Origin of the sequence: Kitasatospora sp. NPDC001547 (genome assembly GCF_042894165.1) — a bacterium.
Taxonomy (GTDB): Bacteria; Actinomycetota; Actinomycetes; order Streptomycetales; family Streptomycetaceae; genus Kitasatospora.
Map to the genome: position 1 here is coordinate 1 of NZ_JBIAVL010000030.1, position 55,587 is coordinate 55,587.

The window sequence follows — 55,587 nt, forward strand, 5'->3', positions numbered from 1 at the left end:
CAGACCCAGAGGTGCGCAAGGAGGCCCGGCTCGCAGCAGCCGAGATCACCACCGTCGAGTCGGAGGGTCTCACCCACAACTCTTGACTATTGCTCGACCTTGCTTGATGACCTACCGATCGATCATCAGGGAAGGTACGTCCTCCCCTGCCGATCCACAGGTACCGAGCCTTGATCTGGCGGATGAGCCCAAACGGATCATGCAGGCTGACCCGCGCCAGGGTGGCGTCGACGCAACCGCCACGCCCAGCTACACCTCGTCAGGCCGGTCTACGTGACAGGTCACAAGTCACCGCCTTCTGAGGAGTGGATGACTGCGGTGCGCGCGGGCGGCCTCTGACACGTGGTGACGGACTACCGGTAGTCCCACTCCTCGCGCGGCAGCGAATCCCAGAGGTCCAGCCAGCCGTGGAGCAGGAAGAGCGGGCGGGTGAGATTGACGTCTCCGGCCCGCTGGGACCGGATCGCCACACCGAGGTCGAGGAAGACCGGATCACCTGCTGGGCTGTACCTCAGACGGCCATACGCCGTGCGATGGACGAGCCAGTCCTCCACCCGCGACGGAGCGCAACCGGTGAGCGGAGCACCGTCCAGCCTGACTTGGGGACCGGTGAGTGCGTTCACGGCCAGGCATGCGAGGAGGCCGTTCTCGAAGAGGGCTCGGACGCCGGTTGTGGTGAAGTCGGCGAAGTTGATCTTCTCGGTCCCGTCGTCCTGGGAGTACCAGGACGAGCTGGCCGGTGTCTCGTCGAGGGCGGTGGCGATCTCGACGAGAGTCATCCCGAAGTGCAGCGGGCCGACTCCGATGTACGGCGTGAACGTCCACTCGGCGCGTTCTTCGTCTCGGGCGATTCGCCATGGGCCTCGGTAGCCGGGCCAATGTCCCTGCGCGGTAGTCGGCTGCTCGTGTCCTGGCTCGTCCGGGCTCGCGGTGACGGGTGCTGTCCAGTCCTGGTGCCAGCGGCTCAGCGGCTCCGCCGCGGCGGTGTCCTCCGCCTGGGCGGCCAACCACTGAATCGCCTCTATCCGGCCTTCGTCGAACGGGTTCGCTGCCAGGGCGGAAGCCTCGCTCCTGGCTACCCGGCCGTCTTCCTCCGCAGTGAGGAGAACCGCCACGTCTTGGCCCCAGGCCCTCAACCGGTCTCTGGCGATCCAGCGGTAGTACGAGTTCGCGCTCTCGGCCAGGACGCTGCGCACGGCGGGAACGTGGTGGGCGACGGACGGGGCGAGGGCCGGGTCTGCCAGCAGCAAGGCGACCGCCGCGACAGCCGCCTCCTTGACCTGCGGATCATCGCCCTGGCAGAACCCGGCGACGCGGGTGTGGAGCGCGGGACGTACCGCTCGGGCCGCGGCGAGGTCTTGCGCTGCGCCGACGCCTTCTTCAGCAGGTCGGCGGGCGACGTCGGCGAACGTGGCCAGCCAGTTCAGCAGTTCCGCGCGCAGCGGCCGTCTCCCAGGGCGTCGGTCCCATGATGCTCGATCCATGCGTATCGACTTCGACGGCGTCGCTCCGGTGTCGCGGATGCTGAGCCTCAGTGAGTTCCAGCTCCACTCCGACTTCCATGTCGAGATGGAGAGGCCGGTGTTCGTCGCGGCGGGCGATCGCGTTTCGTACGAGGGCGGCGCCGTCGTGGTGACCCGCTCGACCGGTGAGCGCCACATGTACCAGAGGGCGACAGCTATTGGACCTGCCGCTGACGGCCTGGCGGTCAAGCTCACCCGTCATCGGTCAAGATCGCTTGTCAGAGGACATCAACAGCGGGGAGGAGAGGTCCTTGCCGCGTTCCTGTAGCCCATGCGTCCATAACCGGGTTATGACGAGCCCTCCGGAAGGGCGTCCCTGTAACAACTTTCACGCCTATAACCGGGTTATGGATTAACCCTCCCATCGACGCCACACAGGCGTGCCGCAGATGTCAGAGCACGCTGGAACACTGCGGCCGTGACCGACGTGACAAGCCCTGACCGCCCCCGCACCGCAGTTGTCCTACCAGCCATCGCGGTTGCCGAGATCACCGCTACCGCCTGGGCAGGGTTGCCTCATTTCCGCACCGGCCAGCACAACCTGCCCGACACCCCCGACATCCTCCTCGGGCTCCTCGACGGCGACCGCCTCCGCAGGATCCGCGCTGTCGAAGATTTGTACCAACTGCTCCTCAACCAGGACCGCATCTTCCCCGCGACCGCTCCGGCGGCTGCCGCGGCCGGCCTGTTTCGCTGTGGTCGAATGCGGACACGACAAGGGCCGCAGGAGTCTGTTCCGCCGGCGGCGGTCAGTGCGAGTGTGGCAGTTCGGGTCGGTGCAGGCCCCGGCCAAGGCGGGCGTACGGTCCTCGGCCTGGGAGTCCAGCCACTTCGCGCGCATCGCCTGCAGCCGGTCGATGTCCGAGGCCAGTTCCGGCACCGGCTCGCGCAGCTGCCCGGCCCACTGGCCGGTCAGCGGGCGACCGTTGACGTACAGGTTGCCGCCCGCGCCCACCGACACCGCCAGCCCCGTCTCGCGCAGAGCCCGGCGGGTCTACGCCACCCGGATCACGGCCGCCGAACAGCTATCGATCACCTCACCGTGATCAATCTCAGCGCCAACCACGGTTCGGCTGATACCAAGGCCGTCGTCTCGGTCAGCCATGGAAGGAGACTTCGAGTTCGAATTTTCCTCCGAGGCCGTCGATACGGCTCCGGAAGAGGGCCCGGGTCATGTTGTCGTCGAAGAGCGTGACCTTCCAGACGTCCTCCTCCGAGGGGTGCGGAATCTCGACGAGGTGCTTGTAGTTGAGGAAGCCGTCGGGATTTCCGTGTTCGTCGAATCTCCTGGTCCCCAACTCGACCGACAGCGTCTGGATCGGCAACGTCACGTTGATGTTGACGATTTCTCCCTGGCCGATGTGCCCTTCCCAGACCTCCTCCCCATCCACACGGAGGATGATCGATCGCTGACCGTGGCCCTCCATGGCTGGCGCGAACACGCTCTCGAACTTGATCTTCGTCATCACGCGCTCCACGTTCCGCTCGACGCCGCCCCCTCCGTTCACGTTCCCCCCGGTCATCCCTCCCGGCAACTCGCGATCCGCCTGCGACGCATCGCCCGCTTGCCTGGCCGCCGGGCCTGGCTGGCACCGGGGGCAGGGCGCGGTGGTGGGCAGCGTCAATGCCTGGTCAGACCGCGGTGCCGGCAGCCTCACCTCGGAGGGCGGCAGTGAGGATGGCCCCGTGGTCGAACGCCAGCGGCGGCAGCTCGTCGTGCTGCCACCAGCGGGCGGTGCGGGCGTCGTCTCCGGCGGTGATCGGGGTGTCGGCGGGGACGACGGCGAGGTAGGCGACGGTGATGTACCGGCCGCGCGGGTCCCGGTCCGGCTCGTCCCAGGCGCCGAGCTGGACCAGGGCGGCGGCGTCCACGCGCACGCCGGTCTCCTCCTCCAGTTCGCGGGCGGCTGCCTGGCGGCTGGTCTCGCCGGGGTCGACGTGGCCGCCGGGCAGTGCCCAGGCGCCCTCGAAGGGCGGCCAGTCCCGCTCGATCAGCAGAACGCGGCCGTCGGGCGTCATGGCGACGATGTCGGCGGTGTAGCGGATGGATTCGAAGGTCTCGGTCATCGTGGTCATCTCGGTCTCCTGGTCAGGTGGGTGGTCGGCAGGTCGGGGCGTGGTGGGTGGCGGGTGGGGTGTGTCACTGTGGAGCGCTTGGTGCGGCAGAGCCGGTCAACGCGGTGGGAGTGGTTGTGAGCGAGGAGTCGGAACGGATTCGGCACGGTGTGGGCCACTACGCCGTCGAGGTGGCGCTGGCGCTGGCCGAGGACGGCGTCCCGGCGGCGGTGCATGCCGTCCACGGCTCCGGGGATCAGGGGCCCTCCGCCGTCGTGTTGGTGAACCTCACGGTCGGTCGGCGGGTGGTGCCGGACGGCCTGTGCGGGCTGGGGTGGGACTGTGTGTCCGGCTGGTTCTTCTTCACCGGTGACCCGTCGCGGCCGCGCGAGGCGTTGACGGCCGGGGTCCGGTGGCTGAGCGACGGCCAGGTGCCGCCCCCGGCCAGGCTGAGGTCGTTCCTGTCGGCCGTGCTGCTGGACCCGTCGAGTGCCGGCAGCGCCGAGCGCCCCTACTACGCCGTCCCCGGCGGCGGGCCCGGCCTGGCCGACCGTCTCGCCCCCTATGTCTCCCACACCGTCAGCGAGCCGTGGCAGCAGCGGTTCGCCAATCGGCAGCAGGGGGTTCTTCACGCGCGGGTGCTGGAGTATCTGCGGGACGACACCGACGAGGTGGTGATGCTTCCGCTGCGCTCTGGTGAGCTGCGGGCGGTGGTGGAGTTGCTGGAACTGCACGACCTGACCGGCCAGTACCTGTATCCGATGGGACGCCTGGCCGGGCATCTCGCCCGGGACATCCAGGCCCGCGTCGCGGACGGCTTGTCGCTGGAGCCGGCCGCGGGGGTGGTGTACGCGCAGGTGCTACGGGAGGAGAACGACGCGATGGCCGCGCAGATCGAAGCAGAGCGGTTGGCGATGCGGCGGGACTTCGGGCCGGACGTTCCGGCTGACCTGCCGCCGATCGACTTCTCCTGACGCGAGCCTCCTTCGCAGCGGGGCCTGCCACGATCGTGGCGGGCCCCGCTGTTGTGCGTTTCCGGGTGATCAGGTGGCCAGGCGCCACACGATCACGATGATGACCAACAGGCCGATGAGGACGGCCTTCGGGTTGAGGCTCCAGGAGTCCTCGAGGAGCTTGATCGCGGCCCAGATCGCGTCGATCTCCTGCTGCAGGCCGGTGTGGGCGGGGGTGCCGGGCATGAGGGTGTTCTGGACGGCTCCCTTCTCGGCCAGGCTCTGGCGGAGCTTGGCGAGGCGCTCGTCACGGGATACGGCCCAGGGCATCGGGCGGGGTCCTTCCGGTCGGTGAGTACGGGCGGCGGTGCGGGGCTGTGCGGGTCAGGTGAGGGTGCGGGCGTCGGCCAGGCCCTCGATCCGGGACGCTTGGGCGTGGATGCGCTGGGCGAGGACGGTCAGGCGGGCGGTGTCCTCGGTGGACCAGCGGCGGGCGAGGTCGGCGGCGAGCCGGTCGGCGTCCGCGCGCAGCTGGAGCAGGTCGGCGGCCAGGGCGGCGATGCGCTGGGTGATGACGGCGGCCAGCGGGTCGGCGGGTGCCGGGTAGGGGCCGGGGTGGGTCACGGTGTGCTGGCTCCTCGGCGAAGTGGGTTGGAGTGGGCCTGGTTCAGAAGAAGGCGAGCTGCTGGCGGGTCCCGGCAGGGACGGACGGGAGGTCGGGCAGGCCGGGGGAGTCGGCGGGCGCGGGGTCTTTCTCGCCGGCGATGTGCCAGTCGGCGAGGGACTGGGCGTCGGCTGCGGTGCGGCACCACGCGTCGTCGCTCAGCTCCCGGCGGGTGATGATCCGGCCGCAGCAGTTCACCCACCACCAGCCGGGACGGGTCTCGCCTCGGGCCTGTTGGATCAGCGGCTTGGCGTGGTGGCAGGCGCAGCGGCAGAGCTGGCGGCAGGGCGGTCCGGCGAGCCACACCCATGCGAGGTCGTTGATGCCGGAGTGCTCCTGGCTGGGGTGGGTGTGGGGTTCGGGGTGGCGGGCCGGGCGCAGGGCGGCGGTCTGGATGACGGTCTCGTGGATCGGTCGGCCGTCGTGGCGGCACTTGCTGTGGCGGCCGGCCTGGCACTCGACGGACGGCGGCCGGTGGCAGGCGCAGTCGTGGGTGGTGCCGGGGATGTGCTGGTGGGCGCGCAGCCAGATCGGCGGCCAGACGTTCTCCCTTACCCAGGCGGCGGCCTGCGGGGGCATGGCGTCGGGTTCGCGGGCGCCGGTGTCGTGGTCGTCGCGGGTGCGTTCGAGGGCGAGGCGGGTGCGGCCGGCGTCGGTGAGGCGGGGGCCGTCGGGGTGGTCGGCGATCAGCCCGCCCCAGATGAGTGCGACGACGTTGTTGGGGACGCCGTGGATGCGGTAGCGGTCGTGGTCGTAGCCGAGGAGGCCGCGGTCGGCGAGGTCCAGCCACCTCGCGTTGACGGGCCGTTCGGCGGGCCAGGGGTGGTGCACGGCGGGTGCCTTTCGTGGTGGGTGCGGCCCCAGCCGGTCCGGCCGCGGGGGGTACGGCCGGACCGGCTGGGGCGGGGGAGGGCGGTGGGTCAGCCGGAGAGGCGGACCGGCATGACGAGGTGCTGGTAGGTGGCGTCGGTGCCGTCGCCGAGGCGGCCGGCCAGGTACGCGGGCTTGTGCGGGTGGCGCACGTGGAGGTCGGCCTCGCTCGTTCCGAGCGCCTTGAGGGCGTCGGTGAGGAACTGCGGGTTGAAGGCGAGGACCAGGCCGTCGGCGGCGCCGTCGGTGTCGGTGCCGGTGGTGTGGGCGGGGATGCGGTCGCTGGCCTGGGCGTCGTCGCCGGAGCCGGCCTCGACGCGCAGCTGCTCGCCGCCGGGCTCGACGATCAGGCGCACGGGGGTGTTGCGGGTGGCGACGAGAGCGACGCGCTGGAGGGCGGCGACGGCCTCGGAGACCGGCAAGCGCAGCGTGATCGGCCAGTCGCCTTCGAAGAAGCCGCCCATCTTCGGGAACTCGTAGCCGTCGAGCAGGCGGGTCATGTAGGTCCGCCCGCCCGGGATGGACAGGCCCAGCAGGCCCTCCGACCAGTGCAGCGTGAGGGTGTGCTCGCCCTCCAGCGCCTTCGCGGCTTCGGCGAGGCTCTTGGCGGGTACCAGCGCCGCGGCCTGGTCGTCGCTGTCCTTCTTCTTGCCGCGCTTGGCCGGGGCGGGAACGGTGCCGGTCGGGCGAACCGTCAGCTCCTTGTGGGCCATGCGGTAGCGGTCGGTGGCGTCCAGGTGGAGCAGCTCGCCGTCCAGGCGCACCTTGATGCCGGTCAGCGCGGGCAGGGCGGTGTCGGTGGAAGCGGCGACGGCGACCTGGGCGACGGCCTCGGCGAGGACGTCGGCCTGCACGGTGGCGACCGGATCCGGCAGGGCGACGGTGGCCGGGTACTCCTCGACGGGGAGCACCGGGAGGGTGAAGCGGGCCGCGCCGCAGCCGACGACCAGGCGGGCGCCGCCGTCGACGAGCTCCAGGTCCACGTCGGCCGACTTCGGGAGGCGGGAGCAGATGTCGTTCAGGAGCCGGCCGGGGACCAGCGCGGTGCCGTCGTCGGCGATCTCGGCGGAGACGGTGGCGGACGTGTAGACCTCGCCGTCAGCGGCCGACAGGCGAAGGCCTCCGTCGCCGGTGGCCAGGAGCATGCCGAGCATGACCGGGACCGGCGCGCGGGACGGGAGCGCCTTGGCGGTGTAGGAGACGGCGTCGGCGAGGGCGGGGACGGGCAGGCGCAGCTTCACGGTTCGGGTGCCTTTCGAGCGGGCTGGTCTGGTGTCGGATCGGTTGGTGGGGGCGGGGCCGGTCAGTCCTCGTCGTCGTCCTCGTCGGCGGGGCCGGAGGCCTCGCAGTTGGAGTAGCCGGTGTCCAGCAGGAGGCAGTCGCCGTAGTCGGCGGCGCGGTCCAGGACGAGCTCGGCGGTGCCGGCCCAGCCGTCGACGACGGCCATCACGGGGGCGTGGTCGGGCAGGTCGGCCAGGACGGCGGCGAGGTCGCCGACCGTCAGCGCTCCGGCCAGGGCCGTGCGGCGGGGGCCGGAGCGCTGCGGGCCCGGCGCTTCACCGGTGCCGTTCGCGTTGGCGGGAGCGGGCAGGTGGAGGTCGAGGGCCAGGGCGTTCGGGTCGGGGTCGGGCGCGGTGGTGTGCAGGACCAGGGCGCCGTCCCAGGTGGTGGAGCGCACGAGCCAGGCGGCTCGGCGGTTCCACTGCGGGACGCCGGAGACGACCAGCAGGTGCTCGGGCATGTCGGTGAGGCGGGTGGCGAGGTCGCCGACGGTCAGACGGGCCGCGCTGTAGGGGGTGCCGGTGATCCGCCAGGGCGCCTGGCGGTCGACCGGGGGGCGTTTCGCAGCGGCGGCCTTGATGGCCTCGGTGATAGCGGTGACCTCGGCGGCGCCGATCTCCTCAGGGCTGGCCGGGTCGGCGGTGACGGTGACGGTGGTGTGCACGACGTCCTCCAGGCGGATCGCGGTGTCGGCCGGGCGGCCGGCCCCGTCCCCGGACACGCAGCGCCCGCCCGGCCGAGGTGGCGGGGCGGGCGGTACGCGGGCCGGGGGCGAGGCCGGGGGCCCGGACGGTCAGAGGGCGTGGTGCAGGGCGGGGGTCATGGGGGCGGCGGGGCAGGTGGTGGTGCCGTCCGGGGTGCGCCAGGTCCGCTCGGGGTCGTCCTCGGTGGCGGCCCAGGCGAGGGGCTGGTCGCAGTGGCGGCAGCGGAAGCCGCCAGCGGTCGGGCCGGGCACCTTGATGGCGGCCAGGTTCTTCAGGGGGCTCAGCCGCGGCAGCGGCGGCGCCGGCAGGCGAACTGGACTCTCGGTTGGGGTGGTGTCCGGCCGGGGGTGGGCGGCGGCGAGCTGAATGAGGGCCTCCTCGACGGCGGGGCTCAGGAGCATGCGGGTGCGGCGCTCGGTCTTCCACCAGCGGGCCGCGTACGCAGACGGGGCGAGGAACAGCCAGGTGCTGGCGGTGACGGCGGCGGCCGCGGTGCGTTGGTTGTCGGGGGCGGCCTGCCAGGCGGCGGCGCAGGCGGCCGCGCCGAGCAGGGCCCAGCCGGTGCGGGCGGCGGTGGAGCCGCGCCGGGCCGCGACGAACAGCACCACAGCGAGAAGGAGGGCGGCGGCGCCGAGCTGGCCGGGGGTGGCCGGGAGGCCGTCGGCGTGGTGGCGCAGCCAGGTGGCGACGCCGCCGAGCGGGACCTGGAGGACGTCGCGGATGCCGTCGGCGGCGTTGCTGTGCCACAGGTAGGCGGCGGCGTGCAGGCAGCCGCGGACCAGGCTGGCGATCGCGGCGGCGGCCAGGCGGACGACGGCGACGAGCAGGGTGATAGCCAGCGACGCCACCAGCACGGCGGTCAGGGTGGTAGCGGTGATCTGTCCGGCGCGTTGGGCGGGGCTGGTGCGGGTGCGCCAGGTGGTGGCGGCCCGCTCGCGCAGGGGCGCGGTGGCTTCCCAGGCGCTGGTGGTGGTGTCGAGCAGACGCAGGGCAGCGTCGGTGACGCGGGTGGCGAGCACGGGGCGGGTCTCCGATCGGGTCGGCGGCGGGGTCGGCAGGTCTGCAGGTGCGGTTCGGGCGCCGCGGCGCCTTCTGGGGCCGGCGGGCCGCGCCCCGGCCCTCGGCCGTAGGTGGCCGGGGCGGGGTGGGGTCCGCCGGCCCTCGGAGGGGCCGGGAGCGGTCAATCGCTGAAATCGGCGAGGCGGGAGCGGACGGCGTGGGGCAGGACGGTGGCGATGCCGTCGGCGATGCGCTCGCGCAGCAGGTCGGCGCTGTGCCGGTCGGGGGTGCCGTGGACGGTGATGTCGCCGGAGAGGAGCTGGTCCCGCAGGCCGAGCGGCCACACGTCCAGGCGCAGGTGGTTGGCGGCGACGGCGGTCTCGATGGCGAGGGCGCGGCCGGTGACGACCAGTTCCTGGAGCTGCTCGCCCACCTGGGGCTGGCGCAGGAGGTGGTCCGCCTCGTCGATGAGGAGAAGGACGCGCGGCTGGTCCTCGCTCGGGGTGTGGGCGGCCCGGTCCTGCTGCTGGCAGGCGGTGGCGCGCTGGTGGGCGAGGTCGAGGAGCTGGTCGAGCATCTGCTCGGCGCCGTCGAAGTCGGCGTACCGGTCGGCGATGGTGGTCAGGCTGGCGTGGTGGGCGGGCTCGATGACCCAGGTGGTCGCGGTGGGGTCGGCGGCGGCCCGAGCGGCGAGCTGCTGGAGGGTGTGGGTCTTGCCGGAGCCGGTGGTGCCGACGAGCAGGTGGGTGTGTGCCATGGCGGGGTGCCTCCTTGGGGGCATGGGTGAGTGGCCCTCGGCCGGGCGGCCAGGGCCTGTGTGGTGTGCGGGCGCGACCGCCTGCCCGGCCGTGGTGGCCGGGCGGGCGGAGAACGGGTGCCCGGGCTACGCCCCGGCGGTCTCGGTGTCGCCGACGGTCAGGGGCAGGCCGTACTCGCCGGACGCCTGCGGGTTGCGGACGACCTCGCCGCTCTTGGTGAGCTCGGTCAGCTTGTTGGCGACCGTCTTGCCGGCGACCTCGGTCATCGCCGTGATCTGGTCGATGTGCAGGTAGCCGATGTCCAGGCCGGCCGGGTCGCGGAAGTCCTCCAGGACGGCGAGGATCTTCTCCTTCGCGGTCGGCTCCTTGACGAGGACGGGCGCGGGGCCGGGCGTCCAGGGCATACCGCCGCCGGTGCCGTCTTCGGCGTCGGGGCCCACCGGGGTGGCGGCGATCTGGTCGCGGTCGTCCCAGCGTGGAAAGTCCGCCGGGTAGGCGACGGCGTCCTCGTCCCAGAGGCCGGCGGCGGACTCCAGGATCCAGGCCCGCATCATCTCCGCCCGCTCGTCCGGGCCGACGACGTACCCGACACCGAACGTGCGCGACGGGTCGTCCTCGGGGACGGTCGGGTCGTAGATGAGGCTGTCGGTGCCGGTGCGCCAGTAGGCGGGAATCCGGGACGGGTCGATGCCGTCGAAGCTGTCCGGCAGGTCGACGCGGTGCTTCTGCGCCCCGTCGGAGCGCAGCAGGACCAGGGCGCCGCCGTAGAAGATGTTGTCCCGGATCGAGGTGTCGGAGCCCATCTGGTCGAGGTTGAGGATCTGGCCGCACAGCACCATCGCCATGCCGAGGGAGCGGCCCTGCGCGGCGAGGGCGGAGACGATGAACGCCGCCTCCTTCATGTACTCGGACTTCTCGCCGAGGAGCTGGGCGAACTCGTCCAGGACCACCGCGATGTACGGCATCTCGTCGGTCGCGGTGAAGTTCTTCATCCGCAGCTGCTGCGACTGCCGGACGCGGTGCAGCAGGATCGCGTACGCCAGGCGCAGGGCGCCCATCGCGCCGTCCTTGCCGGTGCCGGCGAACGCGGCCATGTCCTCGACGTCGGGGTTGCTGCTGCCCTTGGGGTCGGCGTAGATGATCGCGATCCCGTTGACGTGGTAGCTCAGGCACAGCAGCTGCAGGACGCCGCCCTTGCCGGAGCCGGTGACGCCGGCGACCAGGGCGTGGCGGGCGCCGCCCTTGGGGTCGAACAGCTGCAGCCGGGCCGGGCGGCCGCTGATGCCGAGGCCGAGCTGCACGAACCCGTTCGGGTTCGAGAGCAGCGCCTCCGGGTCGGGCAGCGGCTGGCCGGTCTCCAGCGGGGACTGGTCCATCAGCCGCAGGATCGCCCGGCGAGGGTCCTGGGTCGCCTCCACGGACACCAGCAGGGTGGTGCGGCGCAGGGCCCCGGCGATGCGGACCATGTCCGGCATGGTGATCGCGTCGGTGTCCTCGTCCGCGACGATCCACGCCGCCACCCCGCCGGTGGCCGGGTCCTGCACCGGGCCTTCGAGGTGGGTGCCGGGCATGCATCCGGACCTGTTGCCGACGCGCTGGAGCCACAGCGTCTCCAGCGGCCCGTACTGCGCCTGCTCGGTGACCGGCTGGGCGGTGTGGACCAGGACGTGGCGGGCGGACTCGTGGGGGCCCTGCGTGATGCGGATCCACGCCGGGGGCAGCCGGTACACCCCGGAGACGGTCTCCGCGGTGACGGTGACCGGTCGGCCGGGCGCGGCCTCGATCACGCCCTCCCACGCCTCGGGGCCGTGCGCGGTCAGGTGAAGCTCCTGGCCCGGGTGGGTGCCCCGCTCGCTGGAGATGTGCGCGTACCAGCGCTCCAGCACCTGGCGCTGCGCCGGGGTGAGCGAGTCCTGCACTCCCGGCTGCGGGGCCGGGGCCTGGGTGGCGGCGCGGCGCCGGCGGTGGTTGCCGAGCACCTTGCGCAGCACGAACGCGGTGTAGCCGGATGCGCCCCACCAGGCGAGGGAGATCAGGCCGGGGAGCGAGGGCAGGGTCATCCACCCGGCGAGCAGGGCGTCCGCGCCGGGCAGGCCCTGGAGGGTGACGGTCGCCGCGGCGGTGGCGGTGGCCACCGCCGAGACGAACATCGGCCGACGGTGCGCGGCCAGGATGTCCCCGCCCGGCACTGCCGCCAGGGTCCGCTCGGAGATGAGGCCGGCGAAGTTCGCGCCCGCGATCGCGGCCGGGGCCGCCAGCAGGCACGAGACGGTGCTGGCGGCCTGGCTCTGAAGGAACGGGAGGATCGCGGCGGTCAGTGCCGGGGCGGCCGTCTCCACGACGGCCACCGCCCGCTCGACCGTCGGGCTGCGCACCGCCTGGTCGGCGGGGGTGGTGTCGGTGCTCATCGGTGTGCTCCTTACTCCTGGGTGTACCAGGTGCGGTCGGCCATGGGGACCGGGGTGTTGTCGACGGCCTGCTGGATGCCTTCGTGGGACAAGATCGCTTCGTCCTCGGCGGCGTGGGCGCTCTGGGAGGCGGTGTCGGCGCGGTTGGCGTAGCCGGTCGCGCTCTGGCTCAAGCCCTGCATGGTCTTGGCGAGTTCGCGGGTCTCCGCGACGGTCGCGGCGTCGACGTTCAGCGACGCGATGTTGTCCGCGGTGCGGCCGACGTTCTTGGCTCCCTCGGCCAGACGCGAGGCGAGCAGCTTGTGGTGCTCGGCGCCGCGGATGACGTCCTTGGCGAGCTTGGCGACCTCCCGCTTCAGCTCGCGGTAGGCGAGGTTCACCGCCTTGCTGTTCTTGTTCGATGCCATCGGTCAGCCTCCCTGCTGGTCCTTGTAGAACTCCTTCTCGGCGGGAATGGTGAGCTTGCTGTCGACGACCGCCTGGTAGATGGCTCCGTGCCGGGTGTCGGCGTTGACGACCAGCGCGGCGGCGGCCTCGGCGCCGTTGGTCGCGTGACGCTCGGTCTGCTCGGCCGCCTTGCACAGCTCCCGGCAGTGGTCGGCCAGGGCCTCCAGCTGCCAGATCAGGCTTTCACCGCCCTTGACGGCCTTGGCCCGCTCGTGGAGCCTCTGCGCGGCGAGGGCGTGCTGGGTGGCCACGGTCACCGCCGACTTGCTCTCCTCGGCGATCTTGGCCAGGTCGGCTCCCCGCTTCCGCAATGTGTTCTCGAACCCCTTGAGGGTGCGGATCTCGGTGCGGCCCAGCTCGCGCTCCTCGCCGTCGGCGGTGAAGCGGACCGTGCTCGGAGTCACCTTGATCTTGCTCGCGGGCGTGGCCCCGTTCGTCGTGCTGGTGGCGGGCATCGTCTCGTGCGACCTCCTCGGGGTGGCCGGACCGTCCGGCGGGGTGTTCGGTGCGGGCCGGACGGCGTCGGTCAGGGCGTGGGCTGCGGCCTGGTCCGGCGGCGGTGCGGTCTGGGCCAGGGCGGTGGTGCTGGCCACCGGGCCGAGCTTGAACGGCCCGTGGTCGACGGTCTTGCCGTCGGGTCGGCCGGGCGGACGCTGCGGGCCCGTGGGCCTCTTCGCCGCCCCGGTGTCCGGGTCGTCGTCGCTGTTCGGCTGCTGCGCCGGGTCGGTCTCGGGCGGGGCCGGCGTGGTGGGCGTGGACGGCGCGGTCTTGGCCTTCTCACCCGGCTTCGCCGGCTTGGTCAGGTCGACGCCAGGCCTGTCGCCGGCCTTCGGCGCCTCGGCCTTGGACTGGGCCGGGACGATGGGTGGGGTGGTGGGCTTGGGCGGTACCACCGGTGCCGCCTTGCCCTCCTCGCCCGGCTTCGCCTTCTTGGTCAGGTCGATGCCCGGCCTGTCGCCGGGCTTCAGCGTCGCCTCGGCCTTGGACTGGGCCGGGACGGTGGGCGGGGCGGGGGGCTTGGGCGGTACCACCGGAGCTGCCTTGCCCCCCTGCTCCGGCGCCGCCGACACCTTGGCTGCCTGGTCCTTCTCCGCCAGATCGGTGGTCGACCCCGCGGTGGGGGCCATCTCCGGCTTCGGAGGCTCCTTGGGCCGCTGGGCGTTACGGACCTTGGCCTCGTCCATCTTCTTGCGCTCGGCCTCGTCGGCGGCCTGCTGGTCGGACCAGCCGTCCTTCACGCCGTCCCGGTAGGCCTGGGCCTGGCCGACCGCACCAGCCACACGCCGCCCGTCGCGGTAGCCGGCCTCCCTGGCGGATTGCGTACGCGGGCGCTCGGCGCGCTCCTGCTCACCCACCGCCTTGGCGGCGGTGATATTCGCGCCGGGCCCGGCCTGTTCCTTCTTCACCAGGTCGGCCTTGCCCTGCTTGTCCTCCTTCTTGCTTTGCTTCCCGGCCTGGGCCCCGGCCTGACCGGGCCCGTCCGGCTTGACGACGGGCACGCCGGCACCGGCCGACCCGTCCGTGCCGTCCGGCTTCGGGCCCTTGGTGCGCTTGGCTCCCGGCCCCTCCGTAACGCTGGTCTTCGGGGAGCCCGAGCTGGACTTCGCCTCGTCCTTTCCCTCCCGGCCCAGCCCCTTTCCGCTCTTGGAGCCGCCCGAGCCGGAGCCCGAGTCCCCCGCCCTCCCGGAGCCGGCCGAACCGCCGGAGGCCTTTGACGCCTTGGAGTCGGAGCTCTTGGCGGTCTTGGTGTCCGCGCTGGTGCGGTCGTCCTTGGCCGTCTTGGACGAGGTGTCCGCCTTGGCCGCCTTGGTGTCGGACGTGGTGTCGGAGGTCTTGGCGTCCTTGGCGGCCGACGTCTTGGCGTCGCGGGTGTCGGCGCGCTTGGCGTCCGACGACGTCTTCGCGTCCCGGTTGTCGGCCTTCTTCGATTCGCTGCTGGTCTTGCCGTGCTGCGCGGACGTCTTGTTGTTCAGGTCGGCGACCTTGGCGTCCCGGCTGCTCTTGGCGTCCTGGTTGGAGCGGCGCTGCGAGGTGTTCTCGCTCTTGGCGGTGCGGTCGGACTTGTTGCTGTTGGTGGTGTTGGTGGAGGTGCCGGAGACCCGGGTCTCCTTGACCTCGTGGCCGCGTTTGATCGTGGTGGCGGTGCCGGTGCGGCCCCACCGGGCGGCGAGCGCCCGCACCAGCGCGGACAGCGGGCCCTCCCCGGTGGTGGTGTCGTCCTTGCCGCCCTTGCCCTTGGCGTCGCCGCCCGCCGCCGCGCCCTCGGGGCCGGCCTGGGAGGCGTGCCCGAGGGTCGCGGTGGAGCCGATCGGGACCGGGCGGGCCGGGGCGATCGGGGTGAGCATCTGGGCGAGGGAGCCGGGCGCGGCCGGGTCCGGTCCGGGGCCGGCCGGGGCCGCGGGGGCCGGTCCGGGGCCGGTCTGCGGGGCCTCGGCGGAGGGCTGCTCGGGGGGCTGGGAGGGGAGGTGGACGGTCGGTGGTGTGGTCGGAGCGGGCGGTGCGGGAGGCGTCGCCATCACCAAGATTCCTCACTGTAGGTGACCTCCCTCCCCCCTCCCTCCCGGCCCCAGAGAGGCCTCTTCCTGGCCTCTGATCGGCCAGGGGGAGGTTCGGGAGCGCCTTCTCCAGGCGGGAGGGAGGGGGGAGGGAGATCACGGATTGTCACTACCGGAAGAGGCGCTTCTTCGCCCAGCCGTAGCCGGTGACGGTCACGACGGCGCCCAGGACGACCAGGCCGGCCATCGGCACGGGGCCGTCCTGCTCGCCCTCGGCGGAGGCGGTGGAGGCGGTGTTGACCATGCCCGGCGCGGCCTCCACCGGGAACGCCTTGCCGCAGTCGGAGACCGCGTTGAACGTGTTGCCGGCCTTGGCGACGCACGCCTGGACCGCCTCACGGCGGGCCCGCTGCGCGTCGCTCTCCACCCCGGTGGTCTTGGCCGTCACGGCGGCCAGCTCGGCGTCCTGCTTCTGCCGCTCCAGGTCGATCCTGGACTGGTCCAGGGCGATCTGCGCCTTCTTCACCTCGGCCTCGGCGGAGGCCGAGGCGTACTGCGACCAGGCGAACATCCCGGTCGCGACCAGGACGACCGCCCCGCACGCCACGCCCGCCTTCGCGCGCGGGGACAGGCGGGCGTTCGGGGCGTAGGCGCCGTGCAGCGGCGGCGTCTGCTTCCAGGACGGGATGCTGCTGATGTCGTAGGCGGGGTCGTTGTAGACCGAATCACGGCCGGTCATGGTGCGTTCTCCTTCACTTGTTCGGTGCTCGGCGCCGGGGCCGGACGCCTTCGCCCGCCACCGGAACACCCCTGGTCAGGGGCGTGCCGGGGGCCGGCCGAGAGGCCCGGATCTCGGTTAGGTGGACAGCCGGTCAGCGACGGCGGCGCAGCCCGGGGTGGCACCACCAGCAGGCGGGACCGTGGTCGCGCTCGCGGGCGTGGGCAAGGAACAGGGGGGTGGCCACGGTCGCGACGACGACCAGGGCGGCCAACACGACGCCGGCCAGGTAGGCGATGGGATGCATCAGGGCTCCTTGAGCTCGGTACGGTGGTGCTCGGCGCTTCGGCGCCTTCGGCGGTCACCAGGGCGGTTGCTGTGCCCTGGTGACCACCGGAGAGGCCGTGCTCCTCTGGTGTTGAGGCTGGGTCAGGCGGCGAGCGCCTCGTCGTGGCCGTCCTGGGCGGCGCGCTGCGCGCGGCGCTCGGCGACGATCTCCCGGGCGCGGTCACGGCGGTCCTGCCGGGTGCCGCCGGTGACCCCCAGCGCCCGCTCGATGTAGCTGAGCGTCACGACCTTCTCGCCGAACTGCTCGATGAGGTCCGCGACGATGAGGGCCTGGCGCTCGGCCGGGCTACGGGTCGCGTTCTCGTGGGCTACGGCCGCCTTCTCCAGGGCTACGGCCATCTCCTGCTCGAGCCGCGCGGCAGCCGCATCGGCCTCGGCGGCGAGCCGCTTCTCCTCGGCCGCGCGGCGCTGCGCCTCGGCCTCGGTCACGGCCGCCCTCGCCCGGGTTACGGATGCGGCCTCCAGGGCTACGGCCGCTTGCCGTTCCGCCTCCGCCTTCTGACGGGCGGCCTCGGCGGCGGCCTGCTCGGCCTCCGCCTTGGCCTGCGCGAGGCGGGCCTGCTCGGCCTCGGCTTCGGACTGTCGGCGGCCTGCCTCCAGCTCGGCCAGGCGGGCCTCCTCGGCCGCCTGCCGCTCCAACCGATCCCGCTCGATCTGCGCCTTGAGCTGCACTTCCTCGGCGCGGGCGCGGATCTCGGCCGCCTCCGCCTGCGCCTGCGCGGTGGCCCGCGCGGCCTCCGCCTCGGCCTCGGCGCGCAGCCGCTCGGCCTCCGCGTCCGCCTTCGCCTTCTGTACCCGTAGGGCCAGTTCGTGCTGTCGTACCACCGCGTCGGCGGCCGTACGGGCCTCCTGCTCGGCGCGGGTGCGCTCGGCCTCGGCGAGCAGGCGCTCGGCCTCGGCCCGCGCCTTGGCGGCGTCGATCGCGGCCTGCCGCTCGACCGCGGCAAGGGCTTCCGTAGCCTCCTCCTCGGCCATCCGTAGGGCCAGCGCCCGGTTCCGTACCTCGGCCTCGTGGAGCCGTACGGCGTCCGCTTCGGCCCGCTTCGCCGGCTGGCCGAGGGCCTCCTCGACCGTGAGGCCGAACTTGGCGAGCGTAACGGGCAGCAGGTCCTGCCGTGAGGCCTTCCGCCGCCACCGCTTTCCGTGACGCTGGGTGAGCAGCTCCCGGTAGACCTCGCGCGACCTGGCGAGCTCCAGCGCCTCGGTGTAGCTCGTGATCTCCCACAGCTTCATCTGCCGGGCGATCCGGGCGGTGGCGATCGGAGAGAGCAGCCACCGGGACGGGCGGACGCCCTCCATGCGCTTGCGGCCGCGCAGGCGGCCGATGTGACCGGCGTACAGGTGCGCGGCGATCTCCGAGAACACCACCCACAGGGCGGCGAGGCCGGCGTGCCCGGCGGCCGCGGTGCCGGAAGCGCCGGCCTGCCAGTTCAGCCAGATCGTCAGCCCGGTGAGCGCCCTCGGCACCCACTTCACCCAGGCCGCCTCCCGCTCCCAGCGGATCAGCAGCAGGTTGACGATGCTGAACGCCAGGATCGCCAGGTCCACCGCGATCGGCAGCATCCACGGCTCGTCCCAGCCCCAGCCGCCGTCCTTGACCGGCAGCGCGGCCTTGGCCTCCACCGCCTTGTAGGAGGCGACCAAGCCGATCGTCGACACCCCGACCGCCAGCGCCGCCCCGACGCCCGCCAGCGCCTTCTCCCACCGCGCCAGCACGATCCGCTGCTCCGCCGGCGCCGGTGCGTCCGGCTGCTCGTCGGCCACGTACACGCTGTCCGTCACCTGCTCTCCTCCTTCTTCTTCTTCTTCTTCGTGGTGCCGTCGGTGGTCGCCGGGACGGCCCAGCACTCGCCGGCGTGCTTGTTGGCCATGCGGCGCATGCGGTCGACCAGGTGGTCGTCGTAGTCGCAGCTGTTGCCGTCGCCGCAGGCCAGGCAGCGCCAGGAGTACTCGGCGTTGGTGTAGCCGGTGCCGGGCTTGCCGATCACCACGGCCAGGCCGCCCGCCCGGGTGCGGAACCGCAGCACCGTGTGATCCGGCAGCTCCGGCTCGACCGGCTGACCGGTGCGGGCCTGCTCCAACTCGGCGCGCAGCTCGGCGATGGTGCGGTCGCGGGCGGCGAGCTGCGAGCTCGCGTCCTTCACCATGAGGTCGCACACGCGCTTGGTCCGGGCCTCGCGGGCCATCGCCTCGTCGGCGAGCTGCAGCGCGGCCGCCAGCCCGTCCCGCGCGGCCGCCAGGTCGGTGCGGGTGGCCGGCGGCTCCTGGCAGGTCCGGTGCGGCTGCTCCAGGAGGGTCTCGAGGCGGCGGTTGGTGTCGGTGAGGGCGGTCTCGGCCTGGGCGGCGCGCTGGCGCAGCGCGTCGAGGTTGCGGGTGGTGGTGATGGTCAGCACGGAGGATCTCCTCGGCCGGGTGGTGGGCGTGTTCTGGAAGAGCGAATGGGTGAAGGTGCGTCGGGCACCGACGAACGTCGCCGCGCCCGGCCCCGGTGGTCCGGGACGAGCGCGGCGGCGAACGACAACCAACCGACGCGGTCAGAAGCGCAGCTCCCGCTGGACGACCGGGTAGCGCGGGACGGTGAGGTACTCGACGACGGCGGCGGTGCTCACGCACCACACGCCGGGCACCTGTCCGTAGGGGATGAGCAGGAGCGCCTCATTGAGCAGCGCGGCCAGGGCGCACGCCTCGCCGCGCATGGCGGTGTAGCGGGACCACAGCTCGTCGCGGGTGAGGGCGTCGTCGGTGTAGTCGGCGGTGGTGAACGCGTTGGCGGCCAGCCGGGCCTGCGCGAGCTGGACGGTGATCCGCGTGGCCAGGTCCTCGTTGCCGGGCGGCAGCGGGTTCTCCAGGGTCATCAGCGGGTGCAGGTCGATGTACGGCGGCGGGGTGTGGGCCATCTGCTGCTCCTCGGTGGGACGGGTGGGCGGTGCGTCGGGCACCGTCGAACGCCCCCGCCACCGGCGGTCCGGGGCGGGAGCGAACGGCAGCAACCGCTGCGGGCGGTCAGGCGGTGCGGGCGCGGTTGCGGGCGGCGCGGCGCTTCATCGCGCGGCGCTCGTCCTCCGACATGCCGCCCCAGACGCCGGCGTCCTCGCCGGTCGTCAGGGCCCAGGTCAGGCACTGCTCCATGACCGGGCAGCGGCGGCACACGGCCTTGGCCTCCTCGATCTGCAGCAGGGCCGGGCCGGTGTTGCCGATCGGGAAGAACAGCTCCGGGTCCTCTTCGCGGCACACCGCGCGGTGGCGCCAGTCCATGACGGTCTCTCCTCTTCTTCTGTGCGGTCGGTGTGCTCAGGCGTTCTGGGGGAACCGGGCGGTGCGGGCGAGCTCGTGGAGCGCGGCGACCGTGCCGGGGTGGGCGGCCTCGTCCAGGACGTGGCGCTGCTCGAGGAGCGCGCCGCCGACGGCCGGCTGCGCGAGGGTGTGCTCGGCCCAGAACCGCAGGGCCTGCTCGCCGGGCTCGGCGACGACCTGGTCGCGCTCGTCCCAGGCGGTGCAGTGCCAGCGGCTGCTGCTCTCGCCGAGCGTGCGGACCGTGATCCGCCAGGTCGGCCAGTCCTTGCGCGGGCCCGGGTCGATCGCCAGGACCTCGTAGACGGTGTCGGAGTAGACGCTGCGGTAGAAGCCGCCGACGGCGCGCGGGCCGATCTGTCGGGCGACCCACCGCCGGTAGCTGGCGGCCTCGTAGTAGGCGCGGCGGGCGGGGGAGGTACGGGCGCGGTGCTTCATGAGTTGGCCTCCGGCCGGGAAAGTTCGCGGAGCGCCGCTGCGCCCTGCGGACCTTGGTCCGGGGCGCAGCGGCGCGGGGGAGCGGGGCGGTTCGTCAGCCGGCGGCCGGGATGCGGCAGCGGATGCGCTTGCCGATCGCGGACGGGCGGACGGTCCAGCCGGGGGCGAGGACGTCGAGGAGGACCAGGCCGCGGCCGGTCTCCGCCTCGTCGCTGTCCGGTGCGGTGCCGGTGCGGCGCGGGCCGACGTCGGCGAGCGGGTCATGGACGGTGACGACCGCGTCGTGGTCGGCGCGGTGGACCTCCACGACCAGCGGGACGTGCTCGCCGCAGGCCCGCACCGCGTTGCCGATCAGCTCGGACAGGACCAGCTGCGCGGACTCGGCGGTCTCCAGGTCGACGCCGTGGGCGACCAGGACGGTCAGGGCCAGGGACCGTACGGTGTGCACGGTGTCCTGGTCGGCCGTCAGGTGGGCGGTGATCCCGCCGGGGCGCTGGCGCAGGAACAGGCCGGGCCGGGGCGGGGGCAGGGCCGGGTCGTGGGTGGTGAGGCCGGGCGCGGTGCCGAAGACGGTGCGGGTGCTCACCGCTGCTTCCCGTCCTTCGGCTTGCCGGGCTTGGCTACGGGCGTCCCGCCGGCGAAGCTGCGGATGGTCATCATCGGCCCCCGCCCCGGACGCGGCGCAGGGCCTCGTCCATGTCCGGGTCGCTGTCCCCGGGGGCCAGGTTCAGCTCGGGGCGTGCAATCATGGTGTGCAGCACAGTCGTTGCCTCTCTGCTAGGCGCGACGATGACGGCCCCGGGATCGCCTTCCCGGGGCCGTCGCTGTTGGTGGAGCGGCTCCTGCCGTCCCCCCGCCGTCTCCGCACCGGGGCCGGGGCGGAGGCGACGGGCAGCGTCGCAGGACAGGCAACACCGGTCAGAGGGCCCTGGGGGCCGGGGCGTCGGTGGAGTTGGGGACGGTCTGCGCGCCTCCCTGCTCCTGGCTCAGCTGGTCGGCGAGCTTCTGTTCAGCGAACTGCCGATCCGCGGCGTGGTGCGCCTTCGCTCGGGCCTGCTCGGCTTGGATCTGGCGCTGGAGTTCGGCGATGCGCTCGGCGTCGGTCATCGCGGTCACCCGGCCAGGGGCAGGACGTGGGCGGGGGCCGGGTGCCGTCGCCGAAGCGGGATGGGGGTGGCGGTAAGGCGGTCGGCCAGGGCCTCGATAACGTCGGTCGACGTGGTGGTGCGTGGGCGGGCCTGGGGGAGGCCGGACGGCCACTCGCGGGCGTTGACGGCGCGGACCCGGCGGACGGCGCGGTCGAGGAGGACAAGGAGGCCGTCCAGGCCGTAGTGGCCGGTCGGGTAGTGGCCGGCGGCGACGGCGGCCCACACGTCCTGGGCGACGTCTTCGTCCAGGCCGGTGGCGTCGGGGCCGATGGCGGCGAGGCGCTCGGTCGCGGCGGCGAGGAGGCGGGCGGAGTAGCGGTGGTAGAGGTCGAGGGTGGTGTCCTCGTCGTCGTGCATGATGGTGTTCACGGTCGTTGTCCTCTCGTCCTGAGCGGGGTGGGTGGTGCGACCGGTCCGGGCCCCGGGGGTGCGCCCCCGGGGCCTCTTGCTGTTCTGGCGGCTGCACGAGCAACCGCGGCGTTGCCCACGCCGACCAGCGGGGTGGGCAACGCCGTGACGGTTCGTGCGGCGAGTGGTTCAGGCGGATCGGCGCGCAGGCCGGGTCTCGTCCGGCTCGGGAGCGGCGCCGAGGTACTGCCCGATGAGGTATCCGGGGACGACGGCCGCGCACTCGTGCCACGACGGCCGGCACCGCTCGGACGGGACGCGGGCCACGCCGTGCTCCGCGCCGTCACGGGTACGGGCGAGGTAGGCGACCAGGTGGATGCGCATCAGGCCGCCGCGCGCCGCGGGTAGGTGTACTCGGCGGCGTGCCGGTGGGGGCGGGGGAGCGGCTGGTGGCCGGCCCGGTCGGCGGCGGTGACGGCGAGTTCGGCGGTGTCGAGGCGGCCCGCGGCGGTGACCGGCTCCCGGTGCCGGAGGCCGGTCACCAGGGTGGTGGCGTGGGCGTCCAGGGCGTCGAGAAGCCCGGTGTAGGAGAGTCCGGCGGAGGCCGCGAGCTCGGCGGCGTGCAGCCACAGGTCGCCGCACAGGTCGTCGATGGTGTCGCTGGCGGTGTCCAGCCCGGCCTCGTCCAGCAGCTCCAGCACGAGGTCGCGCAGGCCGGTCGAGTACCAGGTGTAGGCCTCGGCGAGCAGCGTGGCGGCGGGGGCGTTGGGCATCGCGTTCTCCTTGTGGGCGGGTGTCCCCGGGGCGGGTGATGGCCGTACGAGCAGCCACGGCCGCCGCCCACCCCGTCAGGTCGGGGTGGGCGGCGGCCGTGGCGGTTCGTGCCGATGTCGGGTTAGGCAGCGGCGGGGTGCAGCGTCTCCGTGGGGGCGTGGGCGCCGTAGACCAGGTGGCGCGGCTCGGCGTAGCCGGCGAGGACGGCGGTGCGCCGCACCATGTCGGTGTGCTGCACCGCGGTGAGGACCTCGCTCCACTGCACGGCGCGCTCGGCCGCGGTCGGCGCGGAGGCGGCCTGACGCTGCTCGGGCTCCGGGCTCCGCAGCCGGAAACGGTCGGCGGCCAGCAGCGCACCGTCCGTGCAGTACGCCCCCAGGCCGGTGCAGACCGCGCAGCCCTGGAGGTGCGCCTCGTAGCGGCGGCGGGCGTTGCCCGCGGTGACCGGGACCAGGTCGAGCTGGTGGACCGCCGGGGCGACCGGCGCCTGCGGCTTGTAGTGCTGGCGGGCGGCGCGGCGGGTCTCGGTCGGCATCGCGTCCGGCTTGATCCGGCGGTCCTGCGCCTTCTGCCACTTCGCGATCTCGTGGGCGGTGAGGTCGACGAGGACGATCCGGCGGGCGGAGGGGCAGCGGCGGTCCTGCTGGCCGGCGGCGAGTTCGGCGCCGCCGAGGTCGGTCGCGTGGTGGTCGCGGATCGTCAGGGTGGTGTCGCCCATGATGCGCTGCCAGGTCTGGCAGTCCGGGCAGACGATCGTGCGGACCTCGCCGACGCGGAGGTTGTAGGTGCTGGGGCGCAGCCGGCTGATGCGGATGGCGGGGAGGGAGCTGCGGCGCTTGGTACGAACGCGAGCGGGCATTGGGGCCTCCTGGCAGGGAGAAGGGGAGAGTCCGGGGGAGCGAGTGCTGCTCTCTCCGCCCGCCAGGTCCGGGCCTGATCGGCCGGCGGTCCTGGCGGACAGACAGCGCAGCAGCGCTGTGGGGTGGTGCCCGATATGTGTGGCCCCGGCGGCGGCGGGTCCCGAGGAGCGGGTGGGCTCGACTCAGACCCCGCCGAAGCGGATAGGGCTGCTGTGCACTGGCAAACGCGCCACCAAAGACCCAGACTTTGGTACCTAAGTCTTGGCGACGTTCAGAACCGTACGCAGTCCGTGACTCCCCGTCAAGCACTTTGGTACTCAAGTCTTCTGACATGGTGCCAAAGGCGGAGACCCGAGGGTGAAAGGTCGATGCGATGAAGGGGAAAGGAACGCGCAGCAAAGGTCCTCAAGCATCCAAGTCGGGCGAGTTAGGTACCAAAGTTGCGAGCCGTCAGGTACCGTGTGCCCATGACTGCGACAGATCAGACGATCCGGGGCACAGCCCGGGGCATCGCCGACGCTCTGCGCGAGGAGATCCACTCCGGTGCGCTGGAGCCTGGCCAGGCACTGCCCCCCAACCGCGAACTCGCGGCACGATTCAACGTCTCCCCCAAAACGGCCACCGCCGGGGTAGATCTCCTCAAGGCCGAGGGCCTCGTCCGCGGCGAGCGAGGCGGTCGCCGATGGGTGCGAGCCACTCGTCGCATCACCTGGAACCTCAGTGAGTTCGAGCGTGGCCACCGCCGCGATTCCCATGCGCTGGACGACTGGGCCACCGCAATCAAGAACGCCGGCCGCGAGCCCCGCGAGACGATCACCCGGACAGTGGAGCCCGCATCGCAGCAGGTCGCGGAGTGGCTGCGCATCATGCCCGGCGACGAGGTAGTCAAGCGAGCCCGTGTCCGCTGGGTAGATGGCTCGCCCTTCCAGCTCTCGACCAGCTTTTTCCCCGGCACAATCGCCCGGGGCACGCTGTTGGACGAGGACCGCGAGGTATCTGTGCCCGGCGGCGTTCTTCGCTACATCGGCCACCCTCAGGAGGCAGTCCGCGACGAAATCAGCGCCCGAATGCCCACGCCCGAGGAGACTGACCTCCTGCAGCTCCCGGCGGGCACCCCCGTGATCCAGCATGTCCGAATTGGGCACGGGGCCGAGGCGCCGGTTCGGGTAATGGTCACCATCGCTCCCGGCGACCGCCACCTGCTCGTATACGAGATGGAGGTCTGATGGCGATCCACGGTGGGGTCTACCAGCGAACCGCCTCCCCCCAGGTCCGCCAAGCGCTGCCTCTGAGTGGTAACGCGACCTCAACGGATCTGGTGTGGTACGCGGCCTACGGGTCAAACATGCACGCCGACCGTCTGTCCTACTACATCCGCGGCGGCCGTCCGCCTGGCGGCACTCGAACCTACCCGGGGTGTCGCGACCGCCGGCTACCGGAGCAGCAGGTCCCCGTGCTGCTTCGCGGCCAGCTCTACTTCGCTCTGACGTCAGCCGTGTGGGGCGGCGGCATGGGTTTCTACGATCCCACACAGCCTGACGAGATGCCGGCCCGGGCCTACCTCATCACCGGTCAGCAGTTCTCCGACATCGCCGCGCAGGAGATGCACCGGCTCCCCGGCACGAATCTCAACCTCGCCCCGGTACTCGCCGACGGCCACGACCAGCTCGGTCCCGGCAGGTACGAAACCCTGGTGTGCGCAGGCGAGCTTGACGGCGTCCCCGTGCTCACGTTCACAGCTCCCTGGCATCTCGACGCCGCCGAACTCAACGCCCCGACCAGCAGCTATCTGGCGAACTTCGCCAGTGGCCTCAGAGAGGCCCACGGCTGGTCCCTGGAACGCTCCGCCCACTACCTCGCCACTCGGCCTGGCGCGGCGGGCCACTGGACAGTGAAGTCGATCCTGGACGTCTTCCGGGCGGCAGACACGCACTTGAGCAGTGCGAGAGCCACTCCTATCGGGGGCTAGGCTCGATCGGTGCCCCGGCACACCAGAAAATAGCGAAGCGGCCCCCACTCGCCAAAGTTGGGCCGCTGCGCTTCTCGTATAACCGGCGCTCACCAGGGACACCCAGGTGAGCGCCCAAGAGAAAGCCGTTGTCGGTTCGACGGTACCAGGCATACCCCGCCCGCGGCGAGAGACACCCGTCACCTCGCCCGGCCGCTTGGCGACGCCTGGCACCGCCGTACGGCGACGGCGGAGAGGCAAGCCCCCGTTGTCCCGCACCGCACGCTGCGCATCCCCGGCCGAGCTTTACCCGCCGGCCCCCGCCTCCCGCAGCCATCATCCCGCCGTCCAGACCGGGCTTCTCCTGGCGCTCGCATCCGGATCGGAGGTGACCCAATGAGCTTTCTGCCTGTTGAGTGGGCCGCCGAGCACTCGCCCGTATCGGACCCGTACGAACGCCTTCTTCTGATCGCGCTGGCGCGCCGAGCGAACAGCGACGGGACCGACTCCTACCCGTCGCGCAACACGCTCGCTAAGTCCGGCCTGTGCGACAAGTCCACGGTCACCCGGCGGCTGAACGAGCTCGAGCGGCGCGGTCTGATCCGCGAGGGCGACCAGCGGGCGGCGTTCCGGATCCCAGAGCACGTCCGCCCGAAGGTCTACGACGTGCTGATCCCCTACTCCTTCTACAGCGCCGACCAGATGGAGAAGGTCAACCAGGAGCGCATCGACCGCGGCCTGGCTCCGCTGCGCCCGGAGGACCGCCCGGATCTGGGCCCTGCTCCGGAGAAGAAGGTCCGCGCGGACAAGGGGACGAAGCGCCCGAAGAAGGACTCGAAGGATGCTCCGAAGGGCACTGCAGGTAACGAGGGGGGTGCTTCAAGCACCCCGGGTGCTTCAAGCACCCCCCCTGAGATTTCGACCGATATGCCCGGACTTGCCCCGGGTGCTTCAAGCACCCGGGTGCTTGAAGCACCGGGAGGGGGTGCTTCAAGCACCCCAAATCTGTCCTTTAACTCTGTCCCCTTCTCTCTCCCGGACGTCGCGTCGAACGCGACCGTCCCAGTGGCCTCCGAGGTGACGGAGAGTGAGAAGTTCGAGAAGGAGAACAGCGAGACGGCCGCACCGTCGGTGCCCGGTCAGCGGTCGGACGCGACACCGGCTGCTGACGACCCGCAGGTGCTGCGGATCGTGGCGGCCTGGTCCGACGCCAGGAACAGCGCCGGCTTCGGACCGCACCGACGCCGCACCGCGATGGCCGAGTTCACCGATTCGGCACGGGCGCTGGTCGCGGCGGGCGCCTCGGTGGAGTGGCTGGTCTCGGTGGCGGCTTGGATGGGCACTACCCAGCCGACCTGGGTCGGTCTGGCGGAGGCCACCACGGCCCAGTACGCCGGGGCACCGGCGAAGCCGGGCACGCGTCCGGCCTCCCAGACGGTGGCCGACCCCTGCCCGTCGCATCCGAACCTGGAGGTGGCCAGCTGCCGCCACTGCGCGGCGGATGCCATCGTGGACCGGCAGCGCCGTGAGTTGGACGAGCAGCTGGGCATCGACGACGAGTCCAGCCGCAAGTTCCTGGCCTCGTTCCTCGCCCAGGCCCGCCAGCCCCGAACCCCTGCCGACCGCCGACGCGACGCGGCAAAGCGTCAGGCCGAGGAGGCCCGCAGCCACTCCGCGAAGCGGGCCGGGTTCCTGGCGGGCTGACCGCCTTCCCCATCCCCCGAGCAACGCGACGGCCGCCGGTATACCTCGCCAGGCCCGGCGGCCGTCCGATCCCGTTGGAGAGATCACCATGAGCGTACCCAGCCAGAGCAGCACCGGCCCCGCCACCCCGACCACGATCCAGGCCGGGCCGGACGACTACGCCTGGAGCGACCAGGAGCCCGACCACCAGGAACCCGAGGACACCGACTCCGAGCCGGCTCCGCGCTCCGGCTTCGGCCGTTCCCGGCGCGGCAAGACCGAGACCGGCCACGACCTCGAGCGGATGCCCCCGCAGGACCTGGACGCCGAGAAGTCCGTGCTCGGCGGCATGCTGCTGTCCAAGGACGCCATCGGCGACGTGGTCGAGGTGCTCAAGCCGGCCGACTACTACCGGCCCGCGCACGAGATGATCCACGCGGCGATCCTCGACCTGTACGGGCGCGGCGAGCCGGCCGACCCGATCACCGTGGCCGGCGAGCTGACCAAACGCGGCGAGCTCCAGCGCGTCGGCGGCGCCGCCTACCTGCACGCCCTGGTCAACTCCGTCCCGACCGCCGCCAACGCCGAGTACTACGCCCAGATCGTCCACGAGCGCGCCGTACTGCGCCGCATGGTCGAGGCGGGCACCCGGATCGCCGGCATGGGCTACGCCGCCGAAGGCGACGTCGACGAACTCGTCAACGCCGCCCAGGCCGAGGTGATGACGCTCGCCGACCAGCGAGGCGAGGACAGCTGTGCACCCCTGATCGACGGCATGGACATCACCCTGGGCGACGTGGAGGACCGCAAGCACAACACGGGCATCACCGGCGTGCCGACCGGCTTCGCCGACCTCGACCAGCTCACCCAGGGCCTCCAGGGCGGCCAGATGATCGTCATCGCCGCCCGCCCCGCCATCGGCAAGAGCACGCTGGCCCTGGACATCGCCCGCTCCGCCAGCATCACCCACCGCCTCACCACCGCGTTCTTCTCCCTGGAGATGGGACGCCAGGAGATCCAGCTGCGCGCCGTCTCCGCCGAAGGCCGCGTTGCACTGCACCACCTGCGCTCCGGCGACATGACCGACGACGACTGGCTGCGTACCAGCCGGGCGGTGGCCCGGATGCCCGAGGCGCCGCTGCTGATCGACGACAACCCCGTGCAGTCCGCCCTGTCCATCGCCGCCCGCTGCCGCAAGATCAAGCAGCGCCAAGGCCTGGACCTGGTCGTCGTCGACTACCTCCAGCTCCTCCAGGGCGCCGGCCGCCGCGCCGAGAACCGCCAGCAGGAGGTCTCCGACATGTCCCGCAATCTCAAGCTCCTCGCCAAGCAGCTCGGCGTGCCCGTGATCGCCCTGTCCCAGCTCAACCGTGGCCCCGAGCAGCGCACCGACAAGAAACCAATGATCTCCGACCTGCGCGAGTCCGGCTCCATCGAGCAGGACGCCGACATGGTCATCCTGCTGCACCGCGAGGACGCCTACGACAAGGAGTCCCCCCGCGCGGGCGAGGCCGACCTGATCGTCGCCAAACACCGCAACGGCCCCACCGCGACCGTCACCGTTGCCTTCCAGGGCCACTACTCCCGCTTCGTCGACATGACCCGCGAGGAGGAAGTCGGCCGACGCTTCGAGGGCACCACGTACGAACCCGACTTCACCCCGATCGGCGCCGTCGATCCCCAGCCCGCCGAGCCCGCCCAGTGGAACCCTGGCTCCGATACGGCATCGGACCTCGGGCTCTGACCTCCCGGAGGGAGCCACTGGGCGACCCTCAGGGCGATCGACGCCACGCCCGTGACCAATCGGGTGGTGAGGCGTTGATCGCCCACCACAACGATCACCGTGGCCTTCCAGGGCCGCCCGCAGAAGGCGAGTTAGGGCCCCTCGGGCGCTGATCGAACGCCCGGCGCCGCCGGGCTCCCTCCGACCGATCGGACAGACCGTGCATCCCGCCCAGCACTACGTCCTCGTCACCCCGGACGGCGAGCTTACGTCCAGCCTCGCCCCGCTGCGGGAGATCCGCCGACACCTGGAGGAGGGCGCCGGGATCGGGGAGGCCGGCTTCGAGTACCTCCCCGGCACCGGCTGACCCCCGCGCGTGCGGGGAGGACTTCACTCAGAACACCACCTCTGCGGCCTCGTTCGGCTGACCCCCGCGCGTGCGGGGAGGACCTCGGTCAGGTCGGCCGTGCCGATGCCCAACTCCGGCTGGCTTTGATCACGGGTTGTGACGTCGGTTGTTCACGAGTTTGGGAGGCACCCCGAACCACGGACGGGTGATGTTCACGAGTTTTGACGTCGCTGGGGTACTTGCCAGGGCAGCATCGGGGTGCTCCTGGTGAAAGGCCCTGGTCATGCCACAGATGTCGAAGGTCGAGCTGTACGCCGCGATCCGGCGTGACCACCGCGACGGCATGAAGCTGCGGGAGATCGAGCGCAAGCACAACGTGTCGTGGCGGACGATCAGGAAGGCCGTGGACTCGGTCTGGCCGGAGCCGCGGAAGAAGCTCCCGCCGCGCGCGACCGCGCTGGACCCGTTCAAGGCGGTGGTCGACGGGATCCTGTGGGCCGATCTGGATGCTCCGCGCAAGCAGCGGCACACGGTCACCCGGATCTTCCACCGCCTGGTCGAGGAGCACGGCGCCGACGTCTCCTACCAGCAGGTCCGCCGCTACGTCGCCGACCGCAAGCCGCAGATCCTGGTGGAGTCCGGCAAGGCCCCGATCGAGGCGTTCATCCCGCAGACGCACCAGCCCGGGATGGAGGCCGAGGTCGACTTCGGCGACGTGACCGTGCGGCTCGCCGGCGAGCTGGTGACCTGCTACCTGTTCTCCTTCCGCCTGTCCTACTCGGGCAAGGCCGTCCACCGACCCGTTGACCGCACTACCGGCGTGTCCTACGAGTTGGCCTGGTGACGGCGAGGAGTCTCCGTTCGGGATGGTCCCGATGAGACGGAGACGTAATGAATCGCGCTGCGGCGACGGACGAACGCGAGGTGACCGGGCTGGTGGTGGCCCGAGTCGGCAGGGTGCAGGCGACCAGTGCTGCGACGCTGCCCTGGGTGGTTCTCGACGGGGCGGGGCGGGCGATCACGCCGGCGAGCGAGTTCCTGCGGGAACTGCTGGCCTGCGGCAACACCCCGGCCTCCTGCCGTTCCTATGCCTTTGACCTGCTGCGCTGGTTCCGATTCCTCGCGGCAGTGGATGTGGAATGGAACCGCGCGAAGCGCGTGGACGTACGCGACTTCGTCCTTTGGCTGCGGACGTGCCACAACCCGGCGCGGGACCGGCGCCGACCGGACGCGCCCGCGCCGGGATCGCTGAACGCGCGCACCGGCAAGCCCTACCTGAAGTCGGGCTATGCTCCGGCGACCATCAACCACGCGGTGTCGGTGCTGGCGGCGTTCTACGACCACCATCTGCAGACCGGGCAGGGGCCGGTGGTCTCCCCGGTGCCACCGCAGTCCCGTGATGGCCGCCGACTGGAAGCGCACCACAACCCACTGGAGCCGTTCCGGCTGCACCGCCGGGGCGCCTACCGACAGAAGCAGGTCGACCGCGAACCCCGCGCCGTCCCCGACGATGTCGTCGAGGACCTGTTCACCTCCCTGGGCTGCCACCGCGACCGGGCACTGTTCTCCATGTTCCTGTCCAGCGGCGCTCGGGCCGCCGAGATGCTGGGCATGACGATCGGCGACGTCCACCCGGGCGAGGGACGGATCTACGTGCAGACCAAGGGCCTGGGCGGCGCGAAGGAGGCATGCCCAGCCTCCCCGGAAGCCTTCGCCTGGCTGGCCCTCTACCTCGGCGACCTTGCCCAGGACGGCCACCGGCCCGCCCCGCACGAGCCGGTCTGGTGGACCCTACGCGGGCAGACACGCCCGCTGACCTACACGGCCCTGCGGGCGGTGCTGAACCGGATCAACGCGAGGATCGGGGCGAACATCACGCTGCACGACCTGCGGCACACCCTGTGTCTGCGCCTGATCGAGGACCCGGCCATCACCCTGGTCGACGCCCAGCAGGTGATGCGCCACCGGCGCATCACCACGACCAGTACCTACCTGCGGCCCAGGACCGACGAGGTCATCGCCAAGGTTCATGAGCACTACACACGCCCCAAGCCGCCGCCGCGGCCGCTGACCGGCTGGGCATACGACCCGGACGACCTCGCCGACGTCTTCGGGAACCGGTGATGGCCCGCCACGGGCGTGTCGCCCGCACCCCGGTCAGCCCACGCGACCCCGCCCTCCTCACCACCGTGCTGCCCCAGCCCAGGACCACGACGCGTGCCAGTGGCCGGGAGTCCGCGAGTCGCGATGAACTGGCCCGCCTGGCCGAGGGCCTGCTGAATGAGCCGACCGTCCGTAACCTGTGGCGCCAACAGCTCTCACTGACGCGCATCTTCGACTGGCTGGAGGGATTCCCCGCCGACACCTGGCAAGACCGATGGCTCCTGAGCGGTTCCGACGAACTGGGTCCTGGCTGGGGACCCCAGGGGCTCAGCGCGGGCACCCGATCGCGGTTCACCGCCGGTCTCGGCACCTTGATCGTCCTCCAGGCGATCCGGCCCTCCTACGGTTGGCTGTTCGGCAGCCGCCTCCTGGGCGTCTACGACGCCTACCGTCGTCACAATCAGCCCGCGCTGTTCGCCGAACTCACGCAGCGCGTCGGCGGACAGCGCTGCGACGAGCACGCGACCGATGCCCTGAACGTGCTCACCCGCATGAGCATCGTCACCGGCAAGGACCTGTTGGCCTTCGACCTGGAAGACCTCACCGACTACGCCAAGGCCCGTCGGGACAACGGCCGCACTGTCACGGCCTTGCCCCTCGCCTACGACATCCTTCACGCCGTCGGCGGTCTCAAGGACTCGCCACCGACCTTGCGCGAGGCGCAGGCCCGCGGCCAGCTCACCCCCGCCGAACTGATCGACCGCCACCCGATCACCAACCGCGCGGTCCGCGACGTGCTCGTCCACTACCTCGCCGAGCGGTCCGCCGTCCTGGACTACGGCTCCCTGGGCAACCACGCTCAGATGCTGGCCGACCTGTTCTGGGGCGACCTGCAACGCCACCAGCCTGCGATCTCCTCGTTCAACCTGCCCGACGAGGTCGCCCAGGCATGGAAGCAACGCGTCCGGGTCCTGCCTGACGGGCGACCGCGCCGCACGGCCCACGCCGTGTTCCTGGCGGTCCGCTCCTTCTACCTGGACCTCTCGCAGTGGGCCATGGAAGACCCAGCCCGCTGGGCGGCCTGGGCCGCCCCCTGCCCGATCAGCGAGGCCGACATCCGCGGCTACATCAAGGAGAGCCGGCACCGGCAAGCGCGGATGCAGCAGCGCACCCGCACCCTGGTCCCCGTCCTGCCGCAGCTCGTCCGCACTGCGGAGACCCGGCTGCAGCACGCCACGCTCCTGCTGCAGGCAGCCCGCTCCGCGACGCCGGGCGACGAGTTCACCGTCGAGGGCTCGCGCTATCGCCGCACCGGGCGCAACGGCAGCCACTGGCGCCCCACTGCCCTGTTCCTCGCCCCGGTCGACGAGCCCGGTCCCCGGTTCGATGCCGAATGCGAGGAGAACAACGCCTTCTGGACCTGGGCGAGCATCGAGGTCCTGCGACGCACCGGGGCCAGGATCGAGGAACTCCTGGAGCTCACCCATCTGAGCCTGCGTCAGTACCAGGCGCCGACCGGCGAGACGGTGCCGCTGCTGCAGATCAGCCCGTCCAAGACCGACCGTGAGCGCGTCATCCCCGCCGACCCGGACCTGGTCGCCGTCCTCGCCCGGATCATTCGCCGGATCAAAGGCACCGGCGAGCGGGTGCCGCTGCTGACCCGCTACGACGGCTACGAGCGGGTCTTCGGGCCGCCGCTGCCGCACCTGTTCCAGTGTCTTTCCCAGCACCGGCTGCAGGTCATCTCCCCCAACCGGATCCGCGAGCTCCTCACCGAGCACGCCCTTCGGGCCGGCATCGTCGACGTCGACGGGACACCGCTGAGGTTCACGCCGCACGACTTCCGCCGAATCTTCTCGACCGAGACGGTCAACGGCGGCCTGCCGATCCATATCGCCGCGAAGCTCCTCGGACATCTCGATCTCAACACCACCCAGGCCTACGTCGCCGTCTATCCCGAAGAGGTGATCCGCCACTACCGGCAGTTCGTCGACCAGCGCCGAACCCACCGTCCCAACGAGGAGTACCGCGAGCCCAGCGACTCCGAGTGGCAGGACTTCCGCGACCACTTCAGCCTGCGCAAGGTCGCCCTCGGTACCTGCGACCGCCCTTATGGGACACCCTGCCAGCACGAACACGCCTGCATCCGCTGCCCCATGCTCCGCCTCGACCTTGCCCAGGAACCCAGACTCCTGGAGATCGAAGCCAACACCCGTCAACGCCTCGGAGAGGCCCAACGGATGCGGTGGCTTGGCGAGGTCGCCGGCCTGCAGGAGAGCCTGCGCCACATCGCCGACAAGAAACAGCAGGCCGAACGCCTGCGAGCCCAAGCCGACAGTGGCGCGGACGGGGTCGCTGCCCTTGGTTAGGCGATCACGCCTCCGCGATGATCCGGGCCTTCAGTAGGTCGTACTCGGCAACCGCATCCGGCTCGTGATCGTAGTAGTCCTCCCAGAAACCCGGTCGCTGCCACTCCCGGGGCGCCAGGGTCAATCGGCCGTCCTTCAGTGCAGTGACCCAACAGGTCGGCATCCGCTCGGACACGATCTCGAACATGTCGGCGTCCCACAGGCCGGGCGATTCGATCTCGTCCCGCCTCGCGCTGCGGTCAGGAAGGCGAAACAGGATCCGCGACCGGGCGGCGAACACTTCGAGGACCGGATACTCCTCGCCCACGCGAATCGCCGGGTGCTCGCTCACAACCGTCAAGTTGGCAGGACTGATGATCTTGATGCATCGGACGATCACACGGCGCACAGTACCTGGCCCAGCGCATGCCAGGCGCATTTCGTAGTGCAGAGAAGCGTCTTCGCCTCCTGCGGCCAGGAGGCGTTCTTCGAAGGCCACGTCCACGCACTGCGGACGCTGGGCGGGGTCCCCCGGAGCAAGGTCCGCTACGACAACCTGAAGGCCGCCGTTGCTCAAGTGCTGGGGCTGAGCCGGGCCCGGATCGAGGCTGACCGGTGGATCGCCTTCAAGTCGCACTTCGGCATCGAGAGCTTCTACTGCCGGCCCGGCGTCGAGGGCGCCCATGAGAAGGGCGGCGTCGAGGGCCAGATCGGCTACTTCCGGCGCAACCACTTCGTCCCGGTGCCGGAGGTCGAGTCGCTGGCGGAGCTGAACGAACTGGTCGAGCAGTGGGACCGGCACGACGGGCGCCGCAGGATCGGGTCCAGGACCCGGACTGTCGACGAGTACTTCGAGGACGAGCGAGCGCGGCTGCTGCCGCTGCCGGAGGACCCGTTCGAGACCGGTCGGGTGTTCACCCCGCGGGTCGACCGCTACGGCCAGATCTCGGTCCGCACCAACCGCTACTCGGTGCCGGTCCGCCTGATCGGCAAGCGCGTCCGGGTGCTTCTGCACGCCTCCCACCTGGTGGTCTACGACAGGAACGTCGAGGTCGCCCGGCACGAACGGCTGATCGCCAAAGGTGCCTGCCGATTGGAGCTGGACCACTACCTGGAGGCCCTGGTCCGAAAGCCGGGCGCCTTCCCCGGCGCGACCGCGCTCGATCAGGCCCGCTCCGCCGGGAAGTTCACCCCGGTCCACGACGCCTGGTGGGCCGCGGCGGTCAGGGCCCACGGCGACGCCGAGGGCACCCGGGCGCTGATCGAGGTGCTGCTGCTGGGCCGCCACCTCGCGCACGAGCACATCGTCGCCGGTCTGGCTACCGCCCTGCGGGCCGGAGCCCTGACCGCGGACGCGGTCGCCTTGGAGGCCCGCAAGTCCGCCCAGGTCGAGGACGAACCCGCTGCGGATGTTCTCGCGCCAAAACCGACCGTCGGACCGGGTGCCGCGACGGTGACGTTCCTGCACGAGTGGAAGCTCAACCACCTTCCGCCGGACACCAGGCCGCTGCCCTCGGTGACCCACTATGACCAGTTGCTCCGACACCGCCGCGCCGGCGGCGGTGACCTGAGAGAGGGAGAAGCGCCATGACCGCCAGCCTGCCCCGCCAGCGGAACTTGACCGAGCAGGCCGCTACCACGGCCATCGATACCGCTTGTCGGCTGCTGCGGCTGCCGTCGATCCGCAACGAGTTCGCTGACATCGCCGACCGGGCGGTCAAGGACCAGATGACCTACCGCGGCTTCCTCGCCGAGCTGCTGATGGCCGAGTGCGACGACCGGGCCCGGCGCCGTTCGGAGCGGCGGATCAAGGCCGCAGGGTTCCCCCGCGACAAGTCCCGCGAGTTATCCGGGGTCGGCGGCAGCGGCGACCGCATTTGTGCAGGTCGTGGCGTTGCCGACGGCGTCCGCAGCGTGGACGACACTCTGGTTCAGGCGTCGAGGCTGGGCCTTGTCCAGAGAGTGATGTCGCTGCTGGTGGCAACGACGAGCGTGCGTCCGGAGGGGGAAAACCCGGCGGCTCGCAGTTCGGAGTAGTGGGCGTGGAAGATGTGCCACCACTTCTCACCGGCGGAACCACGGCAGAGTCCGCCATCGGCCGAGAGGAGGACGCGGTGGTGCGGCCAATCCGGGCTGACGACCTCAACGGTCCATCCGTCTTCGGTGGTGGAGTGGAGGCCGCCGCCGAACAGGCCGGCGATCCGGACCTCGGTGCCGGCGAGCGGTCCGAGTCCAGGGCAGGACAAGTCGGGGCCAGTTGGTGTGCTGTGATCCAAGTCGGGGTCGTGGTCGCGGGCGAGTCGCTGGCCCGTGGAGGCGTCGAAGATGCCGTGACCGCTGCTGGAGACGACCATCAGGAGGTCGTTTCCGCTGTCGGGGTCGACCCCGAAACCGACTCCGAGTAGCCCGCCGATGGGCGTTCGCCGCGCGGAGACAGGCTGCCAGGGGTGTGGTGCTGGGATGACGGGGGCAGCGAGGAAACGATCCCTCAGCTGCTGCTGGTATTCGGAGAGCATCGTGTCCTCATGATGATGTCCCAGGCTCGGCCAGGGCAGCTTACTGGTGGTTCAGAATCAGCTCGTCGTGGACCGGAGCTGCGGTCATTCGTCGATGCGCTGAAGGATGTGCGTGAAGTCGCCGGTCTCGACCAGACCGACGAGGACTTGGGTCATCTTGCTGATGCCGGCGTCGCGGACGATGAGGCCGTCCGAGCACGAGAAGTAGGCGCCGCCGAGGGCCTCCCCGGTCGCCGCCCACCGGTCCATGATGGTCTCCACCTGAGCGAGGGTGATGACGGTCGCACTCCACCGGGTTCCGTCGTTGAGGTCCACGAAGACGTCGATGTTGTCCACCGATTCCAAGTCCTCGCCGACATTCGGCAGGAACGCCGCCTCGAAGTGCTCCGTGCAGACCCTGAACCAGGGCCCGTCCCATCTGCCCGCGTGTGTGTTGTGGCTCACCGGGCGAGTGTGCCGGGCTGATCCTCCAGCCTCAACTGCATTGTTCTGGCCGCTGCGGGCGTGCGACGGCTGGCATGTCGTTCACCGGGGCACGTCGCCGCGTTCCCGAATCTGACGCTGGAGGCGGAGGATCTCGCCGTGGGCGGCGGCCAACCGTTGTTCGAGCTCTTGGACGCGCTCACGGTGGGCGGCGCGTTCGCGGCGGAGGGCCTCGGTGAGGCTATGGATCACCGTGCCGTCGTCGGTAGCGGGCTCCTGTCGGAGGGGCCGGTGGTCAGCCCGTTGCTGGCCTCGCAGGGTTTCGATGCGTTTGCGCAGGTCTGTGTGGGCGTAGAGGAAGTCCAGGCTGACGCCCGCCGCGCGGGCGACAGCCCGGAAGTTGATTTCCTCTCCTGCTTTGACGAGTCGCCGGATGCCTGCCTCTGCTCGTTGGACGGCCTGCTCGTGCTTGTCCTGAGCTGCCTGCCGCAGGGCGACGATGCGCCGGTTCTCGGCTGGGACAGTGTCAGGAACCGAGGCGGTCGGACGGGTGGTCATGCGGGCTATGTCCCTTTGTTATCAGGTGAGTTGGCGGTGTTCTGGTAGCCGGTGCGACCGAGTACGCCCGCGCCGCGGACGACGGCGGTGCTGGCGTCCGGCTGGGCCTCCAGAGCGATGATCTCCAGCTGCATGCTGCGGATCTCCGCGTTGCGCTGTTCCAGCCAGACGTTGGCCGCGCTCATCGGCTCGCCGTAGCGGTTGGTGTGTCGGGCCTGCCGGGATGCGACCAGCGACTCGGTCTCGGCGAGCTGGCGCTGGATGTCGGGCAGGAAGGTGCGGTCGGTGGCGAAGTGGTCGCAGCCGTGGCAGGCGTTGCCCTTGTCGCAGGAGCGGGTGGGCGGCAGGAGGCAGTAGCCGTTGGGCAGGATCCGGTCGGTGCGGCGGTCGAGCTGGACCAGGTCCAGCATGTCCCGGCGGTCCATTCCGAGCTCCCGGCCGTCCCGGCCGACCTTGGCCAGAGCGAGGAATTCCCGCTCGGCGGTGCTGGCCAGAGTCGCGGCATAACGCATCGTCATTTCGGGAGAAAGGTGGCCAAGGTAGCGCTGGACGACGTGGATGGGGGCTCCAGCGTTGATCAGCGTGGTCGCCTTCGTGTGGCGGAGCCGATGACTTCGTGAGTAGAGGAGGAGTTCGCCGCGTGAGTCGCGCAGGTCCAGGTGGTGGCTGAAGTCCTTCAGGACGCGGTTGTAGTTGCTGGTCTCCCAGGACTTGGTGCCGTGCCGGTTGCCGGTGGTCTTCGGGAACAGGTAGCGGATGGTGTCGGCGCGGTCCAGGTGCCAGTGCTCGCGGACCCATGCCTGCTGTTCCCGGACGATCTCGACGACGTCGCGGCCGACGAGGATGGTGTTCGGTGCCGCGTCGATCTTCGTCTGCTGGTAGCGGAGCCGGGCGACCATCCCGCCCTCGGGGACGGCTGCAGCGTCCAGGCCGGGGATGTCGGAGAGCGGTTCGAAGTCCATCATCAGCACTTCGCTGGCCCGGCGTCCGGTCATGGCCTGGATGAGCCAGGCCCGCATGACCGCAGGATGTCCAAGGCCGGCCAGCTCGACCTGCCGGGCGTCGCGGACGACGGTCCGGGTCTGCTCGGTCGGCAGGCCGAGGAGCTCGATGTGGGTGAGCATGCTGCTGAGGTCGGTGTCGTTGATGTAGTTGCGTTCGTCGGCCTCGCGGACCTCGCGCTGCCGGGGCCGGTCGCCGGAGCGGAACATGCGGGCGTGGCTGTCGGTGAGCGCCAGCCACCGGGCATCGTCCAGGGCTTCGGCGGCCTCGGTGCGGCAGTCGGTCATGACCCGGTAGAACAGGTCGATCGTCTGCAGGTTCTTGTTGATCGTCCTCGGCTGGAGGCTGCCGCCGACCTCGGCCCGGCCTGGTGTCTCGCGCTGCCAGTGGTGCAGGAAGGTGCCGAAGTCCAGTGCGAGTGCGCGCAGGCTCCGCTCGGAGCCGTCCGCCAGGGCGGGGTGGTCGATTCCGCGTTCGGCCGTGAACGCGGCGAAGCGCGCTGTGTTCACGCGGTGCTGCATCACCGTCGACCAGGTCAGTTGTCCGGACTCCATCTGCAGCCGGAGGTAGAACTTGGTCCCCTCCCGCAGCCAGACCGGGGTGATGTCGCCCCAGCGGACGGCGGTGTTGGCGCGCGGCTCGTGCTCGCGCCGCGGGATGCGCGGGTCCAACCGCAGCGACCAGATATCGTGCCGCCACCAGTCGACCTCGCTGGCGTACTGCCGCAGCAGCCGCTCCAGCATGCCGCGCAGAGCGTGCTCGGCCCGGAGCCGATGCCCGGGGGCGGGCATCCGGCCCCGGTCGGCGTGGAATCTCCGAGCCCAGGCGGTCATCCACTCGGCCAGCGACCGGTCAGCGAAGGAGCCGACATGCGGGTGGCGTGCGATGACGTCGACGGCGGTGACCGCCCAGCGGTTCCACTCACTGGCGTGGGCTTGGCGTTCGCCGGTGCGCGCGCAGGTGGCCAGCCACCAGCCCACCTCGCGGCGCATGACCAGCGGCAGGGCGCTGATGTCCAACCGGACCTGCCGCGATCCGCGCATGAACACCCCGGCCAGCCTCGGGTCGCGTCCGTCGAACAGCGGCCCGGCGAACACCGGGTCCAGTCCGTCGACCAGCGCGGCGCTCTGGGCGGACCGGTCCGGGACGGTCGAACCGCCGGCAGGAACTGGCGGGATGCGATGGTCGGTCATGCCGAACTACCTTCCAAGCCACGCCAGTTAGTGGTGAACGACTTCCAGTTCGCCAGGGTCTTCAACTCGGCGTCCTCGGTGACCCAGCCGTAGAGGGTCAGCGTCGTCTGCACGTCGGCGTGGCCCATCCGCCGCATCACCACGTGCTCGTGAGCCCCGGACAGCAGCAGAGCGGTCGCGTGGGTATGGCGCCACCAGTGCGGTGTCCAGGCGGACGGAACTGCCTTCCCCAGCCGACGCTTGAGACCGTCGACCAGGTCGTAGACGGTCTCCGGCCGCAGCGGCGCGAGCCACTCGCCGCGACGCAGGTTGACGAACACCCACCAGTTCTCCAGGTCCACCGCCCGGTGGGCATCGGCGTCGCACAGCTCCCACACGTACTCACTGTGCAGACGCTCCAGGTCGTCGCTGATGTAGATGCGGCGGAATCTGCTGTTCTTCACCCGTACTCCGGCCGGGTGGTCCTGCCGAGGTACGACCTCGACGAACGGCGTCCCGCCCCGGCCGACGTGCCAGTCGCAGTGCTTGAGCGACAGGCACTCGCCCAGCCGCATCCCGGTCTCGCTCAGCGTCGCGAACAGCAGCCGGTCGCGTACCGACCCCGACCACCGTCCGGAGACGGCGCCGAAGCGCGCGCATCCGTCGAGGATCGCCTCGGCTTGGGCCGGCGTGAGCACCGGTGCCGGCCCGCGATCGCGCGCTCGGACGCGCACCGCCGGACTCACATGCTCGCTATTGCGGTCCAGGTGAGCCAGGGCCCCGACGTATCGGCTGCGGGCCCGGCGCCCACCGACCCGGTAGAGCCGTCCGGCGACCGCCACCCCATGCACATCCGCGTGATACCGGTAGAACGACAGCACCGCCGCCACCCGCAGCCCCACCGTCGACTCCGCCACCCCGCCGACCTGGGCGGCACCAGCACCCGGCAAACGGTGCACTCCGACCGGATCACCGGTCCGCAACACCGTCAGGAACGGCAGGAACCACGGCAGCGTCACCTCGTCCCACGCCAGCCCGGCCGCCTCCAGGTAGTCCCACCACGCGCTCAGAGACGTGGCATAGGAACGGAGGGTGTGAGGCGATGCATCTCGCCCGACGCGCAGGAACTCCAAGAACTCCTCGACAGGCACGACCGGCAGGTAGTCGGGACCGACCACCGTCCACGTCCGCCCATCACCCAACTCGATTCTCTGCACTGGCACAGCGCCATGCTGCCGACGTCACCGACGCTGTCGGGCCACCCCGGATAGCGCAACGCCAACGACCACCAAGACGAGTGAACCCCACGCTGACTGACGTTCCAGACGGGTACAAATGAACCCCGGATAACTGCGGACCTTCGACTTCGACGCCAACCCCAACATCGACCCCGCCGTGGTCAACACCCTCGCCAGCTGCGAGTGGATCAAGAAGAGCCAGCCGCTCTGCCTGATCGGCGACTCCGGCACCGGCAAGTCCCACATGCTCATCGCCCTGGGCACCGAGGCCGCCATGCAGGGCTACCGCGTCCGCTACACCCTCGCCACGAAACTGGTGAACGAGCTGGTGGAGGCCGCCGACGAGAAGCAGCTGAACAAGACGATCGCCCGCTACGGCCGAGTCGACCTGCTCTGCATCGACGAGCTCGGCTACATGGAACTCGACCGCCACGGCGCCGAACTGCTCTTCCAGGTCCTCACCGAGCGCGAGGAGAAGAACAGCGTCGCCATCGCGTCCAACGAGTCGTTCGGCGGCTGGACCAAGACCTTCACCGACCCCCGCCTCTGCGCGGCCATCGTCGACCGCCTCACCTTCAACGGCACCATCATCGAGACCGGCACCGACTCCTACCGCCTCGCCAGCACCCGGGCACGGACCGAAACGCCCGCCAAGATCGACTGAATGCGTGAGTCTGCCCCGCCCGCGGCGGGGCAGACTCACGGGCAGGGACGCCCGCACCGGTCCGTGAGATCCTCTCCACCATGTTCGAGAGCCAGCGCAGCCAGCGGTCTATCGCAAGCATCGAGGCCCACGTTCGCGGCTTCTTCACCGGCCACACGATCACGGTCGACGACTACGACCTGGGCCCCGGGCGGAGGGAAGCAGTTCCGGATCTGAGGATCCTCACCGTCAGCCCAGGACCCCGCGCCGACAGCTGGGCCTACATCACCGCCGGCTGCTGGTCCGCGGCTGAGGCGGGCGGTCACGGCCTCGAATTCCTCCTCACCGCGCCGGTCCGCGATGAGCGGTTCGCTGACCTTCTGGCCATGACCGGCTACTACCACGCCGATCACCACCTCGATCTTGAGCACAGCCTGCCCATCGGGGAGCCGTGGCTACCCGGCTCCCACTGTGATCACCTGCTGATCAGCCTCCCCTACCTGCATGGTCCCGGCCTGGAGCACTGCCCGCTTCCCGACGGCCATGCCCGCATCCTCTGGGTTCTACCGGTCACCGCAGCTGAGATGGCATACCGCCGCGAGCACGGCCACGAAGCCCTTGAACAGCTCTTCGACGAGCAGGCCATCGTCCCGACCGACCCGAGGCGGCCGTCTGTCGCCTGATCCCCCAAGCACAGCGTCGGCATGAGAGCCCGCTGGGGATGCCTCAACTGCCGTCAAATCTCGTGAACATGTTGAGGCACGGTGATCACCAACCGCTGCCCAAACTCGTCGATAAACGCTGCCCGTTCACATGAGCAAAGCCATCCGGCTGACCCCCGCGCGTGCGGGGAGGACCCCGCCACGAAGTCGCTGTAGCGGGCGCCGATCTGGCTGACCCCCGCGCGTGCGGGGAAAGACGACCGCGGCCTCATCCCGCCGTCCGGCCAGGGCGGCTGACCCCCGCGCGTGCGGGGAGGACTGCGCGCGGCCGGGGCGGGTGACAGCCCTGGTCGGCTGACCCCCGCGCGTACGGGGAGGACAGCGGGCGGAACGCGAGGCGGAGATCGAGCGGCGGCTGACCCCCGCGCGTGCGGGGAGGACCCCGCCGCCGAGCCCGCGCCGGCCCCGACGATCGCCGACTTCGGCTGACCCCCGCGCGTGCGGGGAGGACCTGGAGCGGTTGGCCGACGTCCACCCGGCCGGCGGCTGACCCCCGCGCGTGCGGGGAGGACCGCGTGATGCCGCCGTTGGCTCGCTCTTCGGGCGGCTGACCCCCGCGCGTGCGGGGGGGACTGCGCGGCCGCAGCGGCATCCAGGATCGCGGACGGCTGACCCCCGCGCGTGCGGGGAGGACCTGGCCCGTAGTTGCAGTAGTTCCGTTCTCTCCGGCTGACCCCCGCGCGTGCGGGGAGGACCGGGCGCCTCGTGCTTGGGCATCGGCGAGCTGCGGCTGACCCCCGCGCGTGCGGGGAGGACCCTTCGCGGCCTGCACCGTTCTGACGGCTTTGCAATTTTTTTGACCGGACCGTCAAGGAGCACGAGACGGGCCAGCCTGTTGAGATGTCAAGGAGCAACACCCATGTTTGCAGACGGCCAGGAGGATGGAGGCGCTTCCACCTCGTCCGCCTCGCCGGGACACCGGCTGACCCCGTTGGCGCGAGGAAGGTGTCGACCGGGAGATTCTCGGTCGGTGGGACCTCGGCTGACCCCCGCGCGTGCGGGAGGACAGGCGTACGTACTCCCACTGCTCGGCCCGCTGCGGCTGACCTTCGCGCGTGTGGGGAGGACGGCCTCCGCTGTCATGATCTTGGACGCGATTACGGCTGACCTCCGTCCCGGGTCCACCGTGCCTGCGGGGAAGACCATGCGGATCGACCCTGGGCGACGAACCGGGCGAACTTGGTGTGAGCGCGCGGCACCGCGCCGACTGCACCAGGTCGTCCGAGGCCGGCCACCCTCCACGAGCTGCGCACCGCGCTGTCCCGGTACGGCCTGCTCGGCGACCGGGAACAGTTCGAGCAGGCCCTGGCCGACGCCCTCGACTCCTCCCCGATCGGCGGCTTCGCCGCCGTCGCCGAGGTCGCCGCCACCTACCGCCACCGCCTGACCCTGCGCACCAACCCCGACGCTCTGGACCCCCTCGCCGCACCGATCGGCGGCCAACAGTGGACCCCCGGCCGCCGACGCCTTCGCCCGGCTCCGCGCCGCCGGCGGCGACCGGTGACCGGTGACCGGTGACCGACCAACCCGAACAGCCAGCCCCGCAGCACGTCTTCCTCTCCGACGCCGTCGAGCAGACCCTCGCTGCGCTGCGCCCCGGTGAGCTGGACGCGGTCGAGGAACTCGTCGAGCGCCTGGCGGTCCACCCCAGGCTCGGCATCCCGGTGCCCGGCGGCACCAACCCCGAGGTCGACGACTACACCGCCCGCACCGACCCGGCCTCCGACACCAGCGACCGCATCAGCGTCGTCTACCGCCTGCACGAGGGCATGTCCGCGATCTTCGTGACCTGGGTGATCGCCGGACCCTGACCCCATCGCAGCAGCGCCCCGGAGATGGCCTGGCCCCCCCGACACCTCCTACCAGGGCAGCGGCGAGCCGATGCTACCTCGACGTCGCCGGCGGTCACCTCCGCGTGGGCGGAGCGGACGAGCGCGTACGGGTACGCTGCATCACGTCGACCGATTCACCTCCGCGCAGGCGGAGCGCACAGCGACCGCCTTGAACGGGTCGAGCAGGTGCTCGGGCCACCTCCGCACTGGCGGAGCGAACCCCCGGCCGGTCGACCCGGACGCCCGGCACGCCGCGTCACCTCCGCACGGGCGGAGCGCACCCCATCTGCCGGGGAGGTCCTTGGCACCTCTGCTCGGGCAGAGCGGGCTGGCACGCCCTCGACCACAGCGAGCAGAACATCGGGTCACCTCCGCGCGGGCGGAGCGGACACCAGGCCGACGCCGGTGATCGTGGATGTTCACGAGAGATAGCAGCACCATCGGTGCGTCACTGTCTGCCGCGCGGCTGGGCGAGTTCGGCTCCGACCTTGGCCAGCATCTGGCCGAGGAGGTGGAGGGCCCGTGCCCGGGTCGGCACTTCTCTCGCTGTTCCCGTCCAGTGGGCGTCGGTGAGGTTCTCGGTCGCGGTGAGGATCCGGTCTTCGTCCCGGGAGGCCAGCACGAGGACGAACCGCACGTAGTCGCCGATGTCGGTGCCCTGCCGGTGCTGGTCGGTGAAGCCCTGCAGGCGCGGGGCCAGGGCGGGCAGGGTGCGGTCGGTCGGGAAGACGACCGCGAGGCCGGCCAGGGCCAGCCGGACCGCGGGGCATTCGGCCGACCAGCGGTTCAGCAGGTCCGGGGTGCGGGCCTGGACCGCGTTGCGGGCCCGGGCCTCGCTGTCGGGATCGGCGTGCCGTGGGTTGTCCGGCCAGGTCTCGACGAGGTGGCGCTCGGCGACAGTGGCAGCCCTGAACAGCAGATGGACGGCTTGGAACCGGTGTCGGGCGGGAATCCGGTCGTCGGCGGCCAGGACCGCGAGCAGGACGAGGCCGTCGGCGGTCGCCGGTTGGCAAGTGTCCTGGTGGAGGATCTCGTTGTAGAAGTCGCCGAGGAAGCTCCGGTCGTCCCAGAAGGGGTCCTCGGCGTCGAACAGCATCGCTGCCTGGGGCAGCCTTCGGCCCGGCAGACGGTCGGCGATGACGTCCCGGAAGAGCTGCCGGATCGGCGGACCGGAAGCGATCGTGTCGGTCCGGGGCAGCTCCGGTTCGGCATGCGTATCCATGGCCAGCGCAGCCTACTGGAGCGTCTCGGGCCGACGACCCGACGTCTGGGCGGGAGTCGGCAGGTCGTCGGCCCGGTGCCTGTGGCGGTCAGCTGACCTGGCAAGTACACCGGTGACGTCGAAACTCGTGAACACCGCCGATCCGTGGTTCGGGCTGACTCCCAAACTCGTGAACAACTGACGTCACAACTCACGATCAAGGCCAATCTGAACCGACTGACCGGGTCGGAGTGTTGTGACCGCATAGACACCTCACGGCGTCAAGTCGTCAAGTTGGTGGCGGGGTGGAACATGGGGCGGTCGAACAAGGCGGATCTTCGTAGGCCAGAATTGCGGCATGGCGATGGCGCGGCATTGGTACTCCTCGGCTCCCGTTGTGGACGGCCTCCCCTTTCTGGATGAGGCCGGGTTCTGGGCCGCGCACCTGGTTGACCTGTGCGACGAGTCGCTGGAGGCCTTCGGCGCGGACGCCGGTGATGCCGGTGCCATGCTGGAGCGCCTGCACGACAAGTCGGCCTGGCCGATGTTCACGGTCCCGCTGAAAGGTGGGTTCTCGATCGTCGTGCACTACAACAGCGGCGAGGAGTACACGAGCACGGACTACTTCCTGGTCCACCAGGGCAGCCCCGATGCGGTCCTGGCCAGCACGGACCAGGACCGCACGGGTCAGTCAGGTTGTCGGCCAACTCAACCAGCCCACGTCCGCGGCCGTCGTCAGCTCAGGCGGTGACCTGAGAAGCCGTTGTCTTTCCGAGAGTGACGGGTGCGTTTCCGCTGGTCAGGCATAGTGGCGGTGTTTCGGTGGCAGGGACGGGGTGTCGTGTCGTCTCTTCGGTGGAGGTGCCGGGATGCCGTCGGTGATGGGGTTGCTGGAGGAGCGTGAACGCGCTGCCCGGCGGCGGGTGGAGGCCCTTCAGGCCGAGCTGCGGGAGGCCGAGGCCGTGTGGGAGCGGTTCGTGATCGCCCGTGAGACGGTGGCCGAGGTCCTGGCGGAACCTCTCGCAGGCGGGGAGGTGCCCCCGGTCGTGGCGGCCGGCAAGCGGCAGGCGCGGGCCGTGGCGGCGGTGCCCGGTTCGGTGGTGCCGCACTGGCGGGAAGGGCTCGCCTCGACGGTGCTGGCGCCGGACTACCGGCGGATCATGGACATCCTGGCCGGTGGCGGCGGGTCGGGCGGGGAGACGATGGACTGTCGGCAACTCGCCGTAGCACTCGGCCTGGAGCCGGTTCCGGCGAAGGTGGAGGGAGTGCGGTCGAAGGCGAAACGCCTGGCCGCGCGGGGCTGGCTGGTCGAGACGAGCCCGGGACTGTTCAGCGTGCCCGCCGGGCGAGGCGGCGGCTCATGACCATGCTCATCGACCAGCGGATTACCGCCTCCGAGCTGTCGGTGCGCGTCTCGTAGTCGCGGGCCAGGCGGCGTGAGCGCATCAGCCACGCGAACGACCGCTCGACCAGCCACCTCTTGGGCAGCACAGTGAACCCGGTGACGTCGTCGTTGCGTTTGACCACGCTCAGCATGATCCGCAGGACGTCGCGGGTGAAGTCGACCAGGCGTCCGGTGTAGCCGCCGTCGGCCCACACCAGCGTGATGCGCCAGTGTCGCTGACGCAGCCGGGCCAGCAGGGCCTGCCCCGCGTCCCGGTCGGTGACAGAGGCCGCGGTGACCAGCACCGCCAGCAGCAGCCCGAGGGTGTCGACCACGATGTGGCGCTTGCGGCCGTTGACCTTCTTCCCGCCGTCGAATCCCCGCGTGGCGGCCGGCACGGACGCGGCGCCCTTCACCGACTGGGCGTCGATGATGCCCGCGGTCGGCTCCGGATCCCGGCCTGCCGCCTCGCGGACCCGGTCCCGCAGCCGGTCGTGGAACTCGCCGACCAGACCCTTGTCCCGCCAGCGCCGGAAGAACGCGTAGACGCGGTCCCAGGCGGGAAAGTCCGCGGGCATCGCCCGCCAGGTGATGCCGCCCGCGACCAGGTAGCGCACCGCGTCGACCATCTGCCGGTGGCAGTAGCCCTCCGGCTGCCCGCCCCTGCCCTCCAACCACCGCGGAACGGGCATCGCGTCACGCACCACCGCCCACTCCGCGTCGCTCATGTCGGACGGATATCTCGGCCGCCTGTACGGCCGGTTGCCGGCGTTCCCGAACCGGTGAGCGAGGCAATCACACTCACGAGCCGCCGAGTTGGAGCCGACCGGCGCAAGGGCGTACAACTGCGACAACAGGGCCTCCTGGCGCGCTCAAGGTCTCGACAACCCCGAGCTGCACCAGAGGCCCTGTCTTCATGCTCGGCACGCGGCAAGATCACCCGACCGAGCTGTTCCAGTCGAACCTACGTCCACCAAGATCGGGTCTGTCCATTGAACGGTGTAACTCGGTTGGGTTGAGTTAGCGGCGGTCGGCGGAGAGTCGGCCGTCGAAGGCGATTTCGAAGGCGTTGAGCGCGGCCTTCCAACGGGTCGTCCAGCGTTTGCGTCCGGCTCCGGTCGGGTCGAGGGACACGATCGCCATGTAGACGCACTTCAGGGCCGCCTGCTCGTTCGGGAAGTGCCCGCGCGAGCGGACGGCCTTGCGGATTCGCGCGTTCACGGACTCGATCGCGTTCGTGGTGCAGATGACCCGCCGGACCTCGGCGTCGAAGCTCAGGAACGGCACGAACTCGGCCCAGGCGTTCTCCCAGAGCCGCACGATCGCCGGATACTTCCGGCCCCAGGCCTCGGTGAACTCCACGAACCGCTCCAGTGCGGCGTCCTCCGTCGGCGCGGTGTAGACGGGCTTGAGCGCCTTGGAGACCTTGTCCCAGTCCTGCCGGGCCGCGTAGCGGAACGAGGCCCGGATCAGGTGGACGATGCAGGTCTGGGTGACGGCCTGCGGCCAGACCGCGGCGATGGCATCCGGAAGGCCCTTGAGCCCGTCGCAGACGACCATGCAGACATCCGCGACGCCGCGGTTCTTGATCTCGGTCAGCACGTGCAGCCAGTACTTGGCGCCTTCCCCGCCGTCGCCGGCCCACAGTCCGAGGATCTCCCGGGTGCCCTCGACGGTGACCGCGAGCGCCACGTAGATCGGCCGGTTGGCGACCTGGCCGTCGCGGAGCTTCACGTGCACGCAGTCGATGAACACCACCGGATAGACCGGGTCGAGCGGCCGGTTCTGCCACTCGAACATGCCCTCGATCACCTGGTCGGTGATGGTGGAGATGGTCTGCTTGGACACCTCCGCGCCGTAGACGTCGGCCAGGTGCGCGGAGATCTCACCGTGCGTCAGACCACGCGCGGACAGCGACAGCACCATCTCATCGACCCCGGAAAGGCGCCGCTGGCGCTTGCGGACCAGCTGCGGCTCGAAAGAGCCCTCGCGGTCGCGGGGGACGTCGATCTGAACCGGACCGACCTCGGTCAGTACGGTCTTCGAGCGGATGCCGTTGCGGGAGTTGCCGCTGCCGGACCCGGCCGGGTCGTGCTTCTCGTAGCCGAGGTGGTCCGTCATCTCGCCCTCGAGGGCGGACTCCAGGAGCTTCTTCGTGAGCTGCTGGAGCAGACCTCCGGTGCCGGTGAGCTGCAGCCCGCTCGCGCGGGCCCGGTCGACGAGCTGCCCGATCAACTGGTCGTCCAGGGCGTCCGACTGCAACTCCACCGGCCGCACGGCCTCCACGGCCTCGGCCGAGACGGTCACGTCTGTCATCAGGTGCTACTTCCTTGATCGGGAGTTACACCGTTCTTTTGGCTCTGTCCCGTAATCGGTGGTGACGAAGTGTGACGAGGGTCGTTGGGATGATGTGTGCGATGTCAACGATCTTGTGAGCGTGGTGTTTTCCGGGCTGTCGGCCCTCGTCATCAAGGGGGTGACGGACGAGGGCGAGGTCATCCGGGTGTCGGCGCGGACGCGGGATGATCCGGTGCCGTGCCCGGTGTGCGGGCGGCCGACGGGGCGGGTGCACGGCTTCCATGGCCGGGTGGTCGCGGATGTCCCGGTGGACGGGCGGCGGGTCGTGGCGTCGGTACGGCTCCGGCGCATGGTGTGCCCTGTGCTCGGCTGCCCGCGGCAGACGTTCCGCGAGCAGGTTCCCGGCGTGGTGGAGCGCTACCAACGCCGCACCCGACGCCTGGCCGACCAGCTCGGTGCGGTGGTCAAGGAGTTAGCGGGCCGGGCGGGCGCCCGCCTCTCCCGCGCGCTGACCTGCGCGATCTCCCGTTCGAGTGCCCTGCGCCTGCTCATGCGCCAGGCACTACCGCCGCTGCGGGTGCCGCGCGTGGTCGGCATCGACGACTTCGCCCTCAAGCGCCGGCACCGCTACGCCACCGTGATCATCGACGCCGAGACCGGCGAGCGGATCGACGTCCTTCCCGGCCGCACCGCCCCGGCTTTGGCGGCATGGCTGCGCGAGCACCCCGGGGTCGAGTACGTCTGCCGGGACGGCTCCGGCTCCTACGGCGAGGCCATCCGGCAGGCCCTGCCCGGAGCGGTGCAGGTCAGCGACAGGTGGCACCTCTGGTCCAACCTGTGCAACAGGGTCCTGGCCGAGGTCCGCTCCCACGCCGCCTGCTGGGCCACCGCGGTGAACCCGGTCCGGCCCGGGGGGGTGCGCGAGCAGACCACCCGCGAACGCTGGAAGCGAGTGCACGACCTGCTCGACCAGGGCGTCGGCCTGCTCGAATGCGCCCGCCGCCTCGACGTCGCACTGAACACCGTCAAGCGGTACTCCCGCATAAAGGAGCCCACCGGCGACCGCCGCGCGCCCCGCTACAAGCCCACGCTCGTCGACCCTTACCGCGATCACCTGCGCCGGCGCCGGGCGGAGGAACCGGCCGTTCCTTTCCTCCAACTCTTCAGGGAAATCAAGGAGTTGGGCTACACCGGGAGTCTCAACCTGTTCCACCGCTACATCACCCAGGGCCGCGCGGAGGGCGACAAGCCAATCACCACCCCGAAACACTTCGCCCGCCTCCTGCTCTCCAACCCCGAGAACCTGCGGGACAAGGACACCGCACTCCTGCGGGAACTCACCCGAACCTGCCCCGAGATGGCCGAACTCGCTCCCCTCACTGCGGAGTTCGCCAGGCTACTGACCCCGGCCGAGGGCAACGATGCCAAGCTCACCGACTGGATCACGACGGTCCGCGCCGCCGACCTCCCCCAGCTGCACTCCTTCGCGAACGGCCTCGAACTCGACCGCGCCGCCGTCGACGCCGGACTCACCCTCCCCTACAGCAACGGCCGCACCGAAGGCGTCAACACACGCACCAAACGGATCATGAGACAGATGCACGGCAGAGCCGGATTCCCCCTGCTCCGCCACCGCATCCTCCTCCAGTGACCAGTACACAGCGCTACCACCGATTACGGGACAGAGCCGTTCTTTTTACAGACCCCCTGACAGTTGACAGCGTGGGCCGCAGCCACGGCCCAGCCCACGGTGCCGCCCTGGTCGAGGGGCGGGGCTGCAGGGCGCCGTAGGGTCGAGGGCGAGCGGTAGCAGCGCGGTGTCGAGGGAGGAGATGCGCAGCCTGACAGGTTCGGCTCTGAGCATTCCCGGCGCGGTGACAGCAGCCCCGGCGGCCGATGGGGGTGGTGGTCATCGGTGGTGCCGGAGATGGCGAGCGTGGTGGCGGTGTCGGCGAGCGCGGCGGCCGCCATGATAGCGGTAAGCCCGAGGGGTGGCTCACGCCCGGTGGTCGGTGCGTTCCAGGAGGGCGTGGACGGCGGGTTGTGCGGCGTTCGGGCGCAGACGGGCGCGCATGGCGGTGACGGCCCGGTCGACGCGGGCGCTGGAGAGGTGAGGGCTGAGGTCGAGGACGTCGTGCCAAGTGGCGGTGGCCTCGGTGAGGTGTCCGGTGCGTTCCAGCAGGACGGCGAGGTCGGTGAGGACGATGGCATACGAACGGACCTCCTCGGGCGGCCGGTGGGGAAGCGAGTGCTGAAGAGCGGTGACCGCGCCGGCCAGGTCGCCGAGCAGTTCGCGGACGGCGGCTTCCTGCCGCAGGAGCGCGGCCTGGTGGAAGACGCCGACCGCGGCGTCGGCAGGACCGGTGGCCCGGTCCAGGAAGCGTTCGGCCGAGGTGAGCGCCCGCAGGGCTTGGTGGCGGGCGCCGTTCCGGGCCAGCGCGACGGCCAACTGGCCTAATAGGAAAGACCGTTGACCGGCTGGGGCGGCGCAGCGGGTGGCGGCCCAGGCCAGGTCGAGGGCGCCCGGGCCGTCGCCGAGCGCGAGGGCCCTGACGGACATGCCGCGCAGCACCACGGCGCGGTCGGTGGGCACCCCGCCGAGGGTGGCCAGGCGCAGCGCGGTCGCGTAGTACCGCCGGGCCTGCTCGTGGCGGTGGTCGTCGATGTGCATGAAGCCGCACAGGTAAGCGAGTTGTCCGGCGACCTGGTACATCCGCAGCCGCACGGCAGTCGGGCCGGGCCGTCGGAGACGGGGCAGGACTTCGCGAGCCAGGTACGCGGCCAGCTGGCGGCGGTCCCGGCCGCCGCCGTGGGCGAGGTCGGAGCGGTGGAAGGCGAGGAGGGCCGCCTCGGCCCGTTCCACGTCGGCGGTGCCGAGCGGACCGGTGGAGAGCAGGGGGACGGCGAGGGGCGGGGCGTCGACTGGGCGCCCGGGGCGGTGGGACCCCGGCGTGCGACGGTTCTCTGCGGTCATGCGATTACACCAGCCAAGGAGAAACGTTTCATCAACTGCCTTCCCTTCCGAGGGCTTTCGCTTGCGGCGCACTGTATGCCAGGTCCTCGGACTGGTGTATCGGATCGATGGAGGGGTAGTGGGTCACTTCCGGGGGTACGGAGTCGTGGAGGGCGCGGCGGGGTACACCTCGTGCGCCGTCTGTTCTCCGGCGAGTGGTCCGGGCGCCCTGGGTGGTGGAGGGCTGCGTCGTTGTACGGGGGTGCCCTTCCCAGCGTCGGTCCTGTTTCACCATTGCGATTGGTGGCGGGCCTCATCCTTGGCGCACTGAGCAGAAAGCTTCGGGCCGGGAGTCCCGCCTACTACACCCCGGACGACGACTTGCCCGCCCGCCTCGTCGGCTGCCTGACCTGCCCACCTGCCTGCCCCGCACACTCGCCCCTGGTCGCGGCCGGTTTCCGCTACTTCATCGAGGCAGGTCCGGGCAGCGTCCTGGCCTGCAGCACTGCCGCATGCCTCCACGGCACCGGTTCGGAGATCGGCACCGTCCTGGCCGCCCTGTTCGCCACGAACACCCGGCGGCCCGCTGACACAGCGGGTCTGTCAGGGCTGGTGCTGCAGGGGGACGCGTGGGCCGGCCAGGCGGTGCAGCAGGCCCCGTACCCGGGCGTCGTCGGCGTACGGGCGCAGCTGTCCGCGCACGGCGGTCAGCGCGCGGTCCACTCGTCGGCTGTGCAGGGGCGGGTACTCGTCGAGCAGGCGGTGCCAGCTGTCGACCGCCTCGGTGAGGTGTCCGGCCTGAAGGTGCAGGCGGCCCAGGTCGGCCAGCACGACGGCGCGCGAGCGGTGCTCCTCCTGCGGGCGGAAGCGCAGCGATCTCCCCAGGGCCGTCAGCGCGCCGGCTGGGTCGCCGAGTGCCTCCAGCACCGTGGCGCGCTGCCGCAGCAGCGCACCGCGGTGGTAGCGTCCGACCACTTCGTCCGCTGCGTTGTTGCGCCCGTCCAACAGGTCGTCGGCCGCGTCGAGGGATCTCAAGGCCTCGGTCCTGGCGTGCCGATGGGCCTGCGCGACGGCGAGCTGCCCGTGGACGAAGGCCTGCCGCAGCGGGTCGTGTCGCAGGGTTTCCAGGGCCCGTTCGGCGAGCGTGGTGGCCTCGGCGCTGTGCCCGAGCGCGTCCGCCTGCACCGACAGGCCGCGCAGCGCGATCGCGTAGTCGAGCGGTGAGTTGTTCTCCGCGGCCAGTCCCAGCGCCACCAGGTAGTAGCGCTGGGCGAGGACCTGGAGGTTGTCGTCGAAGTGCATGAACGCGCACAGGTAGGCGAGTCGGCAGGCGGCGGTGAGCAGGCGGCGGCGCAGCGCGGGCGGGGCCGGGCGGCGCAGCTTGGGTCCGAGGTCGGCGGACAGGTAGCCGGCCAGGGCGGTGCGGCTGTGGCCGCCGCCGAAGGTGATGTCGCAGGAGTGGAAGAGCTGGGCCAGCGTCTCGACCGCCTCGACCTCGTGCCGCTCGACGGGCCGGTGCGACGGGGGAGTGGCGGGGGGCGCAGGCCGTGGGCCGGGGACGTGGGCAGCGTCCGTACCGTCGGCGGGTGCCAGGCTCGGGAGGTCGAGCAGCGCGACGGAGTAGGCGGCCGGTTCCTCCGTCTGCCGACTCGCCCGCCGACTCGACTGGGCGAGTTGGCGCAGGGTCAGTTCGACCGGGCGGGCCGGGGCGGCAGGCAGGGCGGGCACGGCGGGCGCGGTGCGGTCCAGGCCCGCCTCCGCCAAGGTGACGACCCGGCCCAGGCGGCGGGAGAGCGCCTCAGTGATCAGCTGCGGGGTAGTTCCGCGGGGGCGGGTTCCGGAGAGCCAGTGGGCGACGGTCGAGCGGTCGAAACCGAGGGGCCTACCGCTCTCCCAGCCGGCCCGGTTGACTTCGGTGGCCAGGTCGGCCGCGCTCCAACGGGCCTCGGCCAGCAGGGCCCGTAGCGAATCGTTCGGGCGGCGCGGCGATGTCATGCACACCCCTTACGTCCGGGTACGCGTGCGGGACTCCGGTCGGGTTCCAGTCCGCATGGTGACACGTCCCGCTGCCGCACCACCAGAAAGGCGGTGGCCCGCGGTGGAGGCTGCCGCGGGCCACCGCGGTGACCAGGGAGGACGGCCGGAGGGCGGTTTCAGCGGACCGTGATTTTCAACGCCACGGGCCGCACCAGGCGGCGCACCCTCCCTCCGCCTTCGCCTTCGCCTGCGTGCCGGTGCCCGAAGGGCGCGCGATCAGTCCCGGTGCCGGGGCGCGCGGTCGGCGCAGACGGGCGCGGACGGCGCTGTGGGAAGGGGGACCACCTCGGTCCACACCCGGTGCTCGACGATGCCGAGCGGACCCAGCCCGGTGAGTACCTGTAGGACCGCGTCCAGCAGCGCGGTGTCCATGTCGTCCCCGTTCGCCGTGCCGACGGCAGGAGCGGCCGGGATCAGGCCGACGGTTGCGGCGGCGGCGAGTTCCGCCGGCAGCAGGTCGCCGAGCCCGCGGACCCGGCGCACCCGCGCGCCCGTCGGCAGGGTGGCGGCATCCACCCGGGCCTCTCCGAGCAGCAGGGTCAGGTCGCTCGCCGCGGCGACCGCCCGGTGCGCCCAGCGGGTCGCGGAAGCCCGGTGGCACCACTGGTCGGGGTGCTGGCCGCGCAGTTCGGGGAACCTGGCCCGCAGCGCGGTCAGCAGAGGGGTGACGTCGTCGACGACGGCGCAGGGCCGGACCACGAACGCGGGCCGGACGCCGACGGGCAGCACGAGCCGTTCGACGTCCTCGACCCGGGCCAGTTCGAGCACACGGCCGTCCGGGGCCCAGGGCCGGGAGCGGCCCGGGCCGACCAGCAGGACGGCGTCGCCCTCGTCGAGGTAGCGGCGGACCGCGGCCCCGGCGAGGGCGGGCGCGGGGCAGGGCGTCGCTGCGCCGGGGTGGGCGGGCGGTGCGGAGCCGTCGCGCGGGACGGGTAGCTCGACGACTGCGTAAGGGCTGTCGGGGCAGGGCCGGGGCGGGCGGGCCACCATCGCGCGCCGGGTCCTGAGCGCTGCGGACCAGGACCGGACCAGGGCCTGCGCCGCCCCGGTCCGGCAGGAGCCGCCGACGACCGCGATCCCGGTCGCGTCGCCGTCGCCGTCCAGGTACGTCGTGCTCACCAGCACCCCGGACCGGCCCGGGCCGGCCGACCCGACGGGAACCGGGCCGAGGTCCCGAACCGCCAGGGGGAGTCCGTCCTCCGTCGGCACCGCGGCGACCAGCGGGGCGGCCGGGCAGCGCACTGGGCCGCGGACGGGATGGACGAAGCCGCTGACCGCGTAGAGGTCCTCGTCCCCGAGCCCTGGCAGCGCGAAGACTTCCGAAAGCCGTGTCCTGTTCATGGGTTCCTGCTTCTTGCCGATTCTTCGATGTGTCAGTTCCGCTGCGCTCAGGCGTCTTTGCGCCGTGGCGGGGCGAGGAGGCGGACGAGGACGGTGTCCAGGTCGAGGTGCAGGTGCTCGGCGCCGACGGGGACCAGTGCGTAGGCGTCGGCGAGGAAGGCGCCGAGGTCGTCTGTGGGGACGACGACGGAAGTGGAGCCGTGGGCGCCGTGCAGGCGAACGATCACGGTGCCGCTCTTGCCGGGGGCGATGGTGACGTCGCCGAGGCCGGCCTCCTGGTGGCGGCCGATCTCCAGCAAGCCCCGGCAGAAGTACCGCTCCACGAAACCGTCGTCGAAGGGGAAGGTCAGGCACACCGCGAACGGGTCCTGGCTGGCGTAGCGCAGCAGCGCGTCCACCTCCAGGTCCGGGGAAGGGCTCTCCGGGAACCTGACCCGCACCGCTCTCACCGTCCAACCGCCCACCACGCCACCCCTTCCGAGCCGATCCGCGCACCAGCCGGCCGCACAGCACTCGCACGGCCGGTGGGAGCCGACCACGCTACGCCCGCCCCGGCCACGTCCGGCCGAGGGCGGGCCGCGGGTGCGCGCTGGTCGGCGAGATGTTGACGCGCAGGTCGGCTTCGGCCCGTAGGGGACGGCGCCGCTGCCGGCTCCACTGGCAGGGCGTACACGATCGGGTGGCGTCGGGTTCGAAGGTGACCGCGCTTGGAGGGGACCTCGCGGCCGAGCAGGTCGCAGCCCGGCCCGACCGGAGCCGACCAGGGCCCGCCCTTCTCCGGTCCGCGGTTGTTCCCGGGCGCGGTGGGGCGACCTCGCTGCAAGCGCGTCCCTCTTCCGCCCGGACCGGGGCTCGGCCGGGTGCGCACGGCGCCACGTGCGGGCAGGCCGGGCGCGAGGCTGCGGCACGTCGGGATCGGTCGCCCCTCGTTCCGGCGGCGGCAGGGGCGCGGGGGAGAGCAGGTGCGCCCGTACGGGCGTGCGCATGGCGTGCGGCGTGCGGCACCGGGATCGCAGGGGGAGGGAGGCGGG

Annotated in this window: 55 protein-coding genes, 2 pseudogenes and 1 CRISPR repeat array; of the genes and pseudogenes, 17 read left to right on the top strand and 40 right to left on the bottom strand. The window is 71.5% G+C overall.

All coding sequences use genetic code 11. The features are described from left to right. Positions 1–353: 353 nt before the first annotated feature. On the bottom strand, positions 354–1,484 hold the full coding sequence (locus ACFY0X_RS33075; protein WP_387760143.1) for a hypothetical protein: 1,131 nt from the start codon (positions 1,482–1,484) through the stop codon (positions 354–356). Here ACFY0X_RS33075 and ACFY0X_RS33080 point away from each other — a divergent pair. Continuing rightward, the gene (locus ACFY0X_RS33080; RefSeq protein WP_387760145.1) at positions 1,483–1,791 is read left to right on the top strand and encodes a hypothetical protein; all 309 of its coding nucleotides are present in this window, start codon (positions 1,483–1,485) and stop codon (positions 1,789–1,791) included. The genes ACFY0X_RS33075 and ACFY0X_RS33080 overlap by 2 nt on opposite strands. A 195-nt stretch (positions 1,792–1,986) precedes the next feature. Here ACFY0X_RS33080 and ACFY0X_RS33085 read toward each other — a convergent pair whose 3' ends face one another. The 3 genes from ACFY0X_RS33085 to ACFY0X_RS33095 all read right to left on the bottom strand — a co-directional run bounded on the left by ACFY0X_RS33085 (position 1,987) and on the right by ACFY0X_RS33095 (position 3,590). After that, positions 1,987–2,484 carry a hypothetical protein gene (locus ACFY0X_RS33085; RefSeq protein ID WP_387760146.1) on the bottom strand — a complete coding sequence of 166 codons (498 nt, stop codon included), beginning with the start codon at positions 2,482–2,484 and terminating at the stop codon, positions 1,987–1,989. Between the two features lie 136 nt (positions 2,485–2,620). Then, positions 2,621–2,989, bottom strand: coding sequence for a hypothetical protein (locus ACFY0X_RS33090; protein WP_041822432.1), 369 nt, complete (start codon positions 2,987–2,989; stop codon positions 2,621–2,623). 166 nt (positions 2,990–3,155) lie between these two features. After that, complete coding sequence (locus ACFY0X_RS33095) at positions 3,156–3,590, bottom strand: NUDIX domain-containing protein (RefSeq protein WP_387760229.1); 435 nt, start codon at positions 3,588–3,590, stop codon at positions 3,156–3,158. A gap of 125 nt (positions 3,591–3,715) precedes the next feature. Here ACFY0X_RS33095 and ACFY0X_RS33100 point away from each other — a divergent pair, with 125 nt between their 5' ends. Next, entirely contained in the window at positions 3,716–4,552 is an 837-nt protein-coding gene (locus tag ACFY0X_RS33100) for a hypothetical protein (RefSeq protein ID WP_387760147.1), read from the top strand. A 69-nt stretch (positions 4,553–4,621) separates the two neighbouring features. On the opposite strand, the gene ACFY0X_RS33105 is transcribed toward ACFY0X_RS33100, so the two are convergent. The 23 genes from ACFY0X_RS33105 to ACFY0X_RS33215 form a co-directional block, all read right to left on the bottom strand. Beyond that, positions 4,622–4,861 carry a hypothetical protein gene (locus ACFY0X_RS33105; RefSeq protein ID WP_387760148.1) on the bottom strand — a complete coding sequence of 80 codons (240 nt, stop codon included), beginning with the start codon at positions 4,859–4,861 and terminating at the stop codon, positions 4,622–4,624. A 54-nt stretch (positions 4,862–4,915) separates the two neighbouring features. Then, positions 4,916–5,155, bottom strand: coding sequence for a hypothetical protein (locus ACFY0X_RS33110; RefSeq protein WP_387760149.1), 240 nt, complete (start codon positions 5,153–5,155; stop codon positions 4,916–4,918). Positions 5,156–5,198: 43 nt separating this feature from the next. Next, on the bottom strand, positions 5,199–6,026 hold the full coding sequence (locus tag ACFY0X_RS33115) for a hypothetical protein (RefSeq protein ID WP_387760151.1): 828 nt from the start codon (positions 6,024–6,026) through the stop codon (positions 5,199–5,201). Between the two features lie 89 nt (positions 6,027–6,115). After that, positions 6,116–7,306 (bottom strand): DNA polymerase III subunit beta, encoded by a 1,191-nt coding sequence (gene dnaN / locus ACFY0X_RS33120; RefSeq protein ID WP_387760153.1) that lies wholly within the window; start codon positions 7,304–7,306, stop codon positions 6,116–6,118. A 62-nt stretch (positions 7,307–7,368) separates the two neighbouring features. Continuing rightward, positions 7,369–8,067, bottom strand: coding sequence for a hypothetical protein (locus ACFY0X_RS33125; protein WP_387760155.1), 699 nt, complete (start codon positions 8,065–8,067; stop codon positions 7,369–7,371). A gap of 72 nt (positions 8,068–8,139) precedes the next feature. Then, positions 8,140–9,069: a hypothetical protein gene (locus tag ACFY0X_RS33130; protein WP_387760156.1), complete on the bottom strand. Its 930-nt coding sequence runs from the start codon at positions 9,067–9,069 to the stop codon at positions 8,140–8,142. A gap of 161 nt (positions 9,070–9,230) precedes the next feature. Further along, entirely contained in the window at positions 9,231–9,806 is a 576-nt protein-coding gene (locus ACFY0X_RS33135; protein ID WP_387760158.1) for an ATP-binding protein, read from the bottom strand. A gap of 126 nt (positions 9,807–9,932) precedes the next feature. Beyond that, entirely contained in the window at positions 9,933–12,215 is a 2,283-nt protein-coding gene (locus ACFY0X_RS33140) for a hypothetical protein (protein WP_387760160.1), read from the bottom strand. A gap of 11 nt (positions 12,216–12,226) precedes the next feature. After that, a complete protein-coding gene (locus ACFY0X_RS33145; protein WP_387760161.1) occupies positions 12,227–12,622 on the bottom strand; it encodes a hypothetical protein in 396 nt (131 codons plus the stop codon). 3 nt (positions 12,623–12,625) lie between these two features. Beyond that, positions 12,626–15,178: a hypothetical protein gene (locus ACFY0X_RS33150; protein WP_387760163.1), complete on the bottom strand. Its 2,553-nt coding sequence runs from the start codon at positions 15,176–15,178 to the stop codon at positions 12,626–12,628. Between the two features lie 148 nt (positions 15,179–15,326). Beyond that, a complete protein-coding gene (locus tag ACFY0X_RS33155; protein WP_387760164.1) occupies positions 15,327–15,896 on the bottom strand; it encodes a hypothetical protein in 570 nt (189 codons plus the stop codon). 133 nt (positions 15,897–16,029) lie between these two features. Then, positions 16,030–16,182 (bottom strand): hypothetical protein, encoded by a 153-nt coding sequence (locus ACFY0X_RS33160; RefSeq protein ID WP_387760165.1) that lies wholly within the window; start codon positions 16,180–16,182, stop codon positions 16,030–16,032. A 122-nt stretch (positions 16,183–16,304) separates the two neighbouring features. After that, positions 16,305–18,005 carry a DUF2637 domain-containing protein gene (locus ACFY0X_RS33165; protein ID WP_387760167.1) on the bottom strand — a complete coding sequence of 567 codons (1,701 nt, stop codon included), beginning with the start codon at positions 18,003–18,005 and terminating at the stop codon, positions 16,305–16,307. Further along, positions 18,002–18,616 carry a hypothetical protein gene (locus tag ACFY0X_RS33170; RefSeq protein ID WP_387760168.1) on the bottom strand — a complete coding sequence of 205 codons (615 nt, stop codon included), beginning with the start codon at positions 18,614–18,616 and terminating at the stop codon, positions 18,002–18,004. The genes ACFY0X_RS33165 and ACFY0X_RS33170 overlap by 4 nt, the downstream gene beginning before the upstream one ends. 141 nt (positions 18,617–18,757) lie before the next feature. After that, a complete protein-coding gene (locus ACFY0X_RS33175; protein WP_387760170.1) occupies positions 18,758–19,120 on the bottom strand; it encodes a hypothetical protein in 363 nt (120 codons plus the stop codon). A gap of 106 nt (positions 19,121–19,226) precedes the next feature. Continuing rightward, a complete protein-coding gene (locus tag ACFY0X_RS33180) occupies positions 19,227–19,478 on the bottom strand; it encodes a WhiB family transcriptional regulator (RefSeq protein WP_355211783.1) in 252 nt (83 codons plus the stop codon). Positions 19,479–19,514: 36 nt separating this feature from the next. Next, positions 19,515–19,952: a hypothetical protein gene (locus tag ACFY0X_RS33185; RefSeq protein WP_387760172.1), complete on the bottom strand. Its 438-nt coding sequence runs from the start codon at positions 19,950–19,952 to the stop codon at positions 19,515–19,517. 94 nt (positions 19,953–20,046) lie between these two features. Then, positions 20,047–20,538, bottom strand: coding sequence for an ATP-binding protein (locus tag ACFY0X_RS33190; protein WP_387760174.1), 492 nt, complete (start codon positions 20,536–20,538; stop codon positions 20,047–20,049). Positions 20,539–20,870: 332 nt separating this feature from the next. After that, positions 20,871–21,059, bottom strand: coding sequence for a hypothetical protein (locus ACFY0X_RS33195; protein ID WP_387760175.1), 189 nt, complete (start codon positions 21,057–21,059; stop codon positions 20,871–20,873). A 5-nt stretch (positions 21,060–21,064) separates the two neighbouring features. Beyond that, positions 21,065–21,469 (bottom strand): hypothetical protein, encoded by a 405-nt coding sequence (locus tag ACFY0X_RS33200; RefSeq protein ID WP_387760176.1) that lies wholly within the window; start codon positions 21,467–21,469, stop codon positions 21,065–21,067. Positions 21,470–21,637: 168 nt separating this feature from the next. Further along, positions 21,638–21,832, bottom strand: coding sequence for a hypothetical protein (locus ACFY0X_RS33205; RefSeq protein ID WP_387760178.1), 195 nt, complete (start codon positions 21,830–21,832; stop codon positions 21,638–21,640). Further along, entirely contained in the window at positions 21,832–22,221 is a 390-nt protein-coding gene (locus ACFY0X_RS33210; protein ID WP_387760180.1) for a hypothetical protein, read from the bottom strand. Before ACFY0X_RS33210 ends, ACFY0X_RS33205 begins: the two co-directional genes overlap by 1 nt. 122 nt (positions 22,222–22,343) lie before the next feature. Beyond that, complete coding sequence (locus ACFY0X_RS33215) at positions 22,344–23,081, bottom strand: hypothetical protein (protein ID WP_387760181.1); 738 nt, start codon at positions 23,079–23,081, stop codon at positions 22,344–22,346. A gap of 468 nt (positions 23,082–23,549) precedes the next feature. Here ACFY0X_RS33215 and ACFY0X_RS33220 point away from each other — a divergent pair, with 468 nt between their 5' ends. From ACFY0X_RS33220 to ACFY0X_RS33250, 7 genes are all read left to right on the top strand, one after another. Next, the gene (locus ACFY0X_RS33220; RefSeq protein ID WP_387760183.1) at positions 23,550–24,308 is read left to right on the top strand and encodes a GntR family transcriptional regulator; all 759 of its coding nucleotides are present in this window, start codon (positions 23,550–23,552) and stop codon (positions 24,306–24,308) included. After that, entirely contained in the window at positions 24,308–25,051 is a 744-nt protein-coding gene (locus tag ACFY0X_RS33225; protein ID WP_387760185.1) for a histone deacetylase, read from the top strand. Before ACFY0X_RS33220 ends, ACFY0X_RS33225 begins: the two co-directional genes overlap by 1 nt. Before the next feature lie 375 nt (positions 25,052–25,426). Continuing rightward, complete coding sequence (locus ACFY0X_RS33230) at positions 25,427–26,734, top strand: helix-turn-helix domain-containing protein (protein WP_387760187.1); 1,308 nt, start codon at positions 25,427–25,429, stop codon at positions 26,732–26,734. An 88-nt stretch (positions 26,735–26,822) separates the two neighbouring features. Next, on the top strand, positions 26,823–28,457 hold the full coding sequence (gene dnaB / locus ACFY0X_RS33235; RefSeq protein ID WP_387760188.1) for a replicative DNA helicase: 1,635 nt from the start codon (positions 26,823–26,825) through the stop codon (positions 28,455–28,457). A gap of 611 nt (positions 28,458–29,068) precedes the next feature. Then, positions 29,069–29,629, top strand: coding sequence for a hypothetical protein (locus ACFY0X_RS33240; protein WP_387760189.1), 561 nt, complete (start codon positions 29,069–29,071; stop codon positions 29,627–29,629). 47 nt (positions 29,630–29,676) lie between these two features. Next, positions 29,677–30,909 (top strand): tyrosine-type recombinase/integrase, encoded by a 1,233-nt coding sequence (locus tag ACFY0X_RS33245; RefSeq protein ID WP_387760191.1) that lies wholly within the window; start codon positions 29,677–29,679, stop codon positions 30,907–30,909. Further along, complete coding sequence (locus tag ACFY0X_RS33250) at positions 30,909–33,257, top strand: tyrosine-type recombinase/integrase (protein ID WP_387760192.1); 2,349 nt, start codon at positions 30,909–30,911, stop codon at positions 33,255–33,257. Before ACFY0X_RS33245 ends, ACFY0X_RS33250 begins: the two co-directional genes overlap by 1 nt. 4 nt (positions 33,258–33,261) lie before the next feature. Here ACFY0X_RS33250 and ACFY0X_RS33255 read toward each other — a convergent pair whose 3' ends face one another. Further along, positions 33,262–33,588, bottom strand: a complete 327-nt coding sequence (locus ACFY0X_RS33255) for a hypothetical protein (protein ID WP_387760194.1) — start codon at positions 33,586–33,588, stop codon at positions 33,262–33,264. Positions 33,589–33,681: 93 nt separating this feature from the next. On the opposite strand from ACFY0X_RS33255, the gene ACFY0X_RS33260 reads away from it, so the two are divergent. After that, entirely contained in the window at positions 33,682–34,827 is a 1,146-nt protein-coding gene (locus ACFY0X_RS33260; protein ID WP_387760196.1) for a hypothetical protein, read from the top strand. Further along, positions 34,824–35,075: pseudogene (locus tag ACFY0X_RS33265) on the top strand (ATP-binding protein); the annotation flags it as partial. The gene ACFY0X_RS33260 and the pseudogene ACFY0X_RS33265, both read left to right, overlap by 4 nt. A gap of 92 nt (positions 35,076–35,167) precedes the next feature. Here the strand turns inward: ACFY0X_RS33265 and ACFY0X_RS33270 are convergent. The 5 genes from ACFY0X_RS33270 to ACFY0X_RS33290 all read right to left on the bottom strand — a co-directional run bounded on the left by ACFY0X_RS33270 (position 35,168) and on the right by ACFY0X_RS33290 (position 40,130). Further along, positions 35,168–35,752: a hypothetical protein gene (locus ACFY0X_RS33270; RefSeq protein WP_387760198.1), complete on the bottom strand. Its 585-nt coding sequence runs from the start codon at positions 35,750–35,752 to the stop codon at positions 35,168–35,170. 84 nt (positions 35,753–35,836) lie between these two features. Further along, complete coding sequence (locus tag ACFY0X_RS33275; protein ID WP_387760200.1) at positions 35,837–36,196, bottom strand: hypothetical protein; 360 nt, start codon at positions 36,194–36,196, stop codon at positions 35,837–35,839. Between the two features lie 81 nt (positions 36,197–36,277). Then, positions 36,278–36,733, bottom strand: coding sequence for a DUF6262 family protein (locus ACFY0X_RS33280; RefSeq protein WP_387760202.1), 456 nt, complete (start codon positions 36,731–36,733; stop codon positions 36,278–36,280). 5 nt (positions 36,734–36,738) lie between these two features. After that, a complete protein-coding gene (locus ACFY0X_RS33285) occupies positions 36,739–38,928 on the bottom strand; it encodes a tyrosine-type recombinase/integrase (RefSeq protein ID WP_387760203.1) in 2,190 nt (729 codons plus the stop codon). Beyond that, complete coding sequence (locus tag ACFY0X_RS33290; RefSeq protein ID WP_387760204.1) at positions 38,925–40,130, bottom strand: tyrosine-type recombinase/integrase; 1,206 nt, start codon at positions 40,128–40,130, stop codon at positions 38,925–38,927. The genes ACFY0X_RS33285 and ACFY0X_RS33290 overlap by 4 nt, the downstream gene beginning before the upstream one ends. A 127-nt stretch (positions 40,131–40,257) precedes the next feature. Between ACFY0X_RS33290 and istB the strand changes: the two are divergent. From istB to ACFY0X_RS33305, 3 genes and pseudogenes are all read left to right on the top strand, one after another. Continuing rightward, positions 40,258–40,809: pseudogene (gene istB, locus ACFY0X_RS33295) on the top strand (IS21-like element helper ATPase IstB); the annotation flags it as partial. Between the two features lie 80 nt (positions 40,810–40,889). Continuing rightward, positions 40,890–41,471 (top strand): suppressor of fused domain protein, encoded by a 582-nt coding sequence (locus tag ACFY0X_RS33300; protein ID WP_387760206.1) that lies wholly within the window; start codon positions 40,890–40,892, stop codon positions 41,469–41,471. 145 nt (positions 41,472–41,616) lie between these two features. After that, a CRISPR array of direct repeats spans positions 41,617–42,266; the repeat unit is 29 nt; unit sequence CGGCTGACCCCCGCGCGTGCGGGGAGGAC. Positions 42,267–43,024: 758 nt separating this feature from the next. Further along, positions 43,025–43,321 carry a hypothetical protein gene (locus ACFY0X_RS33305; RefSeq protein ID WP_387760208.1) on the top strand — a complete coding sequence of 99 codons (297 nt, stop codon included), beginning with the start codon at positions 43,025–43,027 and terminating at the stop codon, positions 43,319–43,321. A gap of 469 nt (positions 43,322–43,790) precedes the next feature. On the opposite strand, the gene ACFY0X_RS33310 is transcribed toward ACFY0X_RS33305, so the two are convergent. Then, positions 43,791–44,564: a hypothetical protein gene (locus ACFY0X_RS33310; RefSeq protein WP_387760209.1), complete on the bottom strand. Its 774-nt coding sequence runs from the start codon at positions 44,562–44,564 to the stop codon at positions 43,791–43,793. 337 nt (positions 44,565–44,901) lie between these two features. On the opposite strand from ACFY0X_RS33310, the gene ACFY0X_RS33315 reads away from it, so the two are divergent. Both ACFY0X_RS33315 and ACFY0X_RS33320 read left to right on the top strand, forming a co-directional pair. Next, entirely contained in the window at positions 44,902–45,294 is a 393-nt protein-coding gene (locus ACFY0X_RS33315) for a hypothetical protein (protein WP_387760211.1), read from the top strand. A gap of 118 nt (positions 45,295–45,412) precedes the next feature. After that, a complete protein-coding gene (locus tag ACFY0X_RS33320; protein ID WP_285739352.1) occupies positions 45,413–45,907 on the top strand; it encodes a hypothetical protein in 495 nt (164 codons plus the stop codon). Here the strand turns inward: ACFY0X_RS33320 and ACFY0X_RS33325 are convergent. Both ACFY0X_RS33325 and ACFY0X_RS33330 read right to left on the bottom strand, forming a co-directional pair. After that, positions 45,873–46,655 carry an IS5 family transposase gene (locus ACFY0X_RS33325; protein WP_285739353.1) on the bottom strand — a complete coding sequence of 261 codons (783 nt, stop codon included), beginning with the start codon at positions 46,653–46,655 and terminating at the stop codon, positions 45,873–45,875. The two genes, ACFY0X_RS33320 and ACFY0X_RS33325, sit on opposite strands and share 35 nt — an antisense overlap. Positions 46,656–46,947: 292 nt before the next feature. Beyond that, positions 46,948–48,234, bottom strand: coding sequence for an IS256 family transposase (locus ACFY0X_RS33330; RefSeq protein ID WP_387760230.1), 1,287 nt, complete (start codon positions 48,232–48,234; stop codon positions 46,948–46,950). Positions 48,235–48,367: 133 nt separating this feature from the next. Between ACFY0X_RS33330 and ACFY0X_RS33335 the strand changes: the two genes are divergently transcribed. Further along, positions 48,368–49,876, top strand: a complete 1,509-nt coding sequence (locus tag ACFY0X_RS33335) for an ISL3 family transposase (RefSeq protein ID WP_387760231.1) — start codon at positions 48,368–48,370, stop codon at positions 49,874–49,876. Positions 49,877–50,221: 345 nt separating this feature from the next. Here the strand turns inward: ACFY0X_RS33335 and ACFY0X_RS33340 are convergent, their stop codons facing one another. The 4 genes from ACFY0X_RS33340 to ACFY0X_RS33355 form a co-directional block, all read right to left on the bottom strand. Further along, on the bottom strand, positions 50,222–51,199 hold the full coding sequence (locus tag ACFY0X_RS33340) for a hypothetical protein (RefSeq protein WP_285739355.1): 978 nt from the start codon (positions 51,197–51,199) through the stop codon (positions 50,222–50,224). A gap of 582 nt (positions 51,200–51,781) precedes the next feature. Beyond that, positions 51,782–53,173: a tetratricopeptide repeat protein gene (locus ACFY0X_RS33345; protein ID WP_285739356.1), complete on the bottom strand. Its 1,392-nt coding sequence runs from the start codon at positions 53,171–53,173 to the stop codon at positions 51,782–51,784. A gap of 258 nt (positions 53,174–53,431) precedes the next feature. Next, entirely contained in the window at positions 53,432–54,556 is a 1,125-nt protein-coding gene (locus tag ACFY0X_RS33350; protein WP_387760213.1) for a hypothetical protein, read from the bottom strand. Between the two features lie 47 nt (positions 54,557–54,603). Further along, complete coding sequence (locus ACFY0X_RS33355; protein ID WP_285739358.1) at positions 54,604–54,996, bottom strand: SsgA family sporulation/cell division regulator; 393 nt, start codon at positions 54,994–54,996, stop codon at positions 54,604–54,606. Positions 54,997–55,587 lie beyond the last annotated feature (591 nt).

Excerpts from the sequence above, each read along its gene's own strand:
- ACFY0X_RS33080 (WP_387760145.1), top strand. The coding sequence starts at position 1,483 with ATGCGTATCGACTTCGACGGCGTCGCTCCGGTGTCGCGGATGCTGAGC.
- ACFY0X_RS33075 (WP_387760143.1), bottom strand. The coding sequence starts at position 1,484 with ATGGATCGAGCATCATGGGACCGACGCCCTGGGAGACGGCCGCTGCGC.
- ACFY0X_RS33090 (WP_041822432.1), bottom strand. The coding sequence starts at position 2,989 with ATGACGAAGATCAAGTTCGAGAGCGTGTTCGCGCCAGCCATGGAGGGC.
- ACFY0X_RS33095 (WP_387760229.1), bottom strand. The coding sequence starts at position 3,590 with ATGACCGAGACCTTCGAATCCATCCGCTACACCGCCGACATCGTCGCC.
- ACFY0X_RS33105 (WP_387760148.1), bottom strand. The coding sequence starts at position 4,861 with ATGCCCTGGGCCGTATCCCGTGACGAGCGCCTCGCCAAGCTCCGCCAG.
- ACFY0X_RS33135 (WP_387760158.1), bottom strand. The coding sequence starts at position 9,806 with ATGGCACACACCCACCTGCTCGTCGGCACCACCGGCTCCGGCAAGACC.
- ACFY0X_RS33140 (WP_387760160.1), bottom strand. The coding sequence starts at position 12,215 with ATGAGCACCGACACCACCCCCGCCGACCAGGCGGTGCGCAGCCCGACG.
- ACFY0X_RS33145 (WP_387760161.1), bottom strand. The coding sequence starts at position 12,622 with ATGGCATCGAACAAGAACAGCAAGGCGGTGAACCTCGCCTACCGCGAG.
- ACFY0X_RS33150 (WP_387760163.1), bottom strand. The coding sequence starts at position 15,178 with ATGGCGACGCCTCCCGCACCGCCCGCTCCGACCACACCACCGACCGTC.
- ACFY0X_RS33155 (WP_387760164.1), bottom strand. The coding sequence starts at position 15,896 with ATGACCGGCCGTGATTCGGTCTACAACGACCCCGCCTACGACATCAGC.
- ACFY0X_RS33160 (WP_387760165.1), bottom strand. The coding sequence starts at position 16,182 with ATGCATCCCATCGCCTACCTGGCCGGCGTCGTGTTGGCCGCCCTGGTC.
- ACFY0X_RS33175 (WP_387760170.1), bottom strand. The coding sequence starts at position 19,120 with ATGGCCCACACCCCGCCGCCGTACATCGACCTGCACCCGCTGATGACC.
- ACFY0X_RS33180 (WP_355211783.1), bottom strand. The coding sequence starts at position 19,478 with ATGGACTGGCGCCACCGCGCGGTGTGCCGCGAAGAGGACCCGGAGCTG.
- ACFY0X_RS33185 (WP_387760172.1), bottom strand. The coding sequence starts at position 19,952 with ATGAAGCACCGCGCCCGTACCTCCCCCGCCCGCCGCGCCTACTACGAG.
- ACFY0X_RS33195 (WP_387760175.1), bottom strand. The coding sequence starts at position 21,059 with ATGACCGACGCCGAGCGCATCGCCGAACTCCAGCGCCAGATCCAAGCC.
- ACFY0X_RS33205 (WP_387760178.1), bottom strand. The coding sequence starts at position 21,832 with ATGCGCATCCACCTGGTCGCCTACCTCGCCCGTACCCGTGACGGCGCG.
- ACFY0X_RS33210 (WP_387760180.1), bottom strand. The coding sequence starts at position 22,221 with ATGCCCAACGCCCCCGCCGCCACGCTGCTCGCCGAGGCCTACACCTGG.
- ACFY0X_RS33215 (WP_387760181.1), bottom strand. The coding sequence starts at position 23,081 with ATGCCCGCTCGCGTTCGTACCAAGCGCCGCAGCTCCCTCCCCGCCATC.
- ACFY0X_RS33220 (WP_387760183.1), top strand. The coding sequence starts at position 23,550 with ATGACTGCGACAGATCAGACGATCCGGGGCACAGCCCGGGGCATCGCC.
- ACFY0X_RS33225 (WP_387760185.1), top strand. The coding sequence starts at position 24,308 with ATGGCGATCCACGGTGGGGTCTACCAGCGAACCGCCTCCCCCCAGGTC.
- ACFY0X_RS33230 (WP_387760187.1), top strand. The coding sequence starts at position 25,427 with ATGAGCTTTCTGCCTGTTGAGTGGGCCGCCGAGCACTCGCCCGTATCG.
- dnaB (WP_387760188.1), top strand. The coding sequence starts at position 26,823 with ATGAGCGTACCCAGCCAGAGCAGCACCGGCCCCGCCACCCCGACCACG.
- ACFY0X_RS33240 (WP_387760189.1), top strand. The coding sequence starts at position 29,069 with ATGCCACAGATGTCGAAGGTCGAGCTGTACGCCGCGATCCGGCGTGAC.
- ACFY0X_RS33245 (WP_387760191.1), top strand. The coding sequence starts at position 29,677 with ATGAATCGCGCTGCGGCGACGGACGAACGCGAGGTGACCGGGCTGGTG.
- ACFY0X_RS33250 (WP_387760192.1), top strand. The coding sequence starts at position 30,909 with ATGGCCCGCCACGGGCGTGTCGCCCGCACCCCGGTCAGCCCACGCGAC.
- ACFY0X_RS33270 (WP_387760198.1), bottom strand. The coding sequence starts at position 35,752 with ATGCTCTCCGAATACCAGCAGCAGCTGAGGGATCGTTTCCTCGCTGCC.
- ACFY0X_RS33280 (WP_387760202.1), bottom strand. The coding sequence starts at position 36,733 with ATGACCACCCGTCCGACCGCCTCGGTTCCTGACACTGTCCCAGCCGAG.
- ACFY0X_RS33285 (WP_387760203.1), bottom strand. The coding sequence starts at position 38,928 with ATGACCGACCATCGCATCCCGCCAGTTCCTGCCGGCGGTTCGACCGTC.
- ACFY0X_RS33300 (WP_387760206.1), top strand. The coding sequence starts at position 40,890 with ATGTTCGAGAGCCAGCGCAGCCAGCGGTCTATCGCAAGCATCGAGGCC.
- ACFY0X_RS33310 (WP_387760209.1), bottom strand. The coding sequence starts at position 44,564 with ATGGATACGCATGCCGAACCGGAGCTGCCCCGGACCGACACGATCGCT.
- ACFY0X_RS33315 (WP_387760211.1), top strand. The coding sequence starts at position 44,902 with ATGGCGATGGCGCGGCATTGGTACTCCTCGGCTCCCGTTGTGGACGGC.
- ACFY0X_RS33320 (WP_285739352.1), top strand. The coding sequence starts at position 45,413 with ATGCCGTCGGTGATGGGGTTGCTGGAGGAGCGTGAACGCGCTGCCCGG.
- ACFY0X_RS33325 (WP_285739353.1), bottom strand. The coding sequence starts at position 46,655 with ATGAGCGACGCGGAGTGGGCGGTGGTGCGTGACGCGATGCCCGTTCCG.
- ACFY0X_RS33340 (WP_285739355.1), bottom strand. The coding sequence starts at position 51,199 with ATGACCGCAGAGAACCGTCGCACGCCGGGGTCCCACCGCCCCGGGCGC.
- ACFY0X_RS33345 (WP_285739356.1), bottom strand. The coding sequence starts at position 53,173 with ATGACATCGCCGCGCCGCCCGAACGATTCGCTACGGGCCCTGCTGGCC.
- ACFY0X_RS33350 (WP_387760213.1), bottom strand. The coding sequence starts at position 54,556 with ATGAACAGGACACGGCTTTCGGAAGTCTTCGCGCTGCCAGGGCTCGGG.